Consider the following 57,671-nt stretch of genomic DNA (forward strand, 5'->3'; position numbering starts at 1 on the left):
TTTTTGCGCTTGCGCCGTCGGACCTGTAGCTGCTGTTCGCGGTACAACCGCTCCACGCGTTTGTAGTTCACGATGCGCCCTTCCTGTCGCAGTTTGAGATAGATCATCCCCACGCCATAGCGACGATGGCGATGCGCCAGCGCAAGAATGCGCTCGCGCAGTTCGCCGTTGCGGTCTTGGCGTGGGCAATAGCGCAGCGCGCTGGCGCTCATGCCGATCACTGCCAGCGCACGACGCTCGCTGGCACCACGCCCGATCCACTCGCGCACCAGCATACGACGCGCCGGTGCGCTCACCACTTTTTTCGCAACGCATCCTTGATCAGGTCGTTCTCGAACAACTGCTCGGCCAGCAACTTCTTCAGCCGCGCGTTCTCGGCCTCAAGGTCCTTGAGCCGCTTGGCATCGGGCACGCTCATGCCGCCGAACTTGCTACGCCACAGATAGTACGAGGCCTCGCTGAAGCCATGGCGCCGGCACAGATCCTTGATCGCCACGCCGCCTTCGGCTTCGCGCAGGAAGCCGATGATCTGCTCTTCGGTAAAACGCTTCTTCACGTCCAATCTCCTTGGGGTAGGGAATTGGACTCCAAACTGAGGTGCTACTCAAAATTGGGGGGACGTCGCAAGACAAAACGATGCTTCGGAACTCCATGCGTTTGCATTTATGGATCGTCATGACTAGGACTGATCCCCAAGAATCTTGTTGGCACTGATCAGATTTTAGCGCTTGCGAATAAATGCGTAGAGATCCTCGTAAACCCAGCTAAAAGTTAGATTTGGCTCCCTATGATTCGCCAATCTGCTTCAAGTTTGCTTTCAGGCGTGTTGCAGCGGCTTGCTCATTGACCTGCCAAATCTCAGCAAGGCTAACCACAGCCTGCGCGGCCTCCCAGGGCCAAATCGACCGAGAATCCATCTTAGCAAAAGGTCCGTCCGACTCAGTAAGAATACGGTCCTGCGGTATAGCCGCAGCAAGTTTTCTACCTTTCTCGCCGCGCAGCATTGCAGGCCCAACGCTAAACCAGCACCCCATCTCGACTGCGCGATCCAGCTCGCGTTGAGTGCCTGAAAACCAATGCAGGATCGGAACACCTGATTTTGGATGCTTTTCAAGCATATCCAAGACCGCCTTTGTGGCCCTCCTGCTATGCAGAGACATGACCCTACCATCAACCCCCTCGCACAAATCCAAAATTTGTTCGAACACAGCCAGTTGCGTATGCCAGTGCTGTTTCAACTCCGGACTGCCGTCCAATCCGATCTCTCCGACATATCTCACTCGACCTATGAGCTTCTCAAATAACGGCAGCTCAAACTTCCTTTCGTGCGCAATCTGCGGGTGCAAGCCTAGGCTGGTACGTATACGAGGGGCAGCGCCAGCCAGGGCAGAAGTTCCTTCCCAAGCTGACGGCGTTGTGGTTACTGACAAAACATACAAACCTCTCTCGACGCATTGCGATACAACCTGACGAGGGTCGGCATACAAGTCTAGGTGGCAGTGAAAATCGATCAATGCAACCCTACCGATTGATGCAGCGCCATCAATTCACCAAGCCCTCTCTGTATCACATCTCGAAGAGGTGCTCGTGGCCCCGCATGCGGGTAAGACAATGCGGAACGCAGCCATGCTTCCAAACCTTCGCTATTGACTCGCGAGATGGCCATTGCAACCGATCTCACATCATCGAAATGCGCGTAATCCGCTTCTCGACGGCCAATGTCCTTGAAGACGTAATCGGTAGGATCTGGCTGCCCCCAGGCCAGGTAGGCTGAACGACGAATTTGACATGGAATACAACGCCCGCATTGATTGTATCCATATCGACGATAGCGTCCGCAGCTTACGGAAGACGCTGCCAAATTACGTAATAAATCCTGATCTGCGCACTCGCGCGACATCTCACCCTTCGTTTTGTGCTGATATGGGTTAATCAAATTGACGCGCAAACCTGCGGCATCTAGCACTGACTGAACGCCATGAAGGAACTCTGGATGAGCTGTCCTGGTGCTCAGACTGCCAAGCCGCGTCCCTGTCAGTGGCGGATTGAGTGCAATGAAACCATTCTCACAGATGAACAACGGAACTTGCGCCCCATCCTGGTAAGCCTGCAAAGAGGTCGCAGCTAGAACTCCGAATGCCAGAAAGATGATCGACCGAGCACGCTGTGATGGTTCTCGACTCCCATCAGAAGGCGGGCTCGCATTGTGATTCAGAGGGAGATGTTTGAAACCTACGGCCTCAGCAAAACTGTGCTGATTGTGGCCATCGCCAGGCACTGTATTGCTGACCGCGATTGATCGACGCCCCGATTCAGCTAGGTCAATAGCACCGATTAGACTATCCATCCCCCCCGAGAGCAGACACACGCTGTCTTCAGTCGGTCGGAACAGTTCGTCCGGAGGATCAGGACGCCGCCCTTCGCCAACAAACTCCAACGTCCAGAGGTCTGTCGACAAGAACCGAAGCGCCGCTTCGATTGTGTGCGCCTCGGAGTTCCAGAAATCTGGCTCCCCAACTGCTGTTATCAAATCGATTTGGCGAGTCCAGCCATCAGGACTTCCCGCCCTATGAACACTAAGATCCGCCACGACGACAGAGAGGGCAAGCGAAAGAAAGTCCCATGCTCTTGGAGCAGGCGCATATCGCAAACGCTGTATTCGTGTCTCGATGGCCGCGCCTGCACTCCCAACAGAGCGAGCCCCATCAGCGTGCCGATCTGGCTGACCGTAGAGAATTAGTTGAAGATCGGAGACAGCTGGCACTGCAACGCCCCGAGGGGCAGAGAAGATTTTCATTCCATGTATCCCTCGAAAACTTCAAAAGTGTCCCTGAGCGCTTCTCTTACCGCTTGCGACACGTTCGCATCCGTCAGCCCTCTCCCAGACTCGCGTAGCTTACGAAACGACGCGGACACTGTTTGCCTCACGTAGTCTTTGACCTCCTTCAAACGGGCAAGCCCCTCACTAGCCGTGGGAGCGTTGTCTTGAATATGCTGGCCGACATCTAGCTCAAAGCGTTGAAAAACGTCGTATGCAACGAATCGTTCAATCGCGAACTCTCGTTGGTCCATCGACAGTTCCATCAGATCTGCATCCTGATATTGCGTCAGCAAGTCGGTAAGAGCGTCTCGGATGGCCGCGCGTGAAGCTTCGGCATCTTGTGTTCCATCGACGGGTCGAACCGCATCTACTACACGATCCATCACCTCTTCGGCGGATCTACCCGTCAGGAGAGATCGTTCAAGAAGCGTGCCTGTCTGCGCGAAACCACCAGCGCCTAGACCTGCCAGCGCATTGCCGAGCGCATTTGCAGTGCTGCCAGTGCTACTCATACGGCGGGACGCTGTTGCAGCTCCTCCATAGCCAGAGCGCACATAGTGTTTGACGGCTCGTCTTAAAGAGCGGCCATCGCCGTTTCTAGCAAAATCCCCCAGGTTCCGGCGCACACCCGTCCATCGCTGGGGCTGCGCTTGCGGCGACGGAGCGTCCGGTTCAGGTGGGGTGCCTGGTGGAGGTGCAGGTGTGTCGCCACCGCCAGCGGGAGGCGCATCGGCCCAGGGTGGAATCATTGGCCCGCTGGCGGGTGGTCCGCCGCTACTTTGAGAAGTGCCCATCTACTTGACTGTCCTTGTTTTGATGGCTGCCTTTACAGGCTTACTCGTGTCCCCAGCGTCCCAAGCGCCGAATACGTCTTTCGCCCAAGAGTAATCTGCGATTCTCGGAATGATGTTCGGACGGATCTGAGCTACAGGTCGATCTCGCAGAAACGCAGCTAGGCGCGCTCCCAGCGCAGAGTCGGACTCAGCCAGCGCCACGGCAGATTCAAGAATGGCAGGAACGCCCCATTCCTGCTCCTGGCGCGCCTTCTCTAACACGCGATCCATTAGCACGGTCGTCTCTGCCCGAGCTAAGCCAGATAGGCGCGCCTTCAAGCTGCCTGCCATCTCCGGCTGAGTAAGCAAAGCGGTGAGAACTTCGGCGGCATCCGACGACAAGCGGTCCTCGGGTGAGATTAGCGGCGCATGCTCACGACTTACGTAGAGAGCCCCACGCAAATCAATATCTGATAGTGCAGGAGGCAGTCGCAACCACTCTTCGATGAACGGCGCCTTCCAGGGATCTTGAAGAGCAAACTCGGCACCTGCAATTGCGGATTTTTCCCACTCCGCGAGGAACGCTGGCTTTCCGTTGTCGCTGGTGCTCACCTTGGACACCAAATCTGCGAAAGCCTTACTGTCCCCCAGCCGCTCAAACAACATCAGCTTGGCCAATACTGCTTCGTCAACACCAACGCCTTGCGCGTTGGAAATGGCCATCCGGATGGAGAGTGCGTTTAGAAAGCGCTTGATCAGACGTGGGTTGCCCAAAATTCCCGATGCGCCAACCATCAAGGGCGCGAGCCGGTCAGCCGTGTCTAGCTTACCGACAAGTTCGCCTGGCAAATCCGGATGCAGACCTGCAACGAAACCTCGATCCACCCGATTGCCCTGCCATGTCTTCCGCAATTGCTCGCATACACCCAAACGGATCTTATTCTTATCTTCTTGATCCAAGCTACTGTTGTCTACGAACAATAGCATCATGTAAGCGCGAACTTCCTGGGTGCCCAAAGGTGGAACGCGGATGGGAACCTGAATCAGTTTATCGAAATAGTTGATGACTAGGTCATCGGTGATGCCGTCAAAGTGGCGCCTGACGGCATGCTTGATCATGCCATCATCCGCTGCGATCACGAATGCGGTGTGGCGAAGAAATAGAAACAATCGGATTGCTTCTAAGGTAGAGATCGTCGTCGGCGGTAAGCACCGATCGAGATCGTCTATCAGAACAACCAGCGTAATTCCTAGCTCTTCTAGCGCCTGTTCAAAGCTGTTGCGTAGCGCTTGAATTTCCTTTGGTGGCGAGATTTCGAGTCGAGGGTCCAATAGACCAGCGACTTCCTTTCCTGCCTTCTTGACTGCTTTATCGGCAGCCTTCAACTCATCCTCGTTGACTCCATCGGCCATATCCCCGGCAGTATTGAACACCCCGCCAAGAACGCCAATTGGCGGCAACCCCAATGTCAATGCCGCCACATCGGTCGCCACGAGCTTGCCAAGGCGAAGCCACCGGATCCTCTTGACGAATTCCGTGACCTTATCCCCCGCCGTCTCACGCTTCTTGGCTTCTTCCGCAAGTTTATCCGCGATGACATCCATGAGTGCAGCACGCGCGTCATCATAGCCTTGGTACAGCCACGCATTGAATTCAACGACGACGAATTCTCTATCGCCTTCCTGTCTCGGCCGGGCGGAGAGCGAGGCATGGGTAAGCTTAATCATAGAAGACTTGCCCACACCCCATGATCCCGATACCCCAATCGATACTGGGCGCCCGTTGGCCTGCGCGATGATCTCTGCAACCGTATCTGCGATTCCAGAGAAGTTAAGAAAATCTCTCTCTGTCTCGTTGTCAGCCCACATGTCCACCTCAACCTTAGAAAATTCAAAGATGTTCAATGACTATTGGAAATTGGCGAGACAACCCTTCCTGTTATTCGCAAATTACTGCTTCAACTTGCAGATCGTCTTGCATGCAAGCAAGCGTCAGACAGACGATTCAAGTTCGCGCAGGCGTAAATGTGCGTACGAAAGATGATGACCTTGCTAGCGCATAAGTTCATAGCGTTGAGCGCGTGATCTGGCCTCAGCCTCCTGATAGCGAAGCTCTCGTATCACCTGCGCTGCGACCTCAGCTAGCTCATTGGCCAATTCCTGCTCACCGATGGCCCCCATCACTTGTTCCCAGAAACCTGCCGCCCGCACGAAACCCAGACGCGGCCCAATGGCGGATCGTCGTCGCGAGGATGAAGGAGTGATGATGGGGGCAACCGGCTGAGGTGCGGGCGCTGGATCCAAGATCTCGGCCAACGCTTCAAGGGGCATCTGGATCAATCCGTCGATCTTGCGGGCGCCCGGATAGCGACCTGACTGCATGCCTTCGCGAACGCGTTGCACCACCCCTCTCGTGTTCTGCCCGCGAAGCACATGTGCGACCTCGTCCGGCCGAAGTGCATATCGCTGCGGATACAACTCTCGAAGCGTTTGAAGCGCGCTTGCAGACATATGCGTGGGCCATCCTAGACTCATTACAACTGTCTTATAGCGCAGCCTAGGAGAGCATGGAAGCCGTGGCAATGCTGTGGCGAACAAGCGCTGTTAGAAGCTGCTTTAGGTTGTCTAGACCTGCATCACGCCCAATTAATGGTCAGCCGTAGGCCTTATGAAACAGCAGGTTAGACCAGATAAAGGTAGCCCCTCAATTTCCCCTCTTCCTTAGGAGGGGGACGCTCTATCCAGCTGAGCTACGGGGCCAAGGTAGGCATTGTCGCACGATCGTTGCGATTGCCAAGCCGGTGGGTGGTCGGCGGAGCCTGCTAAAATCGACGGCTACCCGTGTCGCGGGGGCCCTGGCCGCCGCGCGACCGTCCCGACCTTTGGAGATCCCATGTCCGCTGACCTGCTCAAGGCGCTCGACCTCGCCGCGTCCAATTCCGGTACCTATCTTGGCGAGGCGACCTGGTCGCAGGCCACCGGCGCCGGGGTGCTGCAGCCGCTCAATCCGACCACCAACGCGGTGATCGCCGAGGTGCAGGCCACCACGCCGGAAGACTACGAGCTGATCGTCCAGCGTGCGCAGGCCGCCTTCAAGGTGTGGCGGACCACGCCTGCGCCGCGCCGTGGCGAAGCCGTTCGCCTGTGTGGCGAGGCGCTGCGTGCGCACAAGGATGCGCTGGGCTCGCTGGTGGCGCTGGAAATGGGCAAGAGCAAGCCCGAGGGCGACGGCGAAGTACAGGAGATGATCGACATCGCCGACTTCGCGGTCGGCCAGAGCCGTATGCTCTACGGCTACACCATGCACTCGGAGCGGCCGGGCCACCGCATGTACGAGCAGTACCAGCCGCTCGGCCTGGTCGGCATCATCAGCGCGTTCAACTTCCCGGTGGCGGTGTGGGCGTGGAATGCGTTCCTGGCGGCCATCTGCGGCGATATCTGCATCTGGAAGCCGTCCAACAAGACGCCGCTGACCGCGATCGCGACGATGAAGATCTGCAATGCAGCATTGAAGGACGCCGGCTTCCCGGACATCTTCTTCCTGATCAACGATGCCAGCACGGCGCTGTCGCAGAAGTTGGTGGAAGACACCCGCATCCCGCTGATCAGCTTCACCGGTTCGACCCAGATCGGTCGCGTGGTTGCGGAAAAGGTCGCGCACCGCCTGGGCCGTTGCCTGCTGGAGCTGGGCGGCAACAACGCCATCATCCTGGACGAGACCGCCGACCTGAAGCTGGCCATCCCGGGCATCGTGTTCGGCGCGGTGGGCACCGCCGGACAGCGCTGCACCACCACGCGCCGCCTGATCGTGCACGCATCCATCTACGACAACGTGCTGGCCACGCTGGTCAAGGCCTACAAGCAGCTCGACAGCAAGATCGGCGACCCGACCGACCCGGCAAACCTGATGGGCCCGCTCAACAGCCAGGGCGCGGTGGAGCAGTTCCTGGCCTCGATCGCCAAGGCCAAGGCCGCTGGCGGCACGGTCGAAGTGGGCGGCACCGCGATCGACCGCCCGGGCAACTTCGTGCTGCCGGCCATCGTCACCGGGCTGCAGAACAGCGACGCGGTGGTGCAGCACGAGACCTTCGCGCCGATCCTGTACGTGATGAAGTACAGCACGCTGGACGAGGCGATCGAGCTGCAGAACGGCGTGCCGCAGGGCCTGTCGTCGTCGATCTTCACCCAGAACCTGAAGGCGGCCGAGAAGTTCCTGTCGGCGGCCGGCAGCGACTGCGGCATCGCCAACGTCAACATCGGCACCTCGGGTGCGGAGATCGGCGGCGCGTTCGGCGGCGAAAAGGAGACCGGCGGTGGCCGCGAATCCGGCTCGGATGCGTGGAAGGTCTATATGCGTCGCCAGACCAATACGATCAACTACTCCGACTCGCTACCGCTGGCGCAGGGCATCAAGTTCGATCTTTGATCGACGCGCAGCGCGCCGGGCATCGAGCCGGCGCGCTGTCGCAAGCTTGCCGGAGCATGGCTGCCACGTTGCGCCTGCGCCCGGCTCGGCCACTCAGCGGCGGCCGGGTTGCGATGTCTTGGTCGGTGGCAGTGCGCCACGCAGCTGCGCACGACCTCGGTGCTCAACGTTTCATCGGCCGCTCGGCCCGATAGCGGGGCGACCAGACACGCAAGCCCTCCCATTCCGGTCAAAACCGGCCATGCACCGCGTCTGGCCGCAGACGGCACGCCATTCGGGCGGCGGCTCTGGGATAATCGGCCCACGCCAGCCGTCGGCTGCCGCCACTTCAGGAGTTCATGATGAACGTCGTCGTTCGACAGACCAGCGCCATGGCCATCGTCAGCCTGGTCTCGGGCATTCTCGGCTGGACGCTGATCCCGTTCCTCGGCAGCCTCTGCGCCATCATCACCGGCCACCTGGCGCGCGGCGAAATCCGCCGCAATCCGCAGGGGCTGGACGGCGACGGGCTGGCCATCGGCGGGCTGATTCTTGGCTGGCTGGCGGTTGCGCTCTGGGTGGCAGGGGTGGCGATCTTCATCCTGTTCTTCGGCGGCCTGGCCTGGCTTGCGGCCGCCAACAGTTGAGCATGGCCGCGCCCTCCTCCGCCCAACGCTTCAACGACCGAGTCGCGGCCTATGTGCGCTACCGGCCGAGCTATCCGCCGCAGCTGCTGCGCTGGCTGCACGAAGAGCTGGGCCTGACACCGGCCACCGCGGTGGCCGATATCGGTGCCGGCACCGGCATCTCCAGCCGGCTGTTTCTGGAGGCCGGTTATCCGGTCACGGCGGTGGAACCCAATCCGGCCATGCGCGCAGCCGCGCAGCAGTGGCTGGCGGAGTTCCCCAAGTTCCGCGCGGTCGACGGCACCGCCGAGGCCACCGGGCTGGCCGATGCCAGCGTCGGCTTGGTGTCTGCGGCGCAGGCCTTCCACTGGTTCGACGTGCAGGCGGTGCGTGCCGAGTGGGCGCGCATCCTGCAGCCCGGCGGGCTGGCGGTGATCTACTGGAACAGCCGCGAGCTGGACACCACCGACTTCCTGCGCGGCTACGAGCAATTGCTGCTGGACTACGGCACCGACTATTCGGCCGTGGCCGAACGCTATCAGGACGATGCCACCATGCAGGCGTGGTTCGGCGAAGGCTTCCGCGCGATGGCACGCTTTCCGAATGTGCAGCGGCTGGACTTCGACGCCTTGCGCGGCCGGCTGCTGTCTTCGTCCTATGCGCCGCTCGCGCATGACCCACGCCATGCCCCGATGCTCGCCGCGCTGCGCACGCTGTTCGACGCGCATGCACGCGACGGGCTGATCGACTTCCAATACCAGACCCGGGTGTTCGCCGGGGGATTGAACTGACCCGCATGTATTCGCTTGCCCGCCCCTTGCTGTTTTCCCTCGATGCTGAGCGCGCCCACGCGCTGGCATTGCGCTCCATCGATGTCGCCTACCGCACCGGCACCACGCCGCTGCTGGCCAAGCGCCCGGTGCCGCTGCCGACGCCGGCTTTCGGTCTGATATTTCCCAACCCGGTCGGGCTCGGTGCCGGCCTGGACAAGAACGGCGAGCACATCGATGCGCTGCTCGCGCTGGGTTTCGGCTTCGTCGAGATCGGCACGGTGACGCCGCGGCCGCAGGAAGGCAATCCCAAACCGCGCATGTTCCGCTTGCCGGAATACCAAGCGGTGATCAACCGCATGGGCTTCAACAACCTGGGCGTGGACGTGCTGGTGGCCAACGTGCAACGCGCGCGGCGTCGTGGCGGCCTGCTCGGCATCAACATCGGCAAGAACAAGGACACGCCCAACGAGGAAGCGACCAGCGACTACCGCTATTGCATGGAGCGCGTCTACCCGCTGGCCGACTACATTACGGTCAACATCTCGTCGCCCAACACCGCCGGCTTGCGCGAACTGCAGGAAGAACAGGCGCTGCGCCGGCTTATCGCCGATCTGCGCGACACCCAGGAAGCCCTGGCCGCGCAACACGGCAAGCGCGTGCCGATGCTGGTGAAGGTGGCCCCCGATCTCAACGACCGCGACATCGATGCGGCCGCGCGCGTGCTGGCCGATCTGGCGGTGGATGGCGTGATCGCCACCAACACCACGGTAACGCGCACCCTGATCGCCAACCATCCGCTGGCTGCCGAGGCCGGCGGCCTGTCGGGCGCGCCACTGCTGGGGCAATCCACGCTGGTGCTGCGCCGCCTGCGCGCACGCCTGCCGGAGTCGATTCCGTTGATCGGCGTGGGCGGCATCAACTCCGGTGCGGATGCGGTGGCCAAGATGGCAGCCGGCGCGACCCTGGTGCAGTGCTACAGCGGCCTGGTCTATCGCGGGCCGCCGCTGATCGGCGAATGCGTAGACGCGATCCGTCGCCGCCGCGAAGCGCCCAGCGGCGGTGCGGTGTCGCCGCTATGAGCGATGCAACGCAAGCCGGCTGGCGTTTGAGCGAACACGCGCCCCTGCGCGCGCTCAATACCTTTCATGTCGATGCCACGGCGCGCTGGTTGCTGAGCATCCACATAGCCGATGCCTTGCCGCAGGCGCTGGCGGCGCCGGAGATCGCCGGGCAACCGCTGCTGGTGTTGGGTAGCGGCAGCAACGTGCTGCTGGCCGGCGACCCGCCGGGCTGCGTGCTGTGTTTCGAAAACCGCGACATCGCCATCATCGCGCACCATGCCGACCACGCCATCGTGCGCGCCGGTGCCGGCGTCAACTGGCACGCGCTGGTGCTGTATTCGCTGCAGCAAGGCCTGTCGGGGCTGGAGAATCTGGCCTTGATTCCCGGCACCGTCGGCGCCTGCCCGATCCAGAACATCGGCGCATACGGCGCGCAGGTGGGCGACTTCATCCATGTGGTGGACGCCTTTGATCTGCATGCCCAGCAGTTCGTGCGGCTGACCGCGGCCGAGTGCGCCTTTGCCTATCGCGACAGCGTGTTCAAGCAGCAGCCGGAGCGTTATCTGATCGTCGCGGTGGAATTCAATCTGCCGCTGCTGCACGAGTTGCGGCTGGACTACGCCGGCATCCGCGAGGAGCTGGCGAGCATGGGCGCCGACCTGGCCGGTGCCGCCGATGTGGCGCAGGCGGTGATCAACATCCGTCGGCGCAAACTGCCGGACCCGGATGTGCTCGGCAATGCCGGCAGCTTCTTCAAGAATCCCTTGCTGCCCAGCGAGCAGATCGCCGCGCTGCAGGCCACCTTTGCCGATATGCCGGTGTATCCCGGCGAACAGCCTGGCCAGGGCAAGTTGTCGGCGGCCTGGTTGATCGAGCAGTGCGGCTGGAAAGGCCGGCGCGAAGGCGATGCCGGGGTGTCGCCGGATCACGCCCTGGTGCTGGTCAACTACGGCACCGCCAGCGGTGCGCAGCTGCTGGACTTTGCGCGGCGCATCGCCGAATCGGTGCGCGAGCGTTACTCGGTGATCCTGGAGCCGGAGCCGCGCATCATCGGAGCGCATTGGTGACAGCGCAGCAGGCATCACGACGTGCTGCGCTGTGGATGCTCACCAGTACCTTCGCCTTCGGCCTGATGGCCATCTGCATCCGGCTGGCCTCGGGCACGATCGCCACCACCGAGATCGCGTTCTTTCGCAATGCGTTCGGGCTGTTGGCCCTGTTGCCGCTGATCCTGCGCGCCGGCAAGGCGCTGCCGCGCACACGGCAATTGCCGCAGTACCTGGCACGCACCCTGATCGGCCTGGCGTCGATGCTGTGCGGGTTCTGGGCGATCGGCCATCTGCCGTTGTCGCAGGCGATCTCGCTGTCGTATTCCACCCCGTTGTTCGTCACCGTGCTGGCCGTGGTGTGGCTGCACGAACAGGTGCGCCTGCGCCGCTGGCTGGCGGTGGCGGCCGGATTCATCGGCGTGTTGGTGATCCTGCGGCCGGGCTCGTCCACCTTTACGCCCGGCCTGCTGATTGCGCTGCTGGCAGCGGTGATCAGCGCCGTGGTGGCGATCCAGATCAAGCAGCTCTCGCGCAGCGACGACTCGGACACCGTGGTGTTCTACACCTATGTGTTCTGGGTGCCGATGTCGCTGATTCCGGCGCTGTTCCAGTGGAGCTGGCCGCAGGGCATCGACTGGCTCTGGCTGGCGGCGACCGGCATCTTCGGTACCGCCGGCCAGCTGTTCTGGACGCGCGCGCTCAAGCTTGGCGAAGTCTCCGCACTGCAGCCGATCAGCTTCATGCAGCTGCCGCTGGTGGCGCTGCTGGGCTGGTGGCTGTTCGGCGAGGCGATCGAACACCATACCCTGATCGGTGCGGCCATCATCATCTGCGCCAATGTCTACATCGCCCATCGTGAAAGCGTGCTGGCGCGTCGCGCCGCCACGCACGCACCGCTGGAAGGCGCAAAACCGGGCGAGTGATCGACCGTCTGCGAGCGGCCTGACCGGCCCGCGCGGTGGCGTGGCGACGATGCCGACGTACACTGCGCTGGTACGCGCTCCCCGGCCATTGAAGGGGCGATGCGCACGCACTTCGTTGACTGTTCCAAGGTGAGGTCGGCATGCCGGTTCCAAGCAAAACCATCGGCCTGATCGGCGGCATGAGCTGGGAATCCACCCTGCCCTATTACCGCATCATCAACCAGCGGGTGCGCCTGGCCTGCGGCGGCCTGCATTCGGCCAGGCTGTTGCTGTACAGCGTCAATTTCCATGAGATCGAGCGCCTGCAACACGCCGGCGACTGGGACGGCGCAGGCCAGGCAATGGCGGCAGCGGCGCGCGCGCTGCATGCCGGCGGTGCCGACTTCCTGGTGCTGTGCACCAACACCATGCATTGCGTTGCCGATGCGATCACCTCCGCAACGCCGCTGCCATTGCTGCATATCGCCGATGCCACCGCCGATGCGTTGATTGCCGCGGGGGTCACCCGGGTCGGGCTGCTCGGCACGCGTTTCACCATGGAACAGCCGTTCTATCGCGAGCGCCTGGCTGCGCGTGGCCTGCAGGTGCTGGTACCGCCGGCCGACGCACGCGCGCAACTGCATCGGGTGATTTACGACGAACTCTGCCAGGGCATCATCCGGCCGGAGTCGCGCGGCTATTTCCGCCAGGTCATGGCCGACCTCGGCCAGGAGGGTGCGCAAGCGATCATCCTGGGCTGCACCGAGATTTCGCTGCTGGTGGACAGCAGCGATGCGCAGCTGCCGTTGTTCGACACCACCGCACTGCATGCCGAAGCGGCGGCGCACGCAAGTGTGCGCGACTGATCGGCACCGAAGGCGCAGCCAGCGCGCCTTTCCCGAAGTGCACGCGCCCGGCCGTGGCGGGCGAGCGTGCAAGCTGCGCGTTGCCGCAGCGATGCCACTGACGACGCCTACCTCACTGCTCCAGCACGCGCATGCGCGCGAGCACCTGCCACAGGATGTCATGCCTTGAAGACCCCTTCCGCAACAGGCACTGCACCCGCAAGCCAGCTCACACGCGGCGACTACAAGACGCTGGGCCTGTCCGCCCTGGGCGGCGCGCTGGAATTCTACGACTTCATCATCTTCATCTTCTTCGCGACGGTGCTGGGAGAGCTGTTCTTTCCGCCAGGCATACCGGACTGGATGCGGCAGTTGCAGACTTTCGGCATCTTTGCTGCCGGCTACCTGATCCGTCCGCTGGGCGGGATCGTGATGGCGCACTTCGGCGATCTGCTCGGTCGCAAGCGCATGTTCGCGCTGAGCATCGGGTTGATGGCCTTGCCAACGCTGGCCATCGGCGTGCTGCCGACCTATGCGCAGATCGGCCTGGCCGCCCCGCTACTGCTGCTGACGATGCGGTTGCTGCAGGGCGCGGCCATCGGCGGCGAAGTTCCCAGTGCATGGGTCTTCGTCGCAGAGCACGTGCCTGCGCAACGCAGGGGACTGGCTTGCGGAACACTGACCGCCGGCCTGGCCGCCGGGGTGTTGCTCGGTTCGCTCAGCGCCGGGGCGATCAATCGCGCTTTCACGCCGCAGGAAATCGCCGACTATGCCTGGCGCCTGCCGTTTTTGGCCGGCGGCCTCTTCGGCCTGCTTTCCGTGTATCTGCGGCGTTGGCTGCACGAAACGCCGGTGTTCGCCGAGCTGATGGCGATGCGTGCCGTCGCGCGTGAAACGCCGCTCAAACTGGTGCTGCGCGATCATCCACGCAGTGTGGCGCAGTCGTTGTGGCTGACCTGGATGGTGGCAGCCGGGGTGCTGGTGGTGTCGTTGATGACGCCAACGCTGTTGCAGAGCGCGTACCACTACCCGGCAGCGGTCGCCTTGCAGGCCAACCTGCTCGCGGTCCTGTTGCAGGCGGTCGGCTCGATCGTGGCCGGCGCCTTGTCCGATCGCTGCGGCAATGGACGTGTGCTGCTTGCCGGCAGCGTGTTCCTGGGCGCCAGCGCCTGGCTGTTCTATCGCCTGGCCGGTGATCCGCAGTTGCTGTTTCCGCTGTACGCCCTGCTGGGCGCGGCGCTCGGCGTCCTGGGGGCGGTTCCGCGCGTCATGGTCGAAGCGTTTCCGCCGGTGGTGCGCCTGTCCGGCGTGTCGTTCGCCTACAACCTGGGCTATGCGGTATTCGGTGGCCTGACCCCGCTGGTGGTGGTGATGTTGCTCAAGCAGCACCCGATGGGACCGGCGTATTACATGATTCTGCTGGCCGCGATCGGCAGCGTGATCGGGCTGCAGTTGTGGCGCCGGGAGCGCGTACGTCGTTACTGAGTCGAACGCCGTGCCGGTCTGCGCCAGTCCCGGTCACACGCCTGCGCCGACCACGTTCGACGTCGCGCGGCCGTGCCCTCAGGCCGAGGTGAGATGGCGGCGCCAATGCGGCCGCCGTGCGCCGCGAAACATCACCAGATACAGCCCGACCACCCATACCAGCGCGGCCGACCAGCCGCCCAGGATGTCGGAGGGATAATGCACGCCCAGGTAGATCCGCGACACGCCGACCAATACCGCGAACAGGCTGGCGGCAATGGTCACCGGCCAGCGCCAGCGCGTGTTCCAGGCCAGCGCGATGAGCACCGCGGCGAGCGTCATCGAGCCCATCGCATGACCGCTGGGAAAGCTGAAAGTGCTTTCCGGGGCGATCGATTCCCACAGGCTCGGGCGGTCGCGCTGGAACACCTGCTTGGCGCCCATGTTCAACAAGGCCGAGCCACCAAAGCCGAGTGCGGCAAAGGTTCCCTCGCGCCAGCGCCGCAACATCAGCAACACCAGCACGATGGCGATATCGGCCGGGATCACCCCGTATTGGTAGCCGATCTTGGAGATCACCCCGAAAAACGCATCCAGCCCCGGCGTGGCGATGCTGCGCATGCTCCACAGCAGGGGCTCGTCGAAATAGAAATTTTCCAGCTCGTGGACTTCGTCGGCCAGGTCGACGAACAAGCCCAAGGGCAACAGCACGCCGGCAAACAGCAATGCCATGCGCCACGCATTGCTACGCAGCCATCCCCTGAAACCGGCCGGCGATTCAGCCGGCGCGGCGGACATAGGTGCGTTCGACGTACTGATCGATCAGATCGATGAACTCGTAGGCGATGTTTTCGCCACGCAAGGTGACGCTTTTTTCGCCATCGATGAACACCGGCGCCGACGGCGCCTCGCCGGTGCCCGGCAACGAGATGCCGATGTTGGCGTGGCGCGATTCGCCCGGCCCATTGACCACGCAGCCCATCACCGCCAGGGTCATGTTTTCCGCGCCGGGGTTGCTGATCTTCCACTCCGGCATCTTGGCGCGCACATGGTTCTGCACCACGCCGGCCAGTTCCTGGAAGAACTCGGAGGTGGTGCGGCCGCAGCCCGGGCAGGCCGTGACCATCGGCGTGAAGGCGCGCTGGCCGGTGGTCTGCAGCAGTTCCTGCGCGACGATCACTTCCTGGGTGCGCGACTGGCCCGGTTCCGGCGTCAGCGAGATGCGGATGGTGTCGCCGATGCCTTCCTGCAGCAGCACGCTCAGCGCCGCAGCCGAGGCCACGATGCCCTTGCTGCCGATGCCGGCCTCGGTCAGGCCCAGATGCAGCGCAAAGTCGCAGCGGCTCGCCATGTCGCGATACACCGCGATCAGCTCCTGCACACCGGATACCTTGGCCGACAGGATGATGCGCTCGCGCGCCAGCCCCAGCTCCACCGCGCGCTCGGCCGAATCCACTGCCGAACGGATCAAGGCCTCGCGCAGCACGCGACCGGCATCCCAGGGCGTGGCGCGTTGCGAGTTCTCGTCCATCAGCTGCGCAGCCAGCGACTGGTCCAGCGAGCCCCAGTTGGCGCCGATGCGCACCGGTTTGTCGTACTTGATGGCGAACTCGATCAACTGCGCGAACTGCAGGTCCTTCTTCTTGCCGAAGCCGACATTGCCCGGATTGATGCGGTACTTGGCCAGCGCTTCGGCGCAGGCCGGCTCGGCGGCGAGCAACTGGTGACCGTTGTAATGGAAATCGCCGATCAACGGCACCTCGATCCCCATCATGCGCAGCTTGTCGACGATGCGCGGAATGGCCGCGGCCGACTCGGCGTTGTTGACGGTCAGGCGCACCATTTCCGAGCCGGCGCGCCACAGGTCGGCCACCTGCTTGACGCTGCCGGCGATGTCGGCGGTATCGGTATTGGTCATCGACTGGACGACCACCGGGTGGCCGCCGCCCACAGTCACGCTGCCGATCTTGACGGCCTGGGTGATGCGGCGCGGCCAGGCGGTGGCGTCGGCGGGAGGGGTTGGGCGAGTCACGGCGTCGTACATCGCGGTATTTTAGCCTGTCATCGGTCCGCTCACAGCTGAAGCGCTGCGCGGGTCGTCTTCCGGGCCGATGCGACGGTTTGTCGCAGGCCGCCACGCCCCCGAGCGCATAGCATTGCCGTGATGAATTCCTCAGACGCCTCCTTCCTGCGGACCCTGTGCAGCCTGCGCTGGCTGGCTACCGCCGGCCAGGCCGCCACCATCCTGGTCGCCACCGGCCTGATGGGCCTGGACCTGCCGCAGCAACCCTTGTGGGCCGGCGTGGCCGCACTGGCGGTGTTCAACCTGTATGCGCAATTGCGGGTGGCCCACCGTGGCGCGGTCAGCCCGGCCACCGAGTTCGGCCATATCCTGGTCGATGTCACCGTGCTGACCTGGATGGTGGGCTGGAGCGGCGGCATCGCCAACCCGTTCGGCTCGCTGTTCCTGGTGCTGATCGCGCTGGCCGCGCTGGCCCTGCCGCTGGGCTGGGCGATGGCCGTGGCGGCGTCCTGTGTCGCCGGCTATGTGATCAGTGCGGCGTTCGGCCTGCCGCTGCCCTACGGCAGCTTCGACCCGCTCAGCCTGCACATGTGGGGCATGGCAGCCAACTTCCTGCTGTCGACGGTGGTGGTGCTGGCCTTTGCCACCCGGCTGGCCTTGTCGATGCGCGAACGCGAGCGCGAGATCTCCACGCTGCGCGAGCGCTTTGCGCGTAACGAGGGCATCGTCGCGCTGGCCACGCATGCCGCCTCGGTGGCACATGAACTCAACACGCCACTGGCGACGATGACCCTGCTGGTCGACGACATCGCCGACCAATGCGACCAGGGCGAATTGCGCGAGGATCTGGACACCCTGCGCGAACTGCTGGTGCAGTGCCACGAGCGCGTGCTGGCGCTGGCCGCACCGGCCGACAACGGCCACCTCAGCCGCGAGGTGGCGGTCAAGGACGTGCTGGAACAATGGCGGCTGGTACGCCCGACCATCGAGCTGCGCCGCAACGACGACGCACCGATGCGCCTGCTGCTGCAGCCCGGCGTCAGCCATCTGCTGATGGTGCTGCTCAATAATGCGGCCGATGCCGGCGAACGCGCCGGCCGGCCGCAGATCGATCTCACCCTGCGCGTGGAGCAGGACCATCTCAGCGGCGAAGTCCGCGACTATGGTCCGGGTTTCGACACCTCGCAGGCCATGCTGCCGGGCACCTTGTTCAACAGCGGCAAGCACGACGGCATGGGCGTCGGGCTGGCGCTCTCGCACGCCACCGTCGAGCGGCTGCAGGGCGAGTTGTGGATGCTGCCCGCCGAAGGCAGCGGCGCCCGTGTCGGTTTCCGTCTGCCGCTCTCCGAACACGAGGCACTCGCATGACAAGCACTCCCCTGCGTACCGGCCTGCTGGTCGACGACGACACCCTGTACCTGCGCACGCTGCAGCGCAGCCTCGCCCGCCGCGGCGTGGAAACCCTGACCGCCACCGACGCGGCCAGTGCCCTGTCGACCGCACGCAGCGCCTTGCCCGATTTCGCCTTGATCGACCTCAAGCTCGGCCACGATTCCGGCCTGAGCCTGATCCAGCCGCTGCGCGAGATCCGCGCCGACATGCGCATCCTGCTGGTCACCGGCTACGCGAGCATCGCCACCGCAGTGGAGGCGATCAAGCTCGGCGCCGACGACTACCTGCCCAAGCCTGCCAATATCCCGACCATCATGCGGGCGCTGGGCGAAGAGGACGACGAGCTGCCGGAGCCGGACGAAGAAGAAACCGCGCGGGAAATGATGACACCGCTCAGCCGCCTGCAGTGGGAGCACATCCAGCAAGCGCTGCACGAGACCGGCGGCAATGTCTCCGCCGCCGCCCGCCTGCTCGGCATGCACCGCCGCTCGCTGCAGCGCAAGCTGACCAAGCGGCCAAGCCCGGGGCCGTTACGCGAGCCCGGGCGTTGAGGCCTGACATCGAGACGTTGAACCGTGGCGTTTTTCAGGCGCTACCCGAGGCTTGATCCGTTCAACCATGGCGCTGTTTTTTTGGCGCGATCCGACGCTTAAGTCAAACGCTCGGTGAGTCGAGGGCGCGGTGCCCTCGCCGCTTGCGGGACACGCCGTGAATCCGTCCATGGAGGCTCCTTGGCGGCGTCCATGCCGCCAAGGGTCCCGCAACCGGCAAGGACACCGCGCAAGAGAGTTGGCCGGCTGCTTTCTTGAAAGCGTGTTGCTCGGCTTGCGGCAGCAGATGCGACGTTTGCAGCTTGCGTGTTGAAAGCCCGTTTGCTGCTCGGCTTGCGACGCGAAAATGGTCAAAGGTTGATCGAACGCTTAGTCATCCGACCAGCGCACGTCCTGCGTCGCTTCCACTATGGCACCGACCATCTCGACGGGTCCTTGCCCGCCCATCGTCGCGGGACCTTACGCGGCATGGATGCCGCGTAAGAGCCTACATGGACGTACTTGCGGCGTGTCCTGCGATGGTGGACGGGCAAGGGCCCTGCAGCAAACTCACAGCGTCGAGAACACGGCGAGGACACCGCACCGGTTTCCGGTTGCTCTGTCGAAACCATGCACACCGACCATCTCAACTGGTCCTTGCCCGCTCACCGTCGCGGGACCTTACGCGGCATGGATGCCGCGTAAGAGCCTACATGGACGTACTTGCGGCGTGTCCTGCGATGGTGGGCGGGCAAGGGCCCTGCAGCCAACTCACAGCGTCGAGGGCGCGGCGAGGACACCGCACCGGTTGCCGGCTGTTTTGTTGAAAACCATACATACCGACCATCTCGACTGGTCCTTGCCCGCCCATCGTCGCGGGACCTTACGCGGCATGGATGCCGCGTAAGAGCCTACATGGACGTACTTGCGGCGTGTCCTGCGATGGTGGGCGGGCAAGGGCCCTGCAGAAAGCTCGCAAATCGGAAGCTCTGCAAGCAACCCATTCACCCATCCCGAAAAACCAAAGACGCTGGCTGCAGGGCTTCACTCTCAACGTGGGCCGAACACGCTCGCCCTGCGCGAGGTCGCGGTGATGCCATCGGCGCCCAGGATCAGGTTGCGCCCCCAGCTGCTGAGGCGCGTGGCGTTCCAGCCGATTGCGATATCCAGCGATTGCGTGCTGCTGTCGTTGCCCGACCACGACCAGCCCAGATAGCCGACGTTGTATTCGCGGGCACGGCGCATGATCGCTGCCTCGTCCACGTGCGCGCCGCGATGGTCTCCCCCGAACTCGCCGATCACCAGCGCCAGCTTTTTATCGCGGAAGGCGCGCAGATAGTTGTTGACCGTCGCATCGCTGCCGAACACTTCGTACATGTGCACGCTGAAGATCAGGTTGCGGCGGCTGTCGCGCGCCAGCAACGCCGCAGCGTTGTCGCGCATGTAGAACTTCCAGTCCTGGCCCCAGTTCGGCGCATCCACCATCAGGGCGTGGGTCAGTCCGGCCTTGCGCAATGCGGCGATCGCGGTTGCATGGCCGTTGACCCATTCGCTGGCGCTCAACTGATTGCCGAACGGCTCGTTGCCGATGTTGATGATGACCTGGTCTTCGTTGCCGATCAGCGCCTTGCGGATGCTGGTCCAGTACGCAGTCGCGTGGGCCAGACCGGCGGCAGCGCCGTCTTCGCCATAGCCGGTGGTGTCGTGCACTTCCAGCACCGCGATCAGGCCCAGGCTTTTGCAACGCGCGATGATGCGCGACACGTCGGCCTCCGTTGTGCGGTTCCAGCGATAACCGGAACTGAGCACCACGCGCACGCTATTGGCGCCGGTGGCAGCGATGGCAGCCAGGGCCGCGTCGGTACGGCTTGCATACCAGGCGTGCGGCAGATTGACGCCACGCAAGACCACGGTGTTGCCATTGGACTCACGCAGTTGTGTGCCGGACACCGACAGCCCCGCGTGCGCGGCAGACGACACTGCCAGGCCTGCAACGACCAGCAGCATGCGATGGGCAAAACGAGACAACGGTGATTTCACGATCGATTTTCCAGACAGAGGGGAGGACGACGAGCGATGGCGACACTCACAGTGCGCGTGAACACTGTGTCAATTTGACGTGTCAGCCGATGCAACCCCTGTCACATATCGAACAAGCGCCAAAACAGGTGCGCTGAACGATTACGTTGTGATGGGGCAACGAAGCAGGCGCACCCTCAGTGATCGGCAAGGCGTCGCCAATGTTTAGCGGCCGCGCGCCAGCGCCGGCCGCGACGCCGCACGTTTGCTTACATCACGCATGACGCGGGAGTCAGAGCGACCGCGGGCCTGGCGCCCGGCTGTCGCCTCATGCTGTGGCCTGATGCCATCGCGTAGCTGTCGTCCCTGCAGCGGCTCAGTCGCAGCCATCGCGTGGCAAGCCCCGCTTCAACTGAACGGCGCCCAGCGCGATCGGTCAAGGGATTACGCTCCAGGCCGATAGAAGCGCATGCAATCCGCGCTCGCTCCCGCCAAGTCCCCTCCTCCGCCCGTGGTCGACGAGTCGACCCGGTTGTCCGTCCTGCGTGGCCTGTGCCTGCTGGACTCGCCGCCGGACCCGGTGTTCGAGACCATCGCCGCGATGGCCGCCCGCAACCTGGGCGCGGAAATCGCGCTGGTATCGCTGGTGGATGAGCATCGTCAGTGGTTCAAGGCCCGCATCGGCCTGGAACCGCAGGAAACGCCGCGTGACCAGGCGTTCTGCGCGCATGCGATCCGTGCCCCCGAGGTGATGGTAGTGCCCGACGCGCAACTGGATCCGCGCTTTTGCGACAACCCGCTGGTGCTGGGGCCACCCTTCATCCGCTTCTACGCCGGCGCGCCGCTGACGCTGCGCGACGGCCACCGCATCGGCACCTTGTGCGTGATCGGGACCAGCCCGCGTCCGGGCCTGGACGCCGAAGCGATCACCCAACTGGAAGGCCTGCGCGACCTGGCGGTGCTGCGGGTGGAAAACCTGCGCAGCACCACCTACCGCGACGGACCGACCGGGCTGCCCAATCGGTCGCGCTTTGCCGAGGACCTGGATGCCTGGCTGTCGCAACGCGACAGCGCGCCGGCCACCACCGCGGTGGCGGTCGACATCTGCGGCAGCGATTACTTCCGCGACATGGTCAAGGCGCTGGGCTGGGATTATGCCGACGGTTATGTGGCCATCGCCCAGCGTCGGCTGGCAGCGTATCTGCCCGCCGGCACCGCGCTGTATCGGCTGGACCCGACCACCTTCGGCTTTCTGGCCCAGGCCGAAACGCAGCGTCTGTCCGCGCTGTGCACCAAGGTCTCCAAGGCCTTTGCCGAGACGCTGGAACATCAGGGCATTCCGCATACCGCAGTGGCCTCGATTGGCGCGGTCTCGCTGCAGACCAGCTATGGCGCGGCCGACACCATCCGCTCGCTGACCACCTCGGTGGACATCTCGCGCGAACGCGGCGTGCCGTGGAGCATGTACGAGCGCAAGCACGACGTGGCCCAGCGCAACACCTTCCGCCTGCTGGCTTCCCTGCCCGCCGCGCTAGACAGCGCCAGCCAGCTACGCCTGCACTACCAGCCGCGCGTGGACCTGCACGATCACCGCTGCGTCGGAGTGGAGGCGCTGCTGCGCTGGCAGCATCCGATGATTGGCCCGGTGATGCCCGCCGACTTCGTGCCGATGGCCGAGAAGACCGCGCTGATCAACCGCATCACCGCCTGGGTCATCGACAACGGCATCGCCCAGGCCGCGCGCTGGCAGCAACAGGGACTGGATTTCAATCTGGCCTTGAACGTGTCGGCCGCCGATCTGGACCGGCCCGGTTTCGTCGGCCTGCTGCGGCGTGGCCTGGAACGCCACAACCTGGATCCGCGCCGGCTGGAGATCGAATTCACCGAAAGCGCGATGATCCGCCACCCCGAGCATCTGGCCGAGCAATTGGCGGCCATCGCGGCGCTGGGCGTGCATATCGCCATCGACGATTTCGGCACCGGCTACAGCAATTTCAGCTATCTCAAGCAGCTGCCGGCCAGCTCGTTGAAGATCGATCAGTCCTTCATCCGCTCATTGCCGGACAACCGCACCGACCGCACCCTGGTCCCGGCGATGATCCAGCTCGGCCACAGCCTGGGCCAGCGCGTGGTCGCCGAAGGCATCGAGTCGGCAGAGGCCTACACGCAGTTGCGCGCCTGGGGCTGCGACGAAGGCCAGGGCTACTGGATCGCCAAACCGATGCCGGCAGCGGCACTGGAAACCTGGCTGCAGACGCCGTGGTATGAGCAGTTCGAAGCGCCGGTCAACCTGCTCGCCGCAAGCCTGGCCGCTGCGCGCGTGTAAGCGGCGGCAGCACAACGTCCTAAACGCACTGCGGCGCGACACCTGAGTGTCGCGCCGCGTGCGCACAACCAATGTCAGCGGACTGGCTGGGCGATTACCAGAACACCGCGTACAGCGCGATCAGGATCACCACCACTCCGATCGCACCGATCTTGAAGCCCAGCGTGGTGCCGTAAGCCACATCGTCGGTACGGATCAGGTCGCGCGCCTGGGTAGGCGCGGTCATCAACGACACCAGCACCGCCAGCACCAGCGCCGCCACGAACACCACGCCGATGCGGTCCATGAACGGCAGTTCCGGCCAGGCGAACTTGAGCGCGAACGACAGCACCACCGAGCCGATCGCCGCGGTCAGTGCGCCGGCTTCGTTGGCACGCTTCCAGAACAGGCCAAGCATGAAGATCACCACCACGCCGGGCGTAAAGAAGCCGGTGAACTCCTGGATGAACTGGAAGCCCTGATCGAAGTTGCCCAGCAACGGCCGCGCGGTGAGGATGCCGATCACCACCGCCACGATGGCCACGATGCGACCCACGCGCACCAGTTGCTTCTGCTCGGTCTGCGGGCGGAACTTGGCGTAGAAATCCAGAGTGAAGATGGTCGCCACCGAATTGATCTTCGACGCCAGCGAGGCCACGATCGCCGCCACCAGCGCCGCGAACACCAGGCCCAGGATGCCGGTCGGTAACAGCTGCATCATGGTCGGATAGGCCTGGTCGGGCTTGGCCAGGTCCGGCGCCAGCACCACCGCGGCGATGCCCGGCACCACGATCACCAACGGCATCAGCAGCTTCAGGAACGCGGCGAACACCATGCCCTTCTGCGCCTCGCCGATGTTCTTGGCCGCCAGCGCGCGCTGGATGATGTACTGGTTGAAACCCCAGTAACTGATGTTCATCACCCACAGACCGCCCAGCAGCACGCTCAGGCCGGGCAGGTCCTTGTAGAACGGGTTGTCCTTGCTCAGGATCATGTGGAAGTGCTCCGGGTGCGCACTCCACAGATGCTTGAAGCCGGCCAGCACGCCGGCACCGTCGCCGATCCGTGCCAGGGTCAGCCCGGCCACCAGCAGGCCGCCCAGCACCAGCAGCGTGACCTGCACGATGTCGGTCAGCGCCACCGCCTTCAGACCGCCGTACAGCTGGTAGACCAGCGCGAATACGCCGATCAACGCCAGGGCCAGGGTCTGGTCCATGCCGGTGACCTGGCTGACCGCGATCGACCCCAGCCACAGGATCGAGGTGAGATTGACGAACACGTACAGCAGCAGCCAGAACACCGCCATCAGGGTGCGGATCCACTTGCCGTACCGCTGTTCCAGGAACTGCGGCATGGTGTAGATGCCGTTGCGCAGGAAGATCGGCAGGAAGAACTTGCCCACGATCAGCAGCGTCAGCGCCGCCATCCACTCGTAGGAGGCGATCGCCAGGCCGATCGCATAACCGGAACCGGCCATGCCGATGATCTGTTCGGCCGAGATGTTCGCGGCGATCAGCGAGGCGCCGATCGCCCACCACGGCAACGACTTGCTGGCAAGGAAGTAATCCTCGGCGCTCTTGCTGTGACCTGCCTTCTCGCGCGAGACCCACTGCGCGAGCACGAAGATGCCGGTCAGATAGACCAGCACAATCACGATATCCAACGTCGCCAAACCCACTGCACTCTCCTGTCTGGCTCTGGGCTGAGCGTCGTGGACCGGACAGGTCTGCAGACTGCCGCCGCCCGCACTACGTGCGTGGCAGCAGCGCGGCGAACCGCAGCTGCAGGCCGTCCCGGCCGATCGACGCGCGCGTCCCGCGGCGGCTGATGACACCACCGCTGAGGGTGGCCGCTGTAACACGTCGCCGGGGCCGGCGACGCATGAATGTGGTTCTTACCTGGGCATACCCGCAAGCGCGCCTGCGGGTGTGCTGCTTACTTGACCGGGCAGTCGAGCGTGACTTCGGCCTCGTTGAGCGCGCCCAGCGCGATCTTCGACACCGACAGGTCCAGCGCCGCAGCGCTTTCGATGCTGGCGACCTGGGTCAGCTTGGTCACATCCGCACCGGCCACTGCGAAGCACTTCAACGGCACGCCCACCACCTTCCACTGGCCTTGCGGCAGCGCGGCCAGAGTCTTCTGCGCATCGACGCGGCCGCCGCACTTGTCGCCACAGCCCACGCCCAGCCACACCGGCGCGGTCACCGCGCTATCGCGGCGCACGGTCAGCTGCAACTGAACATCGCCGTTGCTCTCACGCGAGACATCGACCGGCTTGCCAGACACCAGCAATACGCTGGAGGCCTTGGCACCGGACCAGACCAGACGCCGTGCATCTTCCTGCGCCTTGTGGTCGACCGCGGTTATCTTCAGGCTGCCATCGGACAGACCCACCGGCAGCGTAGTCGCCGGCATGTTGGCCTGGCCGGCATTGGACAGCTGCATCGCAATGCCCAGTGCCGGCTTGCCGCGCACGAAGTACACCCCGCCCACCGACTGCTCGCCGGACACGCCCGATTCCTCCGGCAACGCGGCCAGGTCGCCCTTGTCGGCATAGGTCAGGCCAAAGCCGAACTTGAACTGCGGGTCGTAATCCTTCTGCCCGACGTTGTTGGCGAACTGCACCGCGGTCTTGGGCCAGGAGAAGCTCAGCTTGCCCTTGAAGTCGTTCTGTACCGTGCCATCGGCCTTGCGCAGCAGCACGTCGGCAATGCCCTCACCTTCCGAACCCGGCAACCAGGCGGCGACGAAGGCATCGGCGGCGTTGATGTACTGGTTCATCCACAACGGGCGCCCGCTCAGGAACACCGCCACCACCGGGATGCCTTCGGCCTTGAGCTTCTTGATCAGCGCCAGCTCGCTCTCGTCGCCCGGCTTGTACAGCAGGGTGGCGATGTCGCCCTGGAACTCGGCGTACGGGTTCTCACCGAACACCACCACCGCCACGTCGGGCTTGGTCTTGTACGCACCATCGACTGCCAGCTCGGCCTTGCCGCCGGCAGCCTTGATCTGCTTGTCCAGGCCTTCCCAGATGGTGTTGCCATTGGGGTAGTCGCTGCGCTTGGTGCCGGTGCCCTGCCAGTTCAGCGTCCAGCCGCCGGACTGCTTGCCCATGTCGTTGGCACCGTCGCCCAGCACCAGCACGCGCTTTTTCGGATCCAGCGGCAGGATGCCGGCCTGGTTCTTGAGCAGCACCAGCGACTCGCGCACCGCCTGGCGGGCGATCGCGCGGTGTTCCGGCGCGCCCAGCAATTCGTACTTGCCGCCGAGCGGGCGCTTGGACGGCTTGCCGGCTTCGAACAGGCCCAGGCGCAGCTTGACGCGCAGGATCCGGCGCACCGCATCGTCCAGGCGCTCGGCCGAGATCTGGCCCGACTTCACTGCCGCCAGTTCGGTCTCGTAGATGCCCTTCCAGCTGTCGGAGGCCATCGCCATGTCGACGCCGGCAATGAACGAGGCCGGGCAGTTTTCGTTGGTGCAGCCCTTGACCTGGCCGTGGCCATTCCAGTCGCCGACCACGAAGCCGCCGAAGTTCATGCGGCCCTTGAGCACGTCGGTCAGCATGACCTTGTTGCCGTGCATCTTCTCGCCGTTGAAGCTGTTGAACGAGGCCATCACCGTCTGCGCACCGGCCGCGATCGCCGGTGGGTAACCGGCCGCGTGGATATCGCGCATGGTGGCTTCGGACACCTTGGTGTCGCCCTGGTCCTTGCCGTCGGTGGTGCCGCCGTCGCCGACGAAATGCTTCACCGAGGAAATCACGTGGCTGCCGTCGAGGAACTGCGGGGTGCCGGGCACGCCCTGCACGCCTTCGACCATCTTGCCGGCGAAGCTGGCCACCACGTCCGGCGACTCGGAGTAGCCTTCGTAGCTGCGGCCCCAGCGGTCGTCCTGCGGCACCGCCACGGTCGGTGCGAAGGTCCACTCCATGCCGGTGACGCGGGTTTCGGCGGCGGTGACTTCGCCGATCTGCTTGATCAGCTCCGGGTTGCGCGTGGCACCCAGGCCGATGTTGTGCGGGAACAGCGTGGCGCCGACGATGTTGCTCTGGCCGTGCACCGCATCGATGCCGAAGATGATCGGAATCGCGTTGCCGCCCTTGGAGGTGTCCATCGACGCTTCATAGAAGGCGTCGGCCAGCTTCAACCATTCGGCCGGGCTGGCGTCGTACTTGCCGCCCGGATCGGAATTGCCGCCGGCCAGCACCGAGCCGATGCGGTACTTGCGCACATCGTCCGGGGTCATGCTGGCAATGTCGCCCTGGATGGTCTGCGCGACCTTCTCTTCGACGCTCATCTTGGCCATCACATCGGTGATGCGCTGCTCCAGGGCCTGGTCCTGGGCGAATGGCCACTTCGGCGACGGCCACTGGTCGGGATGGATCGTGGTGGACGCCTCGGCAGGTGCGGCGGCCGGTGCGGTCTTGCTCGCCTCGGCAGCGGTGTCCTTGCCTTGGCAGGCGGCCAGCATCAGCACCGCAGCGGCGGTGGCCAGAGAGAGGGCACGACGCGCGACAGGCGCGGCGGTACGACGAAGCAGCTTGTCCAAGATCCAGGTCTCCAGGTGGTTCTCCCCACGGCGATGCGTGACGCCGCAGGCCATTAGGCGGCGTACGCTTGCGTGATTCCCCTACCCTGTCAACAACGCGCGCTTGTATGCCAAACGACGGCCAACTTATTGGCCCGGGCTATAGGCTTGGAATACCGGCAGCACCTGTCAAACCACGGCAAAGCGTCGAATCCGGCGTGGCGCTTGATCTTTCGCGGCAGCGCAGTTTGCTGCAATGCACCACTGACCGCGATCACCATTGCGCAGCTCCTGTCACCTGCACGCGCGTTGCTGGGTTCGCTTGCTGCACCGTGTACGAACGCCCGCCAACGGGTGAGCTCGCCGTCAAACAACTGTCATACCTCGGGCCTAGCGTGACCGGCTTGCCGATGCGCCACCGGCCATCGTTGATCGTCGTCTTTGCCTGGAGTTTCGATGTCTGCCTCCCCCGATCCCGCCCGCCGCCGCCTGATGCAGTTGCTGGCGTCCGTCCCGCTGTTGCCGCTGGGCAGCGCCAGCGCCGCCGCCCTGCAACACCTCGGCGGCGCCGCACTGGCCGCACACCCGTTGCGGCCGTCGGACAACCCGACCCAGCCGATGTCGGCCACCTTCCATGGCATGCCCGCACCCAGCCTGGCCAACCCCGCGGCGATGGCCACCACCACGGTGGGGTCGGCGCTGACGGTGGCGCGCAGCGACGGCAGCAGCCAGCGTTATGCGCTTGCGTACCACCCGTTCTTCGTCACCGGCGACCAGGTGCCCGACGGCAAGGGCGGCACCGTGCTGGCCGGTGGCTATTACGACATCCAGCATCGGCCGATCATCGACCGCTCCAAACCCGGTGCCGAACGCCCGTTCTTTTCCGATTGCCCGGACGGCTCCTCGCTGCTGACCCTGCCCGATGCCAAGGTGCCCGGGGTCAAGGGCAACCACGTATTTGCGGTGGTGCAGTTCGAATACACCACCCGCGACCAGGCCGGCAACGACACCAACCGCCACCTGCCCGCGCCGATCGCGGTGCTGACGCTGGATCAGGACCCGGCCACCGGCAAGCTGTCGCTGGTGAAATACCACAACGTCGACACCGCGCCGGTGCACGGGCTGTGGACCACCTGCGGCGCCAGCCTGTCGCCATGGAATACCCACCTGTCCAGCGAAGAGTACGAACCCGACGCCACCGCGCTGGCCGGCAACACCCAGTTCCGCAGCTACAGCACCCATCTGTACGGCGACCCGGAAAAAGCCAACCCGTATCACTACGGCCACCTGCCCGAAATCACCGTGCACCCGGACGGCACCGGGAGCGTGCGCAAGCACTACTGCCTGGGCCGCATCTCGCACGAGCTGGTGCAGGTGATGCCCGACCAGCGCACCGTGCTGATGGGCGACGACGCCACCAATGGCGGTCTTTTCATGTTCATTGCCGACCGCAAGGCGGACCTGTCGGCCGGCACCTTGTACGTGGGCAAGTGGCAGCAGACCTCGGGCGTGGGCCCGGGTGCGGCCACGTTGCGCTGGATCAAGCTCGGCCACGCCACCAGCGCCGAGATCCAGGCCATGGCCGACCGCCTGACCGCCGCCGACATCCTCGACGTGCATCTGAGCGACCCGGGCGATGCCTCGTTTACCAAGATCCCGTTCAACGGCACCTTCAACTGGATCCGCATCAAGCCGGGCATGGAGAAGGCGGCGACCTATCTGGAAACCCATCGCTACGCGGCGCTGGCCGGCGGCAGCCTGGGCTTCACCAAGCTCGAAGGCACCACCGTCAACGCGCGCGACAAGATCGCCTACATGGCGATGTCCTACATCGTCACCAGCATGCGCAACGGCTCGGGCGATGTGAAAGTGGAAGGCCCGGATGCAGGTGCGGTGTACGCCCTGAATCTGCGCGGCGGCCAGCGCGACAACCACGGCGCGCCGATCCACAGCGACTGGGTGCCGATCGACATGGCCGCACCGGCTGCGCTCACCGGCCACGATCTGGCCAAGGCCGACGCGCTGGGCAACCTGGCCGACCCGGAACGGCTGGCCAACCCGGACAACCTCAAGTTCTCCGAAGCGCTGCGCACCTTATTCATCGGCGAAGACAGCAGCCTGCACGTGAACAATTTCCTGTGGGCCTACAACGTGGACAGCGGCACGCTGACGCGGGTGCTGTCGGTGCCGGCCGGCGCCGAATCCACCGGCCTGCACGCGGTCGACCAGATCCACGGCTGGACCTACGTGATGAGCAATTTCCAGCATCCCGGCGACTGGGAAAGCCCGCTGCACGACACCGTCAAGGCCACGCTGGATCCGCTGATCCGCGCCAACTACAAGAACCGCTTCGGCGCAGCGGTGGGCTACCTCACCGGCGACCCGGTGGCGGTGAAGCTGGGCAAGGCGTAAGCGCCGCCGTTGCAGTTGCAGCGCTGCGTGACGCTACAGCCGACACGTGCAGCACGGGGTTTTCGCTGCTGTCGCAAGGCCAGTAGGAGCGCACCTGGGCGCGAGGAGCTTTGCCGGTATGCCTGTCGCGCCCGGGTGCGCTCCTACGGGTGAGGCCGACACGTGCAGCGTGGCGTTCTCGCTGCTGTCGCAAGGCCGGTAGGAGCGCACCCGGGCGCGAGGAGCTTTTGCCGGTATGGCCTGTCGCGCCTGGGTGCGCTCCTACGGGTGAGACTGACACGTGCAGCGTGGCGTTCTCGCTGCTGTCGCAAGGCCAGTAGGAACGCACCTGGGCGCGAGGAGCTTTGCCGGTATGGCCTGTCGCGCCCGGGTGCGCTCCTACGGGTGAGGCCGACACGTGCAGCGTGGCGTTCCCGCTGCTGTCGCAAGGCCGGTAGGAGCGCACCTGGGCGCGAGGAGCTTTGCTGGTATGGCCTGTCGCGCCCGGGTGCGCTCCTACGGGTGAGGCTCACACGTGCAGCGTGGCGTTCTCGCTGCTGTCGCGATGCCGGTAGGAGCGCACCTGGGCGCGAGGAGCTTTGCCGGTATGCCTGTCGCGCCCGGGGGCGCTCCTACGGGTGAGGCCGATGGATGTCTGGCCGTGTCGGTGAGAAGCGGATCAGACCGCAAGTGCCTGAGCGCGGTCAGGACTGCCGCAACTCCAGCGCCGCCATCACGATGGGCTTGGCCCATTCGGGCACCTGCGCCAATTCTTCGCGCGTTTGCGGGTACTGCAGGCCGTCGCGGTCCAGTTCCAGCACCAGCAGCGGCGCGACCTGCGCGGTCGCGTCGGCGGGCGCGCTGTTGTCGTAGACATGCAGCACCGCCAGGTGCGGCAACAGCGCGATCAGGTTGGCGCGCGAGGCATCGTATCGCTCACGGATCTTGTGCTCGGGGATGGCGTGTCCGCCGGCGGACACGCGCGCCGCGACACGTGCGATATGCAGCTCGACGCTCGACAAACCGCAAAACCAGATCGCCACCGTGTGCGTCGCGCAGGCCTGCCGCAGCAGGCGCGGGATGGTCGTGGCGCCCAGGGTGGTTTCGAATGCATAGTCGTGACCGGCGTCCATGGCCTGACGCAGCCGCCGCACACCTTCTTGCCAGGCCTGCGCATTGGCGTCTTCGGGTGACCAGCCCTGCTCCACCAGGTCCCGGGTGAACGCATCCGGGTTGAACCAGGTGGCGCCGTCTTCCCGCAGCAGACTGCCCAGCAGCGAACTTTTTCCAGCGCCGTTGACGCCGGCCAGCACCAGAATGTTTCCCACGGTTTAGAGCGACGGCCCCAGGGCGATCTTCCTGCCCCGGCGTGCCGGCTTGCCGATCACCTGGGCCAGACCTGCGCCATCGGTCACCGCCGCAAGATGCGCATCGAACCTGGTCTGCAATGCCTGCAGCGACTGCATGCGCGTCGAGGCAGCCGTCGCTGCGCTCGCCTGACTGACCAGCCGGCGATATTCCTCCGCGTCCACCACCACCGCCTCGGGATGGTTGTGGTTGGTGATGACCACCGCTCCATGCGAGCGCACCTTGCGCATCAGGCTGGGCCAGCCCTTCACCTTGATATCGGCGGCGGGAGATTTTTCGAGCTCGGGCAGATCCTGGAGGCGAGACATGGGACGGTCCTGCGCGCTGCGGTGACACCAGCCTACTCGCGATTCCCCATTTTGGGAAATTTGGCCATTTCGGCCCCACGTCATACCAGGCTTCCAGAAACGCAACGGGGCCCGCAGGCCCCGTTGTCGTCGTGTCACCGCTGCGTAACAGGCTCAGCCGCGCAGCTTTGCCAGCAGTTCGCGTGTCACCGGGTCGGCCACGTCGGCCGACTCGCCCTTCAACGCCGGCAGCAACTGGCTGGCCAGCTGCTTGCCCAGTTCCACACCGAACTGGTCGAACGCATTGATGCCCCACATCACCGACTGCACGTAGACGCTGTGCTCGTACATCGAGATCAGCGCACCCAGCGCCTGCGGGGTCAGCGCATCGAGCAGGATCACCGTGCTCGGCCGGCCGCCCGGATAGCTGCGGTGCGGATCGCTGCTGTCCTGGCCGTTGGCCAGCGCTTCGGTCTGCGCCAACACGTTGGCCATCAGTGCGACATGGTTTTCCGCATACGGATCGTCGTTGTGCACGGTGCCGATGAAATCGGCCGGCACCACGCTGGTGCCCTGATGCAGCGCCTGGAAAAAGCTGTGCTGCACATCGGTGCCCGCACCGCCCCACCACACCGACACGGTATCGCTGTCCACTGCAGAACCGTCGAGCTTGACTCGCTTGCCCAGGCTTTCCATCACCAGCTGCTGCAGGTAGGCCGGCAGCAGCGCCAGGCGTTGGTCGTAGGTCATCACCGCATGCGTGGCGCTGCCGAGCAGGTTGCGGTTCCACACCGCAGTCAGGCCGTGCAGCACGGCGACGTTTTCTTCCAGCGGCGTGTTGAGCGCATGCGCGTCGAACTGCGCGGCGCCCTCCAGCAGTTGTTCGAAACGTTCGAAACCGATCGCCAAGGCGATCGGAAAACCCACCGCCGACCACAGCGAATAACGCCCGCCGACCCAGTCCCACATCGGCAGCACGCGACTCGACGCGATGTCGAAGGCCTTGGCGGCGCGCTCGGGATTTGCGCTCACTGCGTACAGGCGTTCGCTGCCGCCCAGCCAGGCGTGCAGGATGCCGCCGTTGAGCAGCGTCTCCTGCGTGCCGAAGGTCTTGGAGATCAGGATGCCGGCAGTGCGCGCCGGGTCCAGCGTCGCCAGCGTGCGCTGCATCGCCGCGCCGTCGACATTGGAGACGAAATGCACGCGCAAACGCGCACCCGACGGCGCACGCAAGGCATCGGCCACCAGCCGCGGACCCAGGTCCGAGCCGCCGATGCCGACGCTGACGATATCGGTGACATCGGTGGCTTCCAGCTGGCCGATCAGCGCGCCCATGCGTTGGCGTACTTCCGCAGCGGTTGCATACGCTTCGGAGGCCACCGGCGCATCGGTCAGATCGCCGCGCAACGCGGTATGCAGCGCAGCGCGTTGTTCGGTGACATTGACCTGCTCGCCGCGGAAAAGGCGTTGAAACGCGCCGGCCAGATCACGCTCGCGCGCGATGGCGAACAAGGCATCGAGCGCGGCGCGGTCGTACTTCTGCCGCGCGAAGTTGAAATACAACGGACCGACCTGCCTGGCGTACTGCGTCGGCCGTTGCGGCTCGGCGACAAGCAATGCGGGGATGGCAGCGCCACGCAGGCGCTGAGCGTGGGCGTGAAGCGCGTCGAATCCGTTGGTATGTGTCATGCGGCCTGCGTGGGGATGCTGTGGTTGGTGTGGGTGATCTTGTTGCTCCCATCCACATATACCAGATTGGGCTTGAAGGTCTCGGCTTCGGCTTCGCTCATGCTGGCGAAAGCGGCCACAATGATCAGATCGCCCACCTGCACGTGACGCGCGGCGCCGCCGTTGAGCGAGATGATGCCGCTGCCTTCATCGGCACGAATGGCATAGGTGCTGAAACGCGCACCGTTGGTGACGTCCCAGATATGCACCTGTTCGAACTCACGGATACCGGTGGCTTCCAGCAGCAGGCCGTCGATGGCGATCGAGCCTTCGTAATTGAGCTCGGAATGGGTGACGGTGGCGCGGTGGATCTTGGCTTTCAACAGGGACAGGTGCATGACAGGCAACGGCAAAGGAAAGCCGGCATTTTAGCGGAAAGCGCCGGTGTCCACCGGCCTGCCCCACAATCGGTCGTGAGGGCTTCAGGCCGGCGCTGGACAAACGCGCTTGTGCGCCTGTGCGCCGGCAGCGTCGGTCACGCCTGATGCCGCGCCTGCAGCAGAGTTCGGACCGTTCAGAATTCCAGGTTGTCGATCAGCCGCGTGCTGCCCAGACGGGCGGCGACCAAGGCCACGCGCGCGCCACCATGGCTGTCGCCCGGCTCGCTCAGGTCGGGCAGCCGCACCACCGCGTAATCGACGCGGAAACCGGCCTGTTCCAGCGCCTGGGTGGCGGTATCTTCGACCTGCGCACGCGGCGTGCCGGCGGCGTAGCCGTCGCGCATCTGCAGCAGCACCTTGCGGATCCGGGTCGAACGCGGGCGCTCGTCGGCGGTCAGATACTGGTTGCGCGAACTCATCGCCAGGCCGTCGGCCTCGCGCACGATGCTGCCGCCCAGGATCTCGATCGGGAATGCCAGGTCGGCCACCATCTGGCGGATCACCGCCAGCTGCTGATAGTCCTTCTTGCCGAAGGCGGCCACGTCCGGCTGCACCTGATTGAACAGCCGCGCCACCACCGTGCACACGCCGTCGAAATGCCCCGGCCGGCACACCCCTTCCAGCACGTCGCTGACGCCCGGCGCATGGATCGGCGTGGCCAGTGCGGTACCGAGCGGATACATGGTGTCCACATCCGGCAGCCATAGCGCATCGCAGCCGGCGTCTTCCAGGCCGCGCAGGTCGGCTTCGGGCGTGCGCGGGTAACGCGCAAAGTCTTCGTTGGGGCCGAACTGGGTCGGATTGACGAACACGCTCGACACCACCCGATCGGCGTACTGGCGCGCCAGCATCACCAGCGAATAGTGGCCGGCATGCAGGTTGCCCATGGTCGGCACCAGCGCCACGCGCAAGCCCTCACGCTTCCAGCCGGTGACCAGCGCGCGCAGGGTGGAAAGATCGGTCAGGGTCTGGATCATGCGGCGTACGCGTGCGCTGCATCGGGGAAACTGCCGTCGCGCACGGCCCGGGCGTAAGCGCGCACCGCGCCCGCCACCGAGCCGCCTTCGGCGAGGAAATCCTTGACGAACTTGGGACGGCGATGGCCGCTGTCCAGGCCCAGCATGTCGTGCATCACCAGCACCTGGCCATCGCAGCCGGGACCGGCGCCAATGCCGATGGTGGGCACGCCGAGCTCGGCGCTGACCTGTGCGGCGATCGGCGTGGGCACGCATTCCAGCACGATCAGGCTGGCGCCGGCATCGACAACGGCCTGCGCATCGCGGCGCAACTGCTCGCCGGCTTCGCCGCGCCCCTGCACGGTGTAACCGCCAAAACGCAGCACCGATTGCGGGGTCAGCCCCAGGTGCGAGCAGACCGGGATCTCGCGCTCGACCAGATAGCGGATCACCTCGAGCTTGTGCCCGGCGCCTTCGAGCTTGACCATCTCCGCGCCGGCCTGCAGCAGTCGGGTGGCAGCGTCCAGTGCGCGCTCCGGCGTGGCATCGGCCTGGAACGACAGATCGGCCACCAGCAACGCCCGCTCCAGCACCCGCGCCACCGCGGCGGTGTGGTAGACCATGTCGGCGGTGGTCACCGGCAAGGTGGAATCGTGCCCCTGCACCACCATGCCCAGCGAATCGCCGACCAGGATCAGGTCGACGCCGTTGGCATCGAAGGTCCGTGCGAATCCGGCGTCGTAGGCGGTCAACATGACCAGTTTTCGACCCTCGCGCTTGGCCTGCGCCAAGGCGGGCACGGTCCAGGGCTTGCTGTCGGTATGGCTGCTCATGAAGTCATTACGTGGGGTGATGAGCCGGCCATTATCTACCCAATCGGCTCCAGCCCGCAGACCTCGATGGCCTGCAGGGCGTGCCGCACTGTTCCATGGCCCGGAATGACCGCCTCCGGGGCGAGTTCGGACAGCGGCAACAGCGCAAAGGCGCGCGCCTGCAGATGCGGGTGTGGGACCTGCAGGCGCGGCAGGTCGATCACCTGATCGGCGTACAGCAGCAGATCCAGGTCCAGCGTGCGCGGGCCCCAGCGCTCGCCGTCCTGACGCTGCCGGCCGAAGGCCTGCTCGATACCGAGCAAGGCCTCCAGCAGTTGCAGCGGCGCCAACGCGGTACGCAACTGCGCCACCGCATTGATGAAATCGGGCTGGTCTTCGCGGCCCCAGGCCGGCGTGCGGTACAGGCGCGAGGCGGCAATCAAGGTGGTCTGCGGCAGCTCGCCCAGCGCGGCGATGGCCGCGCGCACGCTGGCCTCGGCCGGGCCCAGGTTGGCGCCCAGGCCGACAAAGACGGTCTGCACGCCCTACTCGCCTGCCGGTGCGCCGGTGCGCCGACGGCGACGGCGCCGCTTGCGCGGTGCCCCCTCCTCGCCTTCGTGATCGGCCTGCGCGGTTTCGATCGCATCGACCAGTTCCTGGCCGGAGGACTTCTGTGCCTCGCGCCAGAACTCCACATCGGCTGCGTGATCGGCCGAGGCGAACTGGCGCAGCACCAGGAAATCGAACGCGGCGCGGAAACGCGGATGCGACAAGGTGCGGAACACGCGCTTGCGCTGACGCGAGGAGAAGCGCGTCTGCAGCAGCCAGATTTCCTGCATCGGCAGCGAGAAACGGCGCGGCAACGCCACCCGTTCGAGCTGGTGCAGGGTGACCCGGTCGGCGGCGCGACGCTGCGCATCTTCCGGCTGCACGCCCTGCGCCTGCAGGCCCATCAAGGTGCGGCAGAACGCCGGCCAGAGCAGCAGGGCGAACAGGAACGCCGGCGAGACCGGCTCGTCGTTGGCCACGCGCATATCGGTGTTGCGCAGGCCTTCCAGCACCATGGCGCGCAATGCGCCACTGCGGTTGGATTTCAGGGCCGCCGCACTTTCCGGGAACAGCGCACCGAGCAGGCCGTAACGCTCCAGGCCTTCGAAACTGGCCACGCCGTGCCCGGACAGGAACAGCTTGAGAATCTCTTCGAACAAGCGCGCTGGCGCCGCTTCGGACAATAGACCGGCCAGGCGCGGAATGGGTTCTGCGGTGCCGGCTTCGATGTCGAAGTTCAACTTGGCCGCCAGACGCACCGCGCGCAGCATGCGCACCGGATCTTCCTGGTAGCGCAGCTCCGGGTTGCCGATCAACTTCATCAGGCGCGCCTGCACGTCTTCGAAGCCGCCGCAGTAATCGCGCACCGAGAAATCCTCGATCCCGTAGTACAGCGCGTTGCAGGTGAAGTCGCGACGGATCGCGTCGTCTTCGATGGTGCCGTAGACGTTGTCGCGCACCAACCGGCCGTTATCCAGTTCGCGGTCGCCGCTGCCATCGTCGATGTTGGCGCGGAACGTAGCCACCTCGATGATCTCGCGGCCGAACACCACATGCGCCAGGCGAAAGCGGCGGCCGATCAGGCGACAGTTGCGAAACAGCGCTTTGACTTCTTCCGGCGTGGCGCTGGTGGCCACGTCGAAATCCTTGGGATGGCCGCCGACCAGCAAATCGCGCACCGCGCCGCCGACCAGGTAGGCACCAAAGCCCGATTCGCGCAGGCGATACAACACGCGCAATGCGTTGGGGCTGATGTCCTTGCGCGAGATGGTGTGCTGATCGCGTGGGATGACGCGCAGCGTGAACGGAGATGTAACTGAGGGTTCGATGATGGCGCTTCCGTCTTGTGTTGCAGGATTGCCCAACGGGTTTTAGCGCACTATACTAGCGCGCTGCACAAGACGCACCAAACGCTCCCTTCGTCTAATGGTTAGGACGTGGCCCTCTCAAGGCTAAAACAGGGGTTCGAGTCCCCTAGGGAGCACCACCGTCGTCTGACTGCAGAACACGCCAAGACCCCGCATTGCGGGGTTTTTGCGTTATTGGGCATGGGTGGTTGCCGCTCGCATTGATCCCGCCCAGGGTCAGATAAGCGCAGCTCCCATGGCAACGCCATCGATCCGAGCTGCTGAGATGCGCCGACTGGCTGAGGCCGGTTACGGCGCCGGGCGCTGCGGGTTGCGCCTTGCCGTCGATCGCGCACTTCAGTCCTGCGGCTGCACGTGGTGCACCCTGGCGGCGGCGCATGGGCGTGGCCCTTACCGATCACCCCACTACAAAAATCATGTACGGCCCGATCAACACATAGGCCTGCGCGACAGCGCGTCCGCATCGCCGCAGCGTGCGATCGACCTCGCACTTGCACGCAGCAACGGCAGATCGACGTGGATGTTTGCACTGCATGGCAATTCCTCAGTCGGCCAATGGATGAAACGCGCCGGCATCGCTGTCGGTTTCGGCGGTGGCGTCATGGGCATGCAGACTTTCCAGATGGCGCACCGCCACATGGAAGACGGCATGCCGCTCGGCCAGCACCTTGCGCAACCGCCGCGCGGCATCTTCGACATACATCAGGTTGGCGCCATTCAAGCGGGCAAACGCCTGCTCGTCGATGCGCCGTACCGCCGCCTGCACCGGCGTCGCCAGTGCCTGTTCGCACAGGCCGACCAGTTCGCGGATGTCCAAGCGCTGCACGCATGCGCTCAGCTCCACGCGCACCTGCGCCACGCTGCGCTGGCTGTGCGGCGTGGCGTACGAACCGTTGTGTTGCAGCCATTGCGCAACCTCTGCGACCGGTAACGCATCGCGCCCTTGGTGCTGCTGCAAAAACGCATCGCTCAGCAACTGGCGCGACAAGGCTGCAGAACAGGGACAGGTGGAGGCGTATAGCACATCGACCTGCAACTGCATCTCGGTGCGGCCTGCCCTGGATTGCGCATCGATGCGCACCGGATAGGCGCGCCAACCGCTCAGCCCTTCGCTGCGCAGCGCCGGCATCCGCAGCATCAACTCGAAGTTCAGCGCCAGCCGCGCCGCACGGCTGCCGCAATCGGCATGACTGTCGATCAGCGCCTGCAGCAGATGTGACACCATCGCCGGCGACACCGGCTGCTCCAGATGCCGATCCAGCAGGCGGTACAAGCGCGACATGTGGATGCCCTTGAGCTCCGGGCGCGGCAGATCCACCTGCACGCTGGCACGCGCGGCCACGCTGCCGCTGGGCCCGGCATCGGCCAGGCGCAGCGGCACGGCGATGTCCTGCATGCCGACCCAGCGCAGCGGCGCGCTCAGCGGGGAAGGTTCGGTAACGGCAACATCGGGAAGCGTGGCGGACATCGAAAGCTCGTAGAAGGAGATGAGGGCAATCGCGCCTCAGGCGCGACCGGGAAACATCTGAAAGTAATCGTCGATACCGGCATGCAGCGTTTGCGCCAGTTCGTCCTGATGCGTATCGCCGCACAGCCGCCGGCAATCGTCGCGATTGCTCATGAAGCCGGTTTCCACCAGCAACGACGGAATATCCGGTGACTTCAACACGGCAAAGCCGGCCTGCCCGACCTGGTCCTGATGCAGCCGCGTCACCTGCTGCAGCCTCCCGAGCATCAACTTGCCGAACGCCACGCTGCTGGCGATGGTGCCGCTCAGCGACAGGTCGGCCAGCACCTGCGACAACACCGGATTGCTGGGCACGCGCAAGCGGCGCGCGCTGTCGCCCATGTCGTCGGCGGCGTTTTCGCTGTCGGCGATCCAGCGCGCCAATGCAGAGCTGGCGCCGTTCTGCGACAAGGCAAACACCGACGCGCCGCGCGCCTGGCTGCTGGGCGCAGCATCGGCATGGACGGACACGAACAGATCGGCATTGTGGCGATGGGCAATCAACACCCGCTCGTGCAACGCCACGAAGCGATCGTCGCTGCGGATCATGGTCGGCCGGTAACGCGGATCGGCCGCCAGACGCTGGTGCAGCCGCCCCGCGACCGCCATGGCCACATGCTTCTCGTAGCGCGCATCGGCACTGACCGCGCCGGGATCCTTGCCACCGTGACCGGCGTCGATGGCGACCACGTAGGGATGCAGGCGGGAGCGCGTGGGCGCAGCCGCCGCAACGGCCGGCTCGGTCGGATCGGCTGCGGACAACGACGCAGTGCCGGACACAGCAGCAAGATCGACCACCAGTGCACCATCCTCCCAGCGCGCCGTGGCTGTCAGCGGCTGCGCCAGATCGAGCACCACGCGCAGCCCATCAGCATGCGGGCCGCTGCGGATGGCGACGACGGCGAGACCTTCGGGCAATGGATCCATCTGCGGCGGCTGCGCCGAAATGCCCGACAGGTCGATGACCAAGCGCGCTGGATTGGACAGGCTGAAGCTGCGGTAGGCGACCTGCGTACTCAATGCGAGCCGAAGTCGCAGCCCCGCATCCTGACGCTGCAGATTGCAGCTGCGCAGCAGCGGCAGCGGCTGCGCGTGGACCAGGCGCGGCGACAGCAGCAAGGCTGCGCCGACGGTGTGCAACACCTGCCGCCGCCTCATCGGGCCAACCCCACTGGATCGACGCGGCCACCGCGCCGCTTCGAGCACGGGAGGTTCGGCATGGTGACCAGGCAAACAACACTCTGCGGCAAGGGACGCGACACGGCGTAACCAGACGAACGATGGAGTCAAGTGTTATAAAGTAACACTAATCGCGCAAATGCAAGCCCGCCGCGGCCCGCCAACGCCCTCACGTTCACTCTTGCCGAAGAGCATCACGATGTCGCCCATCATCCCCGACAGCTATACCGCCTGGCGCCACTGCATCGAAGTCGACTGCGCCCAGCCGCTGACCGCCCCTTTCATCGCCCAACGACTCGCCAGCCTGCGCGACCTCGGCGACCACCACACCCAGCAGTTCTTGCGTCGTTGGGGCGAACCTCATCATCGGCGAGTGATTGGATGGTTTGAACGAGCGCTCCAGGATTTGGAACCAACGTATTAGGTGTCACCCGGGCTTGGTGCTCAAAGAAGCAGTCAGGGAGTTGTGCACCTAGCGACCTGGGCCATATCTGGAATCGCGTGACTTACTACGTTTAGCAAAACACTATTGCTTGCGTGAGAATTAGTAAGGCTTTTTCAGTAAGATCAAGTCCTGCGTAATAAGCAAGACTGTCAAATAACTGACATTGCATATTTCTGGGGGCGCACTGCAACCAGTACTAATTGGGACGAACGTGGAACGCTAGCGTAGCCCAGGCCGCATATCGAAGACGCGCCAGACACAGTGGTTGTCGGCAATTTCTGTGCGAACTCCCACACCTATCCGCTTTATGGACGTAACGTAGGCGAGCCTGAATTGCAGGCAAAATCGCCCCTAGCAGGGGAAGGCGAAACTCATGGAAGTTAAAGCAAACACGTTGAAGGTTCTGTGCGTCCTGGCTTGTGCTTTGGTGACAGGCCAAGTCTCGGCTCAAACTGGCGGATGCTGCGCAGGTGGTGTAGGCGCCCAAGCGACAATGGGATTGGGGGAACGTAGCCCTGCAGCTGCCAACCTCACCTTAGATCCCGCCTGGTCAATCTACGAGTTCCAACGTGACGGCGTGACATATCTGCAAATCAATGACGTCGCCGGTGGGGTTAGAGCAGTGGTCGCACGCGTTGACAATGCGCTTTGGGTACTGCCGATGGGCAAGGATGCTGATCGCGTCACAATCCCGGCAGCTAATACAATTTGGGCAAATTCGTCGGCAACGTCTGCGACCGAGCTAGGACCTAACGCACAAATGGTATACCAGACCGCACACTTCACCGTGCATGTCGAGCGGAAAGCCAACGTGGAACGCTGGAACGTGTCTCCGACGCGGTAACAGCAGATGCCTCGGCCACTAGGAAGGTAAGTACTAACGCATGGCGGCGGCGAAACAAGCCGCCATGCGATTTAAGGCGTGCTCGAAATTCATGTTCGTCCTCAGGGGATTCACGCCGCACGGAATCCACCAAAGAAGTATCGGCAAAAACTCTCATGACGATCCCCTGCCCCCCTCTACCGCGCCAGACACGCGCATGGATGAAATGCTTGTTGGACGCAGGCAGAAGTTCCAATGCGTTGAGGGTGCAGCGGTAAGCCGCAAGCTGCAGTCCAAGCGAGAGCTGCTGACAATCCCCCTGTAATAGACAGTCGAGTTTGGTGGAGTTCAACCTCTCAAACGCAGCCGAACGCAGCGTTCGAAACAAGCCATGCGTTTCAATTTCCAATGGATATAAAGCCGCAACATATTCATGCAGAAGTTGCGACTCCAGAACGGCCACGCGTGTTATTTCCATTGCTGCCGCATGGTGACCACGCTCCCGAAGATCTGCCACGACCGATTTGCGCATCCTGTTCATCTGGACGTTGATGTCGGAGTATTCCACGACCCGATCCCGCAATGTTCGCTCGGCCGCGAGATAGCTAGCTTGAATGGCCTTTTGAGCATCCGCCTTAATTCGCCCGATCGTGTCAAGTCGCTTTAACGGCCTAACGAACCTTACGCCAAAGACGAATAAAAAAGTACTAACGATCACATGGAAAATTTGAACTTCAAAAAGGCTCTGATTGTAATATCCAATTTCATACGTCTTCGGCAAGGTTATTGCCAAAGCGAAGTTTGCAAGCAGTGTCCCAAGAGCGGCCCCTGTCCACCCATGCCGGCGCGTCAAGACAATCGCCGGCCCTATCAGCGCAGCCATCAGCATCTTTCGAAGTAATGGCTCTTGCGTGTAACCGAGTACATAGAAAAGCACAAGAATGACGACAACCGACACTCCAAGATCTCGGGGCAGGTCTATGCGTGCTGGTTCTCGTTTTCGAGGTGACCACAACATGACCGGAAGCAAGAAAATCAATATGCCCAGATAGCTTCCCAACCAGTAACGAATAAGGAATTCCAGGACTTTGTCCGTGCTCGGCCCACCAAGGCTTGCATTAAGGACAATGCTCCACAATGAATTAAAAAAACCAATGGCAATCGCCAATGGAATTAAAAAAGGAGTCTGCTGAAGCAGCTTACGGGCATGATGGCGTGCCAACCAAATGACGAACGCGATCATGGGGGCATGCACAAGTGGACTTATGTACGCCCATGTCAAGTCGTATCCCTGGCCCTGCGAAAGCGGAACCCGCAGCCAAAGCATTGCAGCCGCATCTCCTGCCAACAGGAAAGGCCACTCGCGATAAGGTCTGAATAGCAGCGTTACAACACGCAAGCCGACAGGTAGGTACCACTGGTCGATGGAGCAATACCAGAGCGACAGGAATGCTAGGCAATAGCAAGCGCTGACAAGCGCGCCCCTAAAGATTTCCTTTACTACTGCCATACCACCACTCCTTGGTTCCACGATTCGCCCTAGTCTGGAGGGAAACTGCCTGGTGGAGTATAGCGGTGGCGCACAATTTGCAAAAAGAGCCGGTGCCCTTCCAGGCGGTTATCGCCGTTGAAGACGCGCATTGCACTTTGCTGGTGCGTTGGGCCACATGTGAATCAGGCCGCCTGACACAGCACAGGCCGGAGCAGCAGGCAGTCACCAGACGCCGCACGCACCCAATCCAGCCCGACGATGACAGCCAGCGCGATTGCGGCGCCTGCAGCGATGCAGGCATGCGAGACATCGGCAAGGTCCCGGCGAGACCGTCAACGAACAAGGCCGCGCAGTGCGCGGCCTTGTTCGTCTTCCATGCCGATATCAGCATAGCGGGGGGAGATCAGCCCTCCATCTGCTCCAGCTCCTTGCCCTTGGTCTCGTAGACGTATTTGAGCACGAAGAACACCGAGATGAAGGCGGCGACGGTGTAGATGCCGTACGCGCCGGCCAGGCCGATGCTGCCGAGCAGGATCGGGAAGCTGACGGTGATGGCGAAGTTGGAGGTCCATTGCGCGGCGCCGGCAATGGCCAGGCCCGAGCCGCGGATCTGGTTGGGGAACATCTCGCCCAGCATCACCCACATCACCGGGCCCCACGAGGCATTGAAGAACACCACGTAGACGTTGGCGGCCACCAACGCGAGCATGCCCATGGCATCGGACATGGCGAGCTTGCCGTTGGGGTCCAGCGAGGCGGTGGCGAAGGCATAGGTCACCAGGGCCAGCGAGACCGCCATGCCGGCCGAGCCGATCCACAGCAACGGTTTGCGGCCGATCTTGTCGACCAGCATCACCGTGACCAGGCAGGCGCCGATGCTCAGGCCACCGGAGAGCACGTTGATCAGCAGTGCGTCCTGCTCGGAGAAGCCCACCGCCTGCCACAACACCGCGCCGTAGTAGAACACCACGTTGATGCCGACCAGTTGCTGGAACACCGCCAGGCCCACGCCGATCCAGACGATCGGGCGGATTTTGCCGGTGGCCTTGTTGATGAGGTCGGAGAACTTGGGCTTGTGCTGGTCGGCCGACATCGAGGCCGAGATTTCGGCCAGCTTGGTCTGCGCGGCGGCGTTGCCGTACAGCCGCTTCAGCACCACCAGCGCCTGCTCGCGGCGGCCCTTGACCACCAGGTAGCGCGGGCTTTCCGGGATGACCAGCAACAGCAACAGGAACAGCAGCGAGGGAACCGCCTGCATCCAGAACATCCAGCGCCAGGCGGCCTGCCCGGCCCATAGCGGCTCGGTGGAGGCACCGGCGGCGTTGGCCAGCAGGTAGTTGCTCAGGAATGCGCAGAACAGCCCGCTGATGATGGCGATCTGCTGCATCGTGGCGAGCCGGCCGCGATAGCGCGCGGAGGCGACCTCGGCGATGTAGGCCGGCGAGATGACGCTGGCAGCGCCCACCGCAAAGCCGCCCATCACGCGAGCGAAGATGAAGAAGCCGGAACTGTGCGAGGCACCGGCGCCAATGGCCGAGAGCAGGAACAGTGCCGCAGAAATGATCAGGACCGCGCGGCGGCCCCAGCGGTCGGCCAGACGGCCGGCAAAGAAGGCGCCGATGGCGCAGCCCAGCAGCATCGAAGCGACTTCGAACCCGGTCTCGGCGGCGCTGGAATTGAAGGTCTGCTTCAGGCCGTCGACAGTGCCGTTGATCACACCGCTATCGAAACCGAACAAAAAACCGCCGATCGTGGCTACGCAACTGATCAGGACGATAAAACGGGTGTTCTCACCGGCATCGGGGGCGCCGTTTACGGAGACACTGGACATGGATTCACCTGGAAGCATGCAAGGGAGCGGCCACGGGGGCGGCCGACATCGGCCGGCGACGCGCAGTGCGCCGCCGGCCACGGGACATCAACGGGTCAGATACTGGTTGATCAGGTTCTCGTAGGCTTCCTGACGGCCGCTGAGCTGCTTGGGTTCGTTGCCGGCGGCGTACTTGGCCAGATCCACCAGCGTGCTGCTGCCGTTGGCGAAGTCCGCGCCCGCGCCGCTGTCGAAGCTGGCGTAACGCTCGGCGCGCCACTGCTCCAGCGGCGAGGAGGTCAGCAGCGCATTGGCCACTTCCAGCCCGCGTGCAAATGCGTCCATGCCGCCGATATGCGCCAGGAACAGATCCTGCGGGTCGGACGACTCGCGGCGCACCTTGGCATCGAAGTTCAGCCCGCCCGGTGCCAGCCCGCCCTGGCGCAGCACCACCAGCATCGCGCCGACGGTGTCGTACAGGTCGGTCGGGAACTGGTCGGTATCCCAGCCGTTCTGCGGGTTGCCGCGGTTGGCATCGATGCTGCCGAGCAGGCCGGCATCGGATGCCACCTGCAGGTCGTGCTCGAAGCTATGGCCCGACAAGGTGGCGTGGTTGGCTTCGATGTTGAGCTTGAAGTCCTGGTCCAGGCCGTGCTGGCGCAGGAAGCCGATCACCGTGGCGCTGTCGAAGTCGTACTGGTGCTTCATCGGCTCCATCGGCTTGGGCTCGATCAGGAAGTTGCCGGTAAAGCCGATCGCGCGGCCGTAGTCGCGTGCCAGGGTCAAAAAGCGCGCCATGTTGTCCTGCTCGCGCTTCATCTGGGTGTTGTGCAGGCAGGCATAGCCTTCGCGGCCACCCCAGAACACGTAGTTCTCGCCGCCCAGCTCGACGGTGGCATCGATCGCGGCCTTGACCTGTACCGCCGCACGCGCCACCACGTTGAAGTCCGGGTTGGTCGACGCGCCGTTCATGTAACGCGGGTGCGAGAACAGGTTGGCGGTGCCCCACAGCAGCTTGATGCCGGTGTCGGCCTGGCGCTGCTTGGCGATGCCGACCATGTGCTTGAGGTTGCTCTGGTACTCGCCGATGTCGTCGGCATCGGGCGCCAGATCCACGTCGTGGAAGCAGTAGTACGGCACGCCGAGCTTGGTGAAGAATTCGAACGCGGCATCGGCCTTGGCTTCGGCGCGGTTCAACGCGGTGTTGCCGATATCCCACGGGTACGCACGCGTGCCCGGGCCGAACGGATCGGCGCCGTTGCCGCAGAAGCTGTGCCAGTAGGCCACGGCAAAGCGCAGATGCTCGGCCATGGTCTTGTCGCCGACCTGTTTGTTGGCGTCGTAGACCTTGAACGCCAGCGGGTTGTCCGAGTCGCGGCCTTCGAAGCCGATCTTGCCGATACCGGGGAAATATTCCTTGGCGCCGATGTAGACGGTGTTGCTCATGGGGTGGAATGTCCTTGCTGCTGGGGGAGTTGTAGAAAGCGTGTCGATCAGCCGGCGTAGAGCGGGCTGACCACATGCAGGTGCTTGAGGAAGTGCTGGTAGTGCTGCTGATACTGGGCCACGCGCTGCGGATCCGGGCGCGCCGACAGGCTGTCGTCGACCTGCAGATGCTCCAGCACCACATCCGACAACGCGTGCGTACCGCCGTCATCGCGATCGCAGGCCCACAAGGCCTGCAACGCAGCACCGAAGGCAGCGCCTTCGGGCTGGGTCGGCACCACGACCTGCAGGTTGAAGATATCGGCCACCATCTGCCGCCACTGCGCGCTCTTGCTGCCGCCGCCGGTGAGCAGGATGGTGTCGAACTGCAGCCCCGCCGCAACGAAGGCATCGAAGCCGTTGCGCAGGCTATAGGTCGCCCCTTCCATCGCGGCGCGGTAGAAATGCGCCGGGGTGGTGTTGTGCAGGTCCATGCCGAACAGGCAGCCGCGGGCGGCCGGCAAGTCCGGGGTGCGCTCGCCGTTGAAGAACGGCAGCAGTACCAGCCCATCGGCGCCGGGCGTGGTACTCGCGATCAAGGCGTCGGTCTGTTCGCGGGTGATCGAGAACATGCGCATCACCGCCTCGGTGGCGACGGTGCAGTTCATGGTGCAGATCAGCGGCAGCCAGCCGCCGCTGGACGAACAGAACGCGGCCCAGCGTGCCTCGTCGTCCACCACCGGGTGATCGGCGTAGGCGAACAAGGTGCCCGAGGTACCCAGGCTCATGGTCAGCCGCCCCGGCACCACGTTGCCGGTGCCGATGGCGGCCATCATGTTGTCGCCGCCGCCGGTGGTGACACGCACGCCGGCCGGCAGATTCAAGGCATCGGCGGCTGCGTCGGACAAGGCATAGACCGCGCCGGTCTCCACCAGCGGCGGCAGTGCCTCGCGCAGGTCGCGTTGTGCGTCCACCGCGCCGAGCATGCGCTCGGACCATTGCCGCGTGCGCACGTCCAGCCAGCCGGTGCCGGAGGCATCGCCGACTTCGGCAAAGCGCTCGCCGGTGAGCCAGAAGTTCACGTAGTCGTGCGGCAGCATCACCGTGGTCATCGCCGCATACGCCTCGGGGCGATGCTTGCGCGTCCACGGCAGCTTGGAGGCGGTGTAGCCGGCCATGATCGGGTTGCCGGCGGTGGCCACGCTGCCTGCGGCGCCGCCCACCGCATCCATGATTTCCTCGCATTCCAGTGCAGTGCTGGTATCGCACCACAGCTTCACCGGTGCGGTGACGCTGCCATCGGCGGCCACCGGCACGAAGCCATGCTGCTGGCCGGAGACCGAGATGCCACGCACCTGCGCACGCTGCTCGCCATCGAGCTGCGCGAAGCAATGCACGATGCCGTCGATCCACCACTGCGCCTGTTGCTCGCGGGTGCCGTCGTCGCGGCTGATCAGTTCCATCGGCGCGGCGATCGTGGCGACCACGGCGCGCTCCTGCGGATCGTAGGCCACCAGCTTGACGCTCTGCGTGCCCACATCCAGTCCTACGTACAAGCTCATTGCGTCACCAATCGGTTGTTGTTGAGGCCCACCTGCCGGGTGCGGCCGGCACCCAGTTCCAGGTCCAGGGTCTGCCCTGCGTAAGACAGTTGATAGCGCCCGCCCCGCTCGCTGTGCACGCGTGCCTGCTGCAGGCGACCGCCCTCCCACTGCAGGTCCACGCTGGCACCGCCGCGCACGCGCAAGCCACGCACACTGCCGCGCGGCCATGCCTTGGGCAAGGCAGGCAGCAGGAACACGCTGCCGCCCCAGCTTTGCAGCAGCATCTCGGTGATGCCGGCGGTGCCGCCGAAGTTGCCGTCGATCTGGAACGGCGGATGCGCGTCGAACAGATTCGGGTAGGTGCGCTCGGGCGAGATCAGCAGTTGCAGGATGCGGTAGGCATGCTCGCCATCGGCCAGACGTGCCCACAGATTCAGCCGCCAGCCGATGCCCCAGCCGGTGGCGTTGTCGCCGCGCGTTTCCAGCGTGCGCTTGGCCGCGGCGGCAAGCTCGGGCGTATCGCGCAGATTGATCTGGCTCGAAGGATGCAAGGCGTACAGATGCGAGACGTGCCGGTGATGGATCTCCGGCGCCTGCATGTCCCAGTCCTGTTGCCACTCCTGCAATTGCCCCGCCTTGCCGATGCGGTTGGGCGGCAATTGCTCGCGCAGCGTGCTCAGTTGCTGCGCGAAGGCGTCGTCGACCTTGAGCAGCTTGCTCATCGCGATGCATTGGGCGAACAGATCGCGCAGCAGCTGCGCATCCATGGTGGGGCCGGCACACAGCGCGGCGTTGAACGGGTGCTGGTTTTCCGGCGATATCGACGGGTTGGTCACCATCGCGCCGGTCTGCGGGTCGCGCTCCAGCGTGGCCACGAAGAACTCCGCCGCGCCCTTGAACAAGGGGTAGATCCTGCCCAGATACGCGCGGTCGCGGCCGTAATCCCAACGGTCCCACAACTGCTGCAGCAGCCAGACGCCACCCATCGGCCACAGGCTCCACTTGGCGCCATCGATCGGCCCGGCCTGGCGCCACAGATCGGTGTTGTTGTGCACCACCCAACCCGGTGCGTCGTACATCGCACGTGCGGTGTGCGCGCCGGTTTTGGCCAGATCGAACAACATGGATTCCAGCGGTTCGACGCACTCGTGCAGCGCGTTGGCCTCACTGGGCCAGTAGTTCATCTCGGTGTTGATGTTGATGGTGTACTTGCTTTCCCACGGCGGCTGCATCAGGTCGTTCCAGATGCCCTGCAGATTGGCCGGCTGGGTGCCGGGCCGCGAGCTGCAGATCAGCAGGTAACGGCCGAACTGGTGATACAACGCGGCCAGCGCCGGGTCGTTGCCCTGCGCAAAACGCTGCACGCGCTCGTCGGTGGGCAGTGCCGCTGCTTCGCTGGTGCCGAGGTCGATCGCCACGCGCCGGAACAGCCGCTGGTGATCGGCCAGATGCGCACGCAGCAATGCGGCATAGTCCAGCTTGCCCGCCTTCTGCATGCTTGCTGCGGTCAATGCGAGCGGATCGCCATCGACTGCATCAAAGCGTTGGTAGCTGGTGGCGGCGGTGAGCAGCAGCACCACTTCATCGGCGGCGTCGATGCGCAGGCGGTCGCGCAAACCGCTGAGCGTGCCGCCCTTGATCTGCGGCAGCACGCGCAAGGCGAAACGCAGCTTACCGTCGATGCCGGCGAAGCTGCCGTTGCGACCGCTGAACAGCAGCCCGCCCTGCTCCACCGTGACCTCGCCGATCTGCGGGCTGTCGATGCCCACGCGCAAGGAAATCGCGCGTGGCCGATCGCAGGACAGGCGCACCACGATGCATTGCGACTGCGCCGACACGAACACTTCGCGCTTGTGCACAGCACCGCCGGAGCGAAACGTGGTGGTGGCCACGCCGGTATCCAGATCGAGCTGACGGCGATACTCGCTGATGCCGTCGGCGCGATCGAAATCCAGCAACAGATCGCCCAGCGGTTGATACGGCATCTGCTTGAGCGGACGCGAGAGCAGCTTGGCGTCGGCCAGGGTTTCGGCTTCGGCATAGCGCCCGGCAAATACGAGCGCGCGCACCTGTGGCAAGGCCGCCAGCGCGTCGGGGCTGGTGGCATCGTACGGGCCGCCTGCGTACAGCGTGTCCTCGTTGAGTTGCAGGCGCTCGTGGGCAATGCCGCCCCACACCATCGCGCCCAGCCGGCCGTTGCCGACCGGCAGCGCCTGCACCCACTCGTTGGCCGGTTCGCGGTACCACAGCTGCATGGCGTCGCCCGCAGCGACGGCAGGCAGCGATTGCCCGCCGGCAGCCTTCGCCGGCGCAGCGACAGCCGGCGCAGCCGGCGCGGCCCCCAGCACCGCGAGTGCGGCGCCGGTTGCCTTGCAGACTTCCCTGCGGGTCAGCACGTGCACCGCCGTGCTGCATGACCGGACCTGCACGCCCGAGCCTTGCGGCGATCCGGCATCTGCGCACTCACTGGCTGACAACGAGTCGCGATCATCGACGACGCGCTTTGCCCGACGCAATCTTGCGCTGCAACACGCTGACCGGATGGCCGTCGTACTGGATGCTGGCATCGGTCCTGGGCTCCAGCGCACCGGCATCGTCGCGCGGGCCATCGACGAAGCGCACATTGACGGTACGCCTGGCCTGCATGCCGGTCCAGCTGCCTTCGCGCTTGCCGATGCTCAGCTCGCCCTTGGCCTGATTCCAGCTCAGCGGAATGCGGCTGAACTCGCCCTTCTCGTAGCCGTAGCCCTTGCCATCGTCCTCGTACAGCGAGAACTGGCCGTCGGCGCCGGTATAGACCACCACGGTGAGCGGCGCATCCGGCTTCTGATCCACGTATTCCTGCACCGGGCCGGTCGGCACGATGGAACCGGCGCGGACGAACAACGGCATGCGCTCGATCGGCGCGGCCGCCTCGATGCTCTGGCCGCCTTCGTAGCGCTTGCCGGTGGCAAAATCCAGCCAGCTGCTGCCGGCCGGCAGATAGACCCGACGCGAGGTGGCGCCGAAGCGGGTCACCGGTGCGACCAGGAAGGCCGGCCCGAACAGGTACTGGTCGTTGATGTCGCGGACCTTGGGGTCGTTCGGGAAGTCCATCATCATGCCGCGCATGATCACGCCATCGCGCTGATAGGTATCGCCGGCCAGGCTGTAGATGTACGGCAGCAGCGCGTAACGCAGGCGGTTGTAGTACGCCATGCTGTCGTAGAACGGCGTGCCTTCCGGGGCGATGTTCCAGAGCTCGCGGTACGGGAACTGGCCGTGCGAGCGGAAGATCGGCACGAACGCGCCGAACTGGAACCAGCGCGTGTTGAGTTCGCGCCATTCCGGCAGATGCGCCGGGTCCTGGTTTTCGTAGCGCTTTTCCACCGCAAAGCCGCCGATGTCGAAGGTCCAGTTGGGCAGGCCCGACAGCGCCATGTTGACGCCAGCGGAAATCTGGTCGCGCATGTCGTCCCAGCGCGAGACGATGTCGCCGCTCCATACCGCCACCGCATTGCGCTGGGTGCCGGCATAGCCCTTGCGCGAGAGGATGAACACGCGCTTGTCGTCGGCCGCACGGTCGCCCACGTACACGCCATGCGTGTGCGGCAGCGGGTACGCGTTGAAATACTCGGTGGACGAGCCCAGCGCATTGGGCGTGGTACGCGCCTTGCGCTCGCCGATGTCCAGATTGGAATGCACGTCCGGTTCGTCGGCGTCCATCCACCAGGCATCGAAGCCTTTGCTGTTGAGCTTTTCGTTGACCTGGCGCCAGTAGATCGCCTGCGCCTTTTCCGAATACGGATCGTAGAACGAGTTCTTGTAGCCCTTGCCGATCCAGTCCAGCTCACCCACTTCCACATTGCGCTTGAACATGAAACCGGCCGCGTCCAGTTCCTTGTAGTTGGCGGTGGTGGGATAGAACTTGGGCCAGATCGAAATCATGATCTGCGCATGCATGTCGTGCACGGCCTTGACCATGCCGTCCGGATCGGGGAAGTGCTGCGGGTCGAAGTCGTGCGAACCCCAGGCATTCTCGGGCCAGTACGACCAGTCGAGCACGATGTTGTCCAGCGACAGCTTGCGCTTGCGGTATTCGGCCACCGCGCCGACCAACTCGTCCTGGCTTTTGTAACGCTCGCGGCTCTGCCAGAAGCCGTAGGCCCACTTGGGCAGCATTACCGACTTGCCGGTGAGCTCGCGGTAGCCGGCCACGGCCTGATCGTAGGAATCGGCGGAGACGAAGTAGTAGTCGATCATCTGGCCGGCTTCGGACCACAGCGACAGGTCACGCGCTTCGGCGGCCGGCAGCGGGTCGCGGTGCAGCAGCGCGATGTAGCTGGGGTCGATCAGATCCCACTCGACCTTGACGGTGTGGCGCGTGCCCGGCTCCAGATCCAGCTTGAACTCGTGATTCCACGGGTTCCAGTTCTGGCGCCAGCGATCGACCACCAGCTTGCCGTCCACGTACAGCTTGGCGTACTCGCTCGAATACAGCGAGAAGGTGTGCTCGCCACCGGTGAGCGCTTCGATCTGCCCCTCCCAGGTGACCTGCATGCGGCTGTTCTTGTCCTTGGTGATCGCCTTCTTCGGATACTTGGTCAGGTCGCTGAGGTACTGGTAGTTCACCTCGCTCTCGCGGCGTTCGACGATCTGCTTGCCGTTGATCGCATAACGTGCGGTCAGCGCACCGGCCTTGCCCTTGGCGTCATACAACTTCAGCGTCTTGGGCAGCGGCTGCAGGCCGCGCGGGTCGCCCAGGCGGCTGATCGAGTTGTTGTCCCACAGCAGGCCGTAGTTGCGGCTGGACACCAGGTACGGCACCGCCATGTCGATATTGTTCTGCTGCAACTCGATGTTGCGGCCCTTCTGGTTCATCCAGCCCTGCTGATGCTGGCCGAAGCCGTACAGCGCTTCGTCGTCGGGCGACTGGAAGCGCTGACGCACGCTCAGGTACTGCTTGCCCTCCACTTTCAGCGGCGCAAAGCTGCGCCCGCCGGCAACTTCCGACAACACCGGCTTGCCATTGGCATCGGCGAAGCTGACATGGCCATCGACGGTGGACACGGTGGCGGTGACCTTGCCGGTCTTCAGCTGCACGCTGTCGCCCTGCTCGGCCAGCTGGAAGTTGCCATCGCCCTGCACCGGCACGCGCATCAGGCTGGGGCTGCGCGCGAAGTCGCCGTCCGGGTCGGCACTGACGCGGATGATGCCGGCATCGACCACCTGCAGACGCACCGGTGCGGCGCCCTTGGCGCTCGGCACCACGGTGACGCCATCGGCGGCCTTGCGCACTTCCTGCGCGTGCGCGGCATTGGCCAGCAAGGCCAGCGACAACGCCAGGCACTGCGCAAGCGGTGTACGTCGGGTGGCAGGCGCATGGCCGGCGGAACGGTTGATGGTTTGCATGTTCACTCCCTTGGAATTACGAAACGCTGCCGCGGGGGGCGGCAACGCATGGGTTCATTGCGTTCGACCTGGAAGCCGGCCTGCTGCGCAGCGATCGGGCTGCGCAGCGGGCGGCCGTGCAGGCTTACTTGTAGGTGGCCAGCTTGATCTTCAGCAGCTGCGGTGCGCTGGAAAAGTTGACACCGTAATCGGTCTGGTCGCCGTTCCAGTTGCGCTCGAACTTCCAGTCGCTGCCGTCGTACACGCCTTCCTCGACGCGGTCGTAGAGCATGTTGGCGGTCGCCTCGCTGGCCGGATGCAGGGTCACGCGCACGTGGTAGCCGGTGACCAGAAATTCGTCCGGGCCGAGCTCGGCAATCAAGGCCGCGCCGATCGGCTCCGGGTTGCCCGGCGGCTTGCCCTGGAACCAGAACTGCGGCACGCCGTAAGTGATGGTGGCGCTCCAGCGGTCGTTGAGTTGCAGCTCCTGCACCGCCTGGCCGGGTTCTTCGGCGGTGCCATGCAGCTTGCCTTCGGACGCGGCCTTGGCGAACGGACGCATGCCGCGCTTGACCAGATCGAAACCCAGCGCGAACGGCGCCAGGGTTTCTGCGTTGACGTGCTTGGCGCCCAGCGGATAGTTGGAATAACGCGTGTAGTCCATGCCGAACGCCGACCAGCCGATGCCGTCGTGGCCCAGCGCGGGGAACAGGTAACGTGCGTATTCGGGGCGGTTGCCGGTTTCGGCGACGAACAGCGCATTGTCCGGGCGGGCATAACGTTCCAGCACCGTGGTGTAGGTGCGGTACTCGGGCATGTAGATATCCGGCGCCAGCAGGTCGATATGCGGGCCGGCGGCCTTCCACACATCCAGCACGTTGTCGGTGGGGCCACCGCTGGCGTACTGGCCGGGCTGGCCGGGATTGAACGGGCCACGCAGTGCGGCGTTGACGTACATCGGCAGCGGGTATTCGGCCTTACCGGCCTCGGCCACCTGGTCGATGTAGCGACCGATCGACCAGGCATGGAAGATCTCGTCCGCATCGGCACCGAACACCTGCGCCCAGCTGCCCGGCGGCTTGTTCAAGCGCTTGAGCAGTGCGTCCGGCACCGGGCCATCGAACAGCTGCTGCGCCATCGGCGAGAAGTCGCGCACGCTGCCGTAGGTGCCCGGCTCGTTCTCGGGCTGGATCATGATCACGGTGTGCTGCGGATCGACCTGCTTCAGATGCTGCATGAAGGCGACGAAGGCCTTGCGGTCGGCATCCAGGGTGGCCTGCGCATGCGGCGACAGCGACCCGATCGCCTTGCCCTCGCGCGTCACCACGCGCGGGAAGCGCTGGTTGTCGGTCTTGACCCAGTGCGGCGCATACGCCGGGCCGTTGTTCTTCCAGGTCGCAAACCACAGCAGCACCAGCCGCACCTTGTGCTCGCGCGCCTGCGTGAGCAGCGTATCGACGAAGGAGAAATCGAACTTGCCTTCTTCCGGCTCGACCTGCTCCCAGGCGATCGGCACCTGCACGGTGTTTGGGCCCAGCACCTGCATCGCCGGCCACACCTTGTCCATCACGCCGGGATAGTTGCTGGAGTTGTTGACCTGCGCGCCCAGGATCAGGAACGGCGCACCATCGACCAGCAATGCGTGCTTGCCGTCCTTGCTGACGAACTGCGGCATCGGCGTCTGCGCAGCCGGCGCCGCTGCCGTGGCAGGCGCGGTCGCTGCGCTACCGGCAGTCGGTGCGACTGCGGCCGGTTTGGCTTTGTCGTCCTGCTCGCCGGATTGGCACGCCGCCAGGGCCAGCGTCAGCGCGGACAGCAGCAGCGGACGCAGGCAACGGCGTGCAGGGGAAGAAGCGATCACACGTGCAACGGGGGAATGCATGGACATAGGACTCCGTGTCACCAGGTATCGGTGCGGAAGGGGGAAACGGGAAGCTGTTCGCGATTGACCAGGTTGGCGTCGTCCGGGTTTTCGCTCCAGCCGTAGCGCACCGCGACCGGTGCAGCCACCGCGTCGCTGCGCACGATCACCCGATCGGCCTCGATGCGTGCGGTGGCCGGATGGAAGTGTTTATCGGCACCGGCGACGCGGAAGCCCTGCACTTCGCCACCGTTACGCACCTGCAAGGCACTGCCCTGCAGATCGAAACTCAGCATTGCCTGACCATCGGCAAAGCGCGCCTGCTCGAACACCGGCGCGCTGTACACCAGTGTTTCGCCATACGCCACATGACGTGCAGCAAGCGCAAGGCGATGGCCGACATCGCGCTTGTTGATGGGATGGATATCGGTGGGGTTGCCGATATCGATGATCACCGCCTGCCCGGTCGCCGGCAGCGCCAGCGTCTTGGACTGCGACTCGCGCAACAGTGCCCAAGGACTCAGCTCGCCCTTGTCGCCGCCGGCCTTGAAGGTGGCCAGCTGCACCCACAGGAACGGCAGCGTTTTCGCGCCACGTTCGGCGCGCCATTGCTGGATCATCGCGGCGAACTGTTCACGGTACTTCAGCGCGCCGGTGTCGGTGGCATTGGTTTCGCCCTGGTACCAGATCACGCCCTTGACCGGGAACGGCTGCAGCGGATGGATCATCTGGTTGTACAGCAGCGTGGGCAGCTGATTCTTGTTGTCCACCAGCGATACACGCACGGCGGCGGGGCGGAATTTCCAGCCGCCCAACGCGCGTTTGGCACCGGCGCTGGTCTGCACGAAGCGCTGCTCATCCGGACCATGCACGCCGCCACCGCCACTGAGATCTTCCACCCGCACCGCGATGTGGTTGACCCCTGCATGCAAGGCCGAAGCCGGCACGCTGTAGACGCGCGGCAGGTTCCACTGCTTTTCGGTCGTGCCGACCTGCTGGCCATTGACGTAGGTGATGTCCGAGTCGTCGATCTGTCCCACGCCCAACGTGATGCCGGCCTTGGCTTCGGCAGCGCTCAGGGTGACCGTGGTGCGATACCAGGCGATCCCGTCCATGCCGTCATAGCCGCTGGATTCCCACTGCTGGGTGGTCGGGATGCTGTCCCAGTCGCTGTCGTCGAATGTCGCTTCGCGCCACTGCGGCATCTCGCCATCCACCTTGGGCCAGCGCGCGATGCGCTTGCCGGTGGCCGCCTGCGCAGCGGCATCGCGCTGCTTGATCGCCTCGATCGCGCCCTGGTTCTGCCCGGCATCCAAACCCAGCGAGGCCGCATCCATCCACGCCTCGATGGAACTGCCGCCCCAGGTGCTGTTGACGATGCCGATCGGCACGCCGGTGCTGGCGCGCAGCTCCTTGGCGAAGAAATAACCGACTGCGGTGAACTCGCCGGCGTTGTCCGGCGTGGCAGCCTTCCAGTCGCCGCCGGTCAGGCGCGCTTCCGGCTGCAGCGACCACGACTTGGGCACCTTGAAGTGCCGCAACTGCGGGTCGTTGGCGGCCGCCACCGCCTGCGGGCCATCGCTGGCCTGCGCCAGCGGCCACTCCATGTTCGATTGGCCGCTGGCCAGCCACACATCGCCGACCAGCACATCGCGCACCTGCAACTCGCCGCCGTCGCCCTGCACGCTCAGCACATAGGGGCCACCGGCCTTGTGCGCGGGCAGACTGACCTTCCACTGGCCCTTGGCATCGGCCTTGGCGGTGGCCCGCTTGCCGTCGAAGCTGACCGTGATCGCGGCATGCGGCGTGGCCCAGCCCCACACCGGCATCGCCTGGTCGCGCTGCAGCACTGCGCCATCGGCAAACAACAACGGCAGGCTCGGTTGCGCCAACACGGCAGGGCTGGCCAGCACCAGGCCCAACAGGCAGCCACGACGGATGAGGGAAACGGTCATGCAGTGATCTCCAGGGTCGGCGCGGCCACTCGGCGCGCAGCGATGCGACGGCGCATGCCGCCGTACACGGTAAGACAGCGCGATGATGTACGCAGGGACGCAGCACTCATCGTGGATCGCCGTAGAAGATGCCACGCCCACCGGTGGCGAAGTACACGCGCCCGGGGAGGCGCGGATCGCCGGTGACGCTGTAGGGCTTGCCGAACCGGTGCGCGTCGTCGTTGATGCGCAACCAGTGCGCGCCTTCATCGTCGGAGCGGAACACGCCGTCCACTCCATCCACGCGGCCGGCCAGATACAGCGCCGGCGGTGCGCCATCGCGCAGTGCCTTGCCGATGCCCAGCGAACGCGCCTCATCCGGCGTGGACAAGGTCTGCAAACGCCCGTCCTGCCAGCGCATCACGCCCAGCGCGGGGCTGGCCAGATACACCACCCCTGCCCGCCACGGATCCGGACGCAGCTGCGGGCGCGCCCGTTCGTCGCGCGCCGGGTTGCCGGCCTGTGCACCGGTGTCGCGAAAGTTCACTGCGCCATCGCGGCTCTCGTACAAGCGCCCGCTGGCGGTATCCACTGCATACCAGCGCCGCGCATCGACGCGATCGGCCACCGCCACCGCGGTCTCGGGCAGCCCCTGCACACGTTGCCAGTGCTTGCCGAAATCGGCGGTGCGCCAGCTGCCGCCTTTCTCGGGCGCCCACACCACATGGGATGCATCGGCGGCAATGGCGACGTTGCCGGCGCCCTGCCCGGCTGGCGGCTCGCTGGCGAACGCCGTCCACTGCGCGCCGCCATCGCGCGAATACAGCGCACGGATCTCGTTGTTGCGGCGATCGCGCACGGTGCCGCTGCGCACCACCCACTGCGCGGCCTGCCCGGCGGCATCGATGCTCTCGCCATTGGTCAGGCG

General features: G+C 64.6%; 42 protein-coding genes, 1 tRNA gene and 1 pseudogene (1 of these 44 cut by a window edge). 14 read left to right on the top strand and 30 right to left on the bottom strand.

Translation table 11 applies throughout. The annotated features are described in order from the left end of the window. The 6 genes and pseudogenes from XARJCFBP2528_RS23590 to XARJCFBP2528_RS17785 form a co-directional block, all read right to left on the bottom strand. Nucleotides 1-556, bottom strand: a pseudogene (locus XARJCFBP2528_RS23590) (IS3-like element IS1403 family transposase); the annotation flags it as partial. A gap of 229 nt (nucleotides 557-785) precedes the next feature. Further along, on the bottom strand, nucleotides 786-1,514 hold the full coding sequence (gene qatD / locus XARJCFBP2528_RS17770; RefSeq protein WP_011269864.1) for a Qat anti-phage system TatD family nuclease QatD: 729 nt from the start codon (nucleotides 1,512-1,514) through the stop codon (nucleotides 786-788). Next, nucleotides 1,511-2,797, bottom strand: coding sequence for a Qat anti-phage system QueC-like protein QatC (gene qatC, locus XARJCFBP2528_RS22855; RefSeq protein ID WP_005916301.1), 1,287 nt, complete (start codon nucleotides 2,795-2,797; stop codon nucleotides 1,511-1,513). Before qatC ends, qatD begins: the two co-directional genes overlap by 4 nt. Next, a complete protein-coding gene (gene qatB, locus XARJCFBP2528_RS24225) occupies nucleotides 2,794-3,615 on the bottom strand; it encodes a Qat anti-phage system associated protein QatB (protein WP_011269865.1) in 822 nt (273 codons plus the stop codon). Before qatB ends, qatC begins: the two co-directional genes overlap by 4 nt. Next, nucleotides 3,616-5,499: a KAP family P-loop NTPase fold protein gene (locus tag XARJCFBP2528_RS17780; protein ID WP_211257631.1), complete on the bottom strand. Its 1,884-nt coding sequence runs from the start codon at nucleotides 5,497-5,499 to the stop codon at nucleotides 3,616-3,618. A gap of 147 nt (nucleotides 5,500-5,646) precedes the next feature. Next, nucleotides 5,647-5,976 (bottom strand): hypothetical protein, encoded by a 330-nt coding sequence (locus XARJCFBP2528_RS17785; protein ID WP_327197853.1) that lies wholly within the window; start codon nucleotides 5,974-5,976, stop codon nucleotides 5,647-5,649. Between the two features lie 511 nt (nucleotides 5,977-6,487). On the opposite strand from XARJCFBP2528_RS17785, the gene amaB reads away from it, so the two are divergent. From amaB to XARJCFBP2528_RS17825, 8 genes are all read left to right on the top strand, one after another. Next, on the top strand, nucleotides 6,488-8,020 hold the full coding sequence (amaB, locus tag XARJCFBP2528_RS17790; RefSeq protein ID WP_016903111.1) for an L-piperidine-6-carboxylate dehydrogenase: 1,533 nt from the start codon (nucleotides 6,488-6,490) through the stop codon (nucleotides 8,018-8,020). Between the two features lie 341 nt (nucleotides 8,021-8,361). After that, entirely contained in the window at nucleotides 8,362-8,646 is a 285-nt protein-coding gene (locus tag XARJCFBP2528_RS17795; RefSeq protein ID WP_016903110.1) for a DUF4190 domain-containing protein, read from the top strand. Nucleotides 8,647-8,648: 2 nt separating this feature from the next. Further along, nucleotides 8,649-9,416: a class I SAM-dependent methyltransferase gene (locus XARJCFBP2528_RS17800; RefSeq protein ID WP_016903109.1), complete on the top strand. Its 768-nt coding sequence runs from the start codon at nucleotides 8,649-8,651 to the stop codon at nucleotides 9,414-9,416. A gap of 5 nt (nucleotides 9,417-9,421) precedes the next feature. Continuing rightward, the gene (locus XARJCFBP2528_RS17805; protein ID WP_016903108.1) at nucleotides 9,422-10,477 is read left to right on the top strand and encodes a quinone-dependent dihydroorotate dehydrogenase; all 1,056 of its coding nucleotides are present in this window, start codon (nucleotides 9,422-9,424) and stop codon (nucleotides 10,475-10,477) included. Then, nucleotides 10,474-11,526 carry a UDP-N-acetylmuramate dehydrogenase gene (gene murB / locus XARJCFBP2528_RS17810; RefSeq protein WP_016903107.1) on the top strand — a complete coding sequence of 351 codons (1,053 nt, stop codon included), beginning with the start codon at nucleotides 10,474-10,476 and terminating at the stop codon, nucleotides 11,524-11,526. Before XARJCFBP2528_RS17805 ends, murB begins: the two co-directional genes overlap by 4 nt. Next, on the top strand, nucleotides 11,520-12,431 hold the full coding sequence (locus tag XARJCFBP2528_RS17815; RefSeq protein ID WP_026064463.1) for a DMT family transporter: 912 nt from the start codon (nucleotides 11,520-11,522) through the stop codon (nucleotides 12,429-12,431). The genes murB and XARJCFBP2528_RS17815 overlap by 7 nt, the downstream gene beginning before the upstream one ends. A 140-nt stretch (nucleotides 12,432-12,571) precedes the next feature. Then, entirely contained in the window at nucleotides 12,572-13,276 is a 705-nt protein-coding gene (locus XARJCFBP2528_RS17820) for an aspartate/glutamate racemase family protein (RefSeq protein WP_016903105.1), read from the top strand. A 165-nt stretch (nucleotides 13,277-13,441) separates the two neighbouring features. Beyond that, a complete protein-coding gene (locus tag XARJCFBP2528_RS17825; RefSeq protein ID WP_016903104.1) occupies nucleotides 13,442-14,740 on the top strand; it encodes an MFS transporter in 1,299 nt (432 codons plus the stop codon). Between the two features lie 78 nt (nucleotides 14,741-14,818). Here the strand turns inward: XARJCFBP2528_RS17825 and XARJCFBP2528_RS17830 are convergent, their stop codons facing one another. Then, nucleotides 14,819-15,517 carry a phosphatase PAP2 family protein gene (locus XARJCFBP2528_RS17830; protein ID WP_016903103.1) on the bottom strand — a complete coding sequence of 233 codons (699 nt, stop codon included), beginning with the start codon at nucleotides 15,515-15,517 and terminating at the stop codon, nucleotides 14,819-14,821. Next, nucleotides 15,498-16,763: a flavodoxin-dependent (E)-4-hydroxy-3-methylbut-2-enyl-diphosphate synthase gene (gene ispG, locus XARJCFBP2528_RS17835; RefSeq protein WP_016903102.1), complete on the bottom strand. Its 1,266-nt coding sequence runs from the start codon at nucleotides 16,761-16,763 to the stop codon at nucleotides 15,498-15,500. Before ispG ends, XARJCFBP2528_RS17830 begins: the two co-directional genes overlap by 20 nt. A 120-nt stretch (nucleotides 16,764-16,883) precedes the next feature. Here ispG and XARJCFBP2528_RS17840 point away from each other — a divergent pair, with 120 nt between their 5' ends. Beyond that, on the top strand, nucleotides 16,884-18,110 hold the full coding sequence (locus tag XARJCFBP2528_RS17840) for an ATP-binding protein (RefSeq protein WP_016903101.1): 1,227 nt from the start codon (nucleotides 16,884-16,886) through the stop codon (nucleotides 18,108-18,110). Next, nucleotides 18,107-18,685 carry a response regulator transcription factor gene (locus XARJCFBP2528_RS17845; protein WP_016903100.1) on the top strand — a complete coding sequence of 193 codons (579 nt, stop codon included), beginning with the start codon at nucleotides 18,107-18,109 and terminating at the stop codon, nucleotides 18,683-18,685. The genes XARJCFBP2528_RS17840 and XARJCFBP2528_RS17845 overlap by 4 nt, the downstream gene beginning before the upstream one ends. Before the next feature lie 1,029 nt (nucleotides 18,686-19,714). On the opposite strand, the gene XARJCFBP2528_RS17850 is transcribed toward XARJCFBP2528_RS17845, so the two are convergent. Beyond that, nucleotides 19,715-20,671 carry a glycoside hydrolase family 5 protein gene (locus XARJCFBP2528_RS17850; protein ID WP_016905003.1) on the bottom strand — a complete coding sequence of 319 codons (957 nt, stop codon included), beginning with the start codon at nucleotides 20,669-20,671 and terminating at the stop codon, nucleotides 19,715-19,717. A 481-nt stretch (nucleotides 20,672-21,152) separates the two neighbouring features. On the opposite strand from XARJCFBP2528_RS17850, the gene XARJCFBP2528_RS17855 reads away from it, so the two are divergent. Further along, complete coding sequence (locus XARJCFBP2528_RS17855) at nucleotides 21,153-23,009, top strand: putative bifunctional diguanylate cyclase/phosphodiesterase (protein ID WP_047124971.1); 1,857 nt, start codon at nucleotides 21,153-21,155, stop codon at nucleotides 23,007-23,009. Between the two features lie 94 nt (nucleotides 23,010-23,103). Here XARJCFBP2528_RS17855 and XARJCFBP2528_RS17860 read toward each other — a convergent pair whose 3' ends face one another. Further along, a complete protein-coding gene (locus XARJCFBP2528_RS17860; protein ID WP_026064936.1) occupies nucleotides 23,104-24,666 on the bottom strand; it encodes a sodium/sugar symporter in 1,563 nt (520 codons plus the stop codon). Between the two features lie 257 nt (nucleotides 24,667-24,923). Then, the gene (locus XARJCFBP2528_RS17865; protein WP_047125009.1) at nucleotides 24,924-27,536 is read right to left on the bottom strand and encodes a glycoside hydrolase family 3 protein; all 2,613 of its coding nucleotides are present in this window, start codon (nucleotides 27,534-27,536) and stop codon (nucleotides 24,924-24,926) included. Nucleotides 27,537-27,971: 435 nt separating this feature from the next. Here XARJCFBP2528_RS17865 and XARJCFBP2528_RS17870 point away from each other — a divergent pair, with 435 nt between their 5' ends. Next, nucleotides 27,972-29,927 carry a PhoX family protein gene (locus XARJCFBP2528_RS17870; protein ID WP_039815758.1) on the top strand — a complete coding sequence of 652 codons (1,956 nt, stop codon included), beginning with the start codon at nucleotides 27,972-27,974 and terminating at the stop codon, nucleotides 29,925-29,927. Between the two features lie 683 nt (nucleotides 29,928-30,610). Here the strand turns inward: XARJCFBP2528_RS17870 and XARJCFBP2528_RS17875 are convergent. The 8 genes from XARJCFBP2528_RS17875 to pcnB form a co-directional block, all read right to left on the bottom strand. Next, complete coding sequence (locus tag XARJCFBP2528_RS17875) at nucleotides 30,611-31,234, bottom strand: ATPase (RefSeq protein WP_047124972.1); 624 nt, start codon at nucleotides 31,232-31,234, stop codon at nucleotides 30,611-30,613. Between the two features lie 3 nt (nucleotides 31,235-31,237). After that, nucleotides 31,238-31,582 (bottom strand): type II toxin-antitoxin system prevent-host-death family antitoxin, encoded by a 345-nt coding sequence (locus tag XARJCFBP2528_RS17880; protein WP_047124973.1) that lies wholly within the window; start codon nucleotides 31,580-31,582, stop codon nucleotides 31,238-31,240. Between the two features lie 153 nt (nucleotides 31,583-31,735). After that, a complete protein-coding gene (gene pgi / locus XARJCFBP2528_RS17885) occupies nucleotides 31,736-33,250 on the bottom strand; it encodes a glucose-6-phosphate isomerase (RefSeq protein ID WP_016905038.1) in 1,515 nt (504 codons plus the stop codon). Beyond that, nucleotides 33,247-33,627 carry an aspartate 1-decarboxylase gene (gene panD / locus XARJCFBP2528_RS17890; protein ID WP_016905039.1) on the bottom strand — a complete coding sequence of 127 codons (381 nt, stop codon included), beginning with the start codon at nucleotides 33,625-33,627 and terminating at the stop codon, nucleotides 33,247-33,249. Before panD ends, pgi begins: the two co-directional genes overlap by 4 nt. Nucleotides 33,628-33,803: 176 nt before the next feature. Continuing rightward, on the bottom strand, nucleotides 33,804-34,646 hold the full coding sequence (gene panC / locus XARJCFBP2528_RS17895; RefSeq protein WP_047124974.1) for a pantoate--beta-alanine ligase: 843 nt from the start codon (nucleotides 34,644-34,646) through the stop codon (nucleotides 33,804-33,806). Then, nucleotides 34,643-35,458, bottom strand: coding sequence for a 3-methyl-2-oxobutanoate hydroxymethyltransferase (gene panB, locus XARJCFBP2528_RS17900; RefSeq protein WP_016904383.1), 816 nt, complete (start codon nucleotides 35,456-35,458; stop codon nucleotides 34,643-34,645). Before panB ends, panC begins: the two co-directional genes overlap by 4 nt. 35 nt (nucleotides 35,459-35,493) lie before the next feature. Beyond that, the gene (gene folK / locus XARJCFBP2528_RS17905; protein ID WP_016904382.1) at nucleotides 35,494-35,979 is read right to left on the bottom strand and encodes a 2-amino-4-hydroxy-6-hydroxymethyldihydropteridine diphosphokinase; all 486 of its coding nucleotides are present in this window, start codon (nucleotides 35,977-35,979) and stop codon (nucleotides 35,494-35,496) included. Nucleotides 35,980-35,982: 3 nt separating this feature from the next. After that, nucleotides 35,983-37,350 (bottom strand): polynucleotide adenylyltransferase PcnB, encoded by a 1,368-nt coding sequence (gene pcnB, locus XARJCFBP2528_RS17910; protein ID WP_016904381.1) that lies wholly within the window; start codon nucleotides 37,348-37,350, stop codon nucleotides 35,983-35,985. 47 nt (nucleotides 37,351-37,397) lie between these two features. Here pcnB and XARJCFBP2528_RS17915 point away from each other — a divergent pair. After that, nucleotides 37,398-37,472, top strand: a tRNA-Glu gene (locus XARJCFBP2528_RS17915). Between the two features lie 425 nt (nucleotides 37,473-37,897). Here XARJCFBP2528_RS17915 and folE2 read toward each other — a convergent pair. Continuing rightward, nucleotides 37,898-38,821: a GTP cyclohydrolase FolE2 gene (gene folE2 / locus XARJCFBP2528_RS17920; protein WP_026064790.1), complete on the bottom strand. Its 924-nt coding sequence runs from the start codon at nucleotides 38,819-38,821 to the stop codon at nucleotides 37,898-37,900. Between the two features lie 36 nt (nucleotides 38,822-38,857). After that, a complete protein-coding gene (locus tag XARJCFBP2528_RS17925; RefSeq protein WP_016904377.1) occupies nucleotides 38,858-40,018 on the bottom strand; it encodes an N-acetylmuramoyl-L-alanine amidase in 1,161 nt (386 codons plus the stop codon). A 220-nt stretch (nucleotides 40,019-40,238) separates the two neighbouring features. Here XARJCFBP2528_RS17925 and XARJCFBP2528_RS17930 point away from each other — a divergent pair, with 220 nt between their 5' ends. Continuing rightward, entirely contained in the window at nucleotides 40,239-40,463 is a 225-nt protein-coding gene (locus XARJCFBP2528_RS17930) for a hypothetical protein (RefSeq protein WP_039510717.1), read from the top strand. An 803-nt stretch (nucleotides 40,464-41,266) separates the two neighbouring features. Here the strand turns inward: XARJCFBP2528_RS17930 and XARJCFBP2528_RS17940 are convergent. The 9 genes from XARJCFBP2528_RS17940 to XARJCFBP2528_RS17980 all read right to left on the bottom strand — a co-directional run. Further along, nucleotides 41,267-42,817, bottom strand: a complete 1,551-nt coding sequence (locus XARJCFBP2528_RS17940; RefSeq protein ID WP_026064788.1) for an MASE1 domain-containing protein — start codon at nucleotides 42,815-42,817, stop codon at nucleotides 41,267-41,269. 385 nt (nucleotides 42,818-43,202) lie between these two features. Further along, nucleotides 43,203-44,630, bottom strand: coding sequence for a sugar porter family MFS transporter (locus XARJCFBP2528_RS17945; protein ID WP_016904374.1), 1,428 nt, complete (start codon nucleotides 44,628-44,630; stop codon nucleotides 43,203-43,205). 87 nt (nucleotides 44,631-44,717) lie between these two features. Further along, nucleotides 44,718-46,055, bottom strand: coding sequence for a xylose isomerase (gene xylA, locus XARJCFBP2528_RS17950; protein WP_047124975.1), 1,338 nt, complete (start codon nucleotides 46,053-46,055; stop codon nucleotides 44,718-44,720). A gap of 47 nt (nucleotides 46,056-46,102) precedes the next feature. Continuing rightward, complete coding sequence (gene xylB / locus XARJCFBP2528_RS17955) at nucleotides 46,103-47,596, bottom strand: xylulokinase (RefSeq protein ID WP_016903224.1); 1,494 nt, start codon at nucleotides 47,594-47,596, stop codon at nucleotides 46,103-46,105. Then, nucleotides 47,593-49,974 (bottom strand): glycoside hydrolase family 95 protein, encoded by a 2,382-nt coding sequence (locus tag XARJCFBP2528_RS17960; RefSeq protein WP_026064487.1) that lies wholly within the window; start codon nucleotides 49,972-49,974, stop codon nucleotides 47,593-47,595. The genes xylB and XARJCFBP2528_RS17960 overlap by 4 nt, the downstream gene beginning before the upstream one ends. 91 nt (nucleotides 49,975-50,065) lie before the next feature. Further along, nucleotides 50,066-52,969 carry a TIM-barrel domain-containing protein gene (locus XARJCFBP2528_RS17965; RefSeq protein WP_016903226.1) on the bottom strand — a complete coding sequence of 968 codons (2,904 nt, stop codon included), beginning with the start codon at nucleotides 52,967-52,969 and terminating at the stop codon, nucleotides 50,066-50,068. Nucleotides 52,970-53,093: 124 nt separating this feature from the next. After that, the gene (galD, locus tag XARJCFBP2528_RS17970; RefSeq protein WP_087962337.1) at nucleotides 53,094-54,764 is read right to left on the bottom strand and encodes a GH35 family beta-galactosidase GalD; all 1,671 of its coding nucleotides are present in this window, start codon (nucleotides 54,762-54,764) and stop codon (nucleotides 53,094-53,096) included. Between the two features lie 83 nt (nucleotides 54,765-54,847). After that, nucleotides 54,848-56,764 (bottom strand): sialate O-acetylesterase, encoded by a 1,917-nt coding sequence (locus tag XARJCFBP2528_RS17975; RefSeq protein WP_026064489.1) that lies wholly within the window; start codon nucleotides 56,762-56,764, stop codon nucleotides 54,848-54,850. A gap of 106 nt (nucleotides 56,765-56,870) precedes the next feature. Next, nucleotides 56,871-57,671, bottom strand: the 3' end of a protein-coding gene (locus XARJCFBP2528_RS17980) for a beta propeller repeat protein (protein ID WP_026064490.1). It continues 1,461 nt past the right edge of the window; only the last 801 of its 2,262 coding nucleotides appear in the window; the start codon falls outside the window, past its right edge; the stop codon is at nucleotides 56,871-56,873.

This window comes from Xanthomonas arboricola pv. juglandis (assembly GCF_001013475.1).
In the GTDB taxonomy this organism is placed as follows: Bacteria; Pseudomonadota; Gammaproteobacteria; order Xanthomonadales; family Xanthomonadaceae; genus Xanthomonas; species Xanthomonas arboricola.

Bases quoted from the DNA above. Each gene is read 5' to 3' on its own strand.
- qatC (WP_005916301.1), bottom strand. From the start codon at position 2,797: ATGAAAATCTTCTCTGCCCCTCGGGGCGTTGCAGTGCCAGCTGTCTCC.
- qatB (WP_011269865.1), bottom strand. From the start codon at position 3,615: ATGGGCACTTCTCAAAGTAGCGGCGGACCACCCGCCAGCGGGCCAATG.
- XARJCFBP2528_RS17785 (WP_327197853.1), bottom strand. From the start codon at position 5,976: ATGCAGTCAGGTCGCTATCCGGGCGCCCGCAAGATCGACGGATTGATC.
- amaB (WP_016903111.1), top strand. From the start codon at position 6,488: ATGTCCGCTGACCTGCTCAAGGCGCTCGACCTCGCCGCGTCCAATTCC.
- XARJCFBP2528_RS17795 (WP_016903110.1), top strand. From the start codon at position 8,362: ATGAACGTCGTCGTTCGACAGACCAGCGCCATGGCCATCGTCAGCCTG.
- XARJCFBP2528_RS17800 (WP_016903109.1), top strand. From the start codon at position 8,649: ATGGCCGCGCCCTCCTCCGCCCAACGCTTCAACGACCGAGTCGCGGCC.
- XARJCFBP2528_RS17805 (WP_016903108.1), top strand. From the start codon at position 9,422: ATGTATTCGCTTGCCCGCCCCTTGCTGTTTTCCCTCGATGCTGAGCGC.
- murB (WP_016903107.1), top strand. From the start codon at position 10,474: ATGAGCGATGCAACGCAAGCCGGCTGGCGTTTGAGCGAACACGCGCCC.
- XARJCFBP2528_RS17820 (WP_016903105.1), top strand. From the start codon at position 12,572: ATGCCGGTTCCAAGCAAAACCATCGGCCTGATCGGCGGCATGAGCTGG.
- XARJCFBP2528_RS17830 (WP_016903103.1), bottom strand. From the start codon at position 15,517: ATGTCCGCCGCGCCGGCTGAATCGCCGGCCGGTTTCAGGGGATGGCTG.
- ispG (WP_016903102.1), bottom strand. From the start codon at position 16,763: ATGTACGACGCCGTGACTCGCCCAACCCCTCCCGCCGACGCCACCGCC.
- XARJCFBP2528_RS17840 (WP_016903101.1), top strand. From the start codon at position 16,884: ATGAATTCCTCAGACGCCTCCTTCCTGCGGACCCTGTGCAGCCTGCGC.
- XARJCFBP2528_RS17845 (WP_016903100.1), top strand. From the start codon at position 18,107: ATGACAAGCACTCCCCTGCGTACCGGCCTGCTGGTCGACGACGACACC.
- XARJCFBP2528_RS17850 (WP_016905003.1), bottom strand. From the start codon at position 20,671: ATGCTGCTGGTCGTTGCAGGCCTGGCAGTGTCGTCTGCCGCGCACGCG.
- XARJCFBP2528_RS17855 (WP_047124971.1), top strand. From the start codon at position 21,153: ATGCAATCCGCGCTCGCTCCCGCCAAGTCCCCTCCTCCGCCCGTGGTC.
- XARJCFBP2528_RS17870 (WP_039815758.1), top strand. From the start codon at position 27,972: ATGTCTGCCTCCCCCGATCCCGCCCGCCGCCGCCTGATGCAGTTGCTG.
- XARJCFBP2528_RS17880 (WP_047124973.1), bottom strand. From the start codon at position 31,582: ATGTCTCGCCTCCAGGATCTGCCCGAGCTCGAAAAATCTCCCGCCGCC.
- pgi (WP_016905038.1), bottom strand. From the start codon at position 33,250: ATGACACATACCAACGGATTCGACGCGCTTCACGCCCACGCTCAGCGC.
- panD (WP_016905039.1), bottom strand. From the start codon at position 33,627: ATGCACCTGTCCCTGTTGAAAGCCAAGATCCACCGCGCCACCGTCACC.
- panC (WP_047124974.1), bottom strand. From the start codon at position 34,646: ATGATCCAGACCCTGACCGATCTTTCCACCCTGCGCGCGCTGGTCACC.
- panB (WP_016904383.1), bottom strand. From the start codon at position 35,458: ATGAGCAGCCATACCGACAGCAAGCCCTGGACCGTGCCCGCCTTGGCG.
- folE2 (WP_026064790.1), bottom strand. From the start codon at position 38,821: ATGTCCGCCACGCTTCCCGATGTTGCCGTTACCGAACCTTCCCCGCTG.
- XARJCFBP2528_RS17925 (WP_016904377.1), bottom strand. From the start codon at position 40,018: ATGAGGCGGCGGCAGGTGTTGCACACCGTCGGCGCAGCCTTGCTGCTG.
- XARJCFBP2528_RS17930 (WP_039510717.1), top strand. From the start codon at position 40,239: ATGTCGCCCATCATCCCCGACAGCTATACCGCCTGGCGCCACTGCATC.
- XARJCFBP2528_RS17940 (WP_026064788.1), bottom strand. From the start codon at position 42,817: ATGGCAGTAGTAAAGGAAATCTTTAGGGGCGCGCTTGTCAGCGCTTGC.
- XARJCFBP2528_RS17945 (WP_016904374.1), bottom strand. From the start codon at position 44,630: ATGTCCAGTGTCTCCGTAAACGGCGCCCCCGATGCCGGTGAGAACACC.
- xylA (WP_047124975.1), bottom strand. From the start codon at position 46,055: ATGAGCAACACCGTCTACATCGGCGCCAAGGAATATTTCCCCGGTATC.
- xylB (WP_016903224.1), bottom strand. From the start codon at position 47,596: ATGAGCTTGTACGTAGGACTGGATGTGGGCACGCAGAGCGTCAAGCTG.
- XARJCFBP2528_RS17965 (WP_016903226.1), bottom strand. From the start codon at position 52,969: ATGCAAACCATCAACCGTTCCGCCGGCCATGCGCCTGCCACCCGACGT.
- XARJCFBP2528_RS17975 (WP_026064489.1), bottom strand. From the start codon at position 56,764: ATGACCGTTTCCCTCATCCGTCGTGGCTGCCTGTTGGGCCTGGTGCTG.